At 45.4% G+C, this 57,671-nt stretch carries 43 protein-coding genes and 1 tRNA gene (2 of these 44 cut by a window edge); 10 read left to right on the forward strand and 34 right to left on the reverse strand.

Annotated features, from left to right (window positions below; genetic code table 11):
* A protein-coding gene (locus BCT11_RS12200) for a VCBS domain-containing protein (protein WP_241909017.1) crosses the window boundary here: on the forward strand, positions 1 to 10,040 show its 3' portion. Its footprint begins 2,194 nt before the window's first position; 10,040 of the gene's 12,234 nt are visible here — the last part of the coding sequence; its start codon lies off the left edge, out of view; the stop codon is at positions 10,038 to 10,040.
* 112 nt (positions 10,041 to 10,152) lie between these two features.
* Here BCT11_RS12200 and BCT11_RS12205 read toward each other — a convergent pair whose 3' ends face one another.
* The 8 genes from BCT11_RS12205 to BCT11_RS12240 all read right to left on the reverse strand — a co-directional run bounded on the left by BCT11_RS12205 (position 10,153) and on the right by BCT11_RS12240 (position 23,566).
* Positions 10,153 to 11,466 (reverse strand): HlyD family type I secretion periplasmic adaptor subunit, encoded by a 1,314-nt coding sequence (locus tag BCT11_RS12205; RefSeq protein WP_039975270.1) that lies wholly within the window; start codon positions 11,464 to 11,466, stop codon positions 10,153 to 10,155.
* Complete coding sequence (locus BCT11_RS12210; RefSeq protein WP_102388430.1) at positions 11,459 to 13,609, reverse strand: ABC transporter transmembrane domain-containing protein; 2,151 nt, start codon at positions 13,607 to 13,609, stop codon at positions 11,459 to 11,461. The genes BCT11_RS12205 and BCT11_RS12210 overlap by 8 nt, the downstream gene beginning before the upstream one ends.
* Positions 13,606 to 15,243: an ABC transporter transmembrane domain-containing protein gene (locus BCT11_RS12215; protein WP_102388431.1), complete on the reverse strand. Its 1,638-nt coding sequence runs from the start codon at positions 15,241 to 15,243 to the stop codon at positions 13,606 to 13,608. Before BCT11_RS12215 ends, BCT11_RS12210 begins: the two co-directional genes overlap by 4 nt.
* A gap of 104 nt (positions 15,244 to 15,347) precedes the next feature.
* Complete coding sequence (locus tag BCT11_RS12220) at positions 15,348 to 18,200, reverse strand: HD domain-containing phosphohydrolase (protein WP_102388432.1); 2,853 nt, start codon at positions 18,198 to 18,200, stop codon at positions 15,348 to 15,350.
* A 287-nt stretch (positions 18,201 to 18,487) separates the two neighbouring features.
* A complete protein-coding gene (locus tag BCT11_RS12225) occupies positions 18,488 to 19,711 on the reverse strand; it encodes an integrase arm-type DNA-binding domain-containing protein (RefSeq protein ID WP_102388433.1) in 1,224 nt (407 codons plus the stop codon).
* A gap of 312 nt (positions 19,712 to 20,023) precedes the next feature.
* Positions 20,024 to 20,111 (reverse strand) — tRNA-Ser (locus tag BCT11_RS12230).
* A 144-nt stretch (positions 20,112 to 20,255) separates the two neighbouring features.
* Entirely contained in the window at positions 20,256 to 20,705 is a 450-nt protein-coding gene (locus BCT11_RS12235; protein ID WP_005441741.1) for an L-alanine exporter AlaE, read from the reverse strand.
* A gap of 440 nt (positions 20,706 to 21,145) precedes the next feature.
* On the reverse strand, positions 21,146 to 23,566 hold the full coding sequence (locus BCT11_RS12240; RefSeq protein WP_102388434.1) for a hybrid sensor histidine kinase/response regulator: 2,421 nt from the start codon (positions 23,564 to 23,566) through the stop codon (positions 21,146 to 21,148).
* 53 nt (positions 23,567 to 23,619) lie between these two features.
* On the opposite strand from BCT11_RS12240, the gene BCT11_RS12245 reads away from it, so the two are divergent.
* Entirely contained in the window at positions 23,620 to 24,231 is a 612-nt protein-coding gene (locus BCT11_RS12245; RefSeq protein ID WP_102388435.1) for a YecA family protein, read from the forward strand.
* Between the two features lie 62 nt (positions 24,232 to 24,293).
* On the opposite strand, the gene BCT11_RS12250 is transcribed toward BCT11_RS12245, so the two are convergent.
* The 22 genes from BCT11_RS12250 to aspS form a co-directional block, all read right to left on the reverse strand.
* The gene (locus tag BCT11_RS12250) at positions 24,294 to 25,460 is read right to left on the reverse strand and encodes a glutathionylspermidine synthase family protein (protein ID WP_102388436.1); all 1,167 of its coding nucleotides are present in this window, start codon (positions 25,458 to 25,460) and stop codon (positions 24,294 to 24,296) included.
* A gap of 8 nt (positions 25,461 to 25,468) precedes the next feature.
* Entirely contained in the window at positions 25,469 to 26,038 is a 570-nt protein-coding gene (locus BCT11_RS12255) for a DUF1190 domain-containing protein (RefSeq protein ID WP_038866823.1), read from the reverse strand.
* An 8-nt stretch (positions 26,039 to 26,046) separates the two neighbouring features.
* Positions 26,047 to 26,463 (reverse strand): DUF350 domain-containing protein, encoded by a 417-nt coding sequence (locus tag BCT11_RS12260; protein ID WP_038866820.1) that lies wholly within the window; start codon positions 26,461 to 26,463, stop codon positions 26,047 to 26,049.
* Positions 26,463 to 27,506, reverse strand: a complete 1,044-nt coding sequence (locus tag BCT11_RS12265; RefSeq protein WP_102388437.1) for an ion channel — start codon at positions 27,504 to 27,506, stop codon at positions 26,463 to 26,465. The genes BCT11_RS12260 and BCT11_RS12265 overlap by 1 nt, the downstream gene beginning before the upstream one ends.
* A gap of 132 nt (positions 27,507 to 27,638) precedes the next feature.
* Positions 27,639 to 28,700, reverse strand: coding sequence for a quinolinate synthase NadA (gene nadA, locus BCT11_RS12270; protein ID WP_102388438.1), 1,062 nt, complete (start codon positions 28,698 to 28,700; stop codon positions 27,639 to 27,641).
* Positions 28,701 to 28,945: 245 nt separating this feature from the next.
* Positions 28,946 to 29,701 carry a tol-pal system protein YbgF gene (ybgF, locus tag BCT11_RS12275; RefSeq protein ID WP_038866815.1) on the reverse strand — a complete coding sequence of 252 codons (756 nt, stop codon included), beginning with the start codon at positions 29,699 to 29,701 and terminating at the stop codon, positions 28,946 to 28,948.
* A gap of 15 nt (positions 29,702 to 29,716) precedes the next feature.
* Positions 29,717 to 30,238, reverse strand: coding sequence for a peptidoglycan-associated lipoprotein Pal (pal, locus tag BCT11_RS12280; RefSeq protein ID WP_102388439.1), 522 nt, complete (start codon positions 30,236 to 30,238; stop codon positions 29,717 to 29,719).
* A gap of 30 nt (positions 30,239 to 30,268) precedes the next feature.
* The gene (gene tolB / locus BCT11_RS12285) at positions 30,269 to 31,621 is read right to left on the reverse strand and encodes a Tol-Pal system beta propeller repeat protein TolB (RefSeq protein ID WP_080869721.1); all 1,353 of its coding nucleotides are present in this window, start codon (positions 31,619 to 31,621) and stop codon (positions 30,269 to 30,271) included.
* Positions 31,622 to 31,637: 16 nt separating this feature from the next.
* Complete coding sequence (gene tolA, locus BCT11_RS12290; protein WP_102388440.1) at positions 31,638 to 32,660, reverse strand: cell envelope integrity protein TolA; 1,023 nt, start codon at positions 32,658 to 32,660, stop codon at positions 31,638 to 31,640.
* A gap of 13 nt (positions 32,661 to 32,673) precedes the next feature.
* On the reverse strand, positions 32,674 to 33,117 hold the full coding sequence (tolR, locus tag BCT11_RS12295; protein ID WP_038866811.1) for a protein TolR: 444 nt from the start codon (positions 33,115 to 33,117) through the stop codon (positions 32,674 to 32,676).
* Between the two features lie 3 nt (positions 33,118 to 33,120).
* Complete coding sequence (gene tolQ, locus BCT11_RS12300; RefSeq protein WP_038866810.1) at positions 33,121 to 33,819, reverse strand: protein TolQ; 699 nt, start codon at positions 33,817 to 33,819, stop codon at positions 33,121 to 33,123.
* Positions 33,809 to 34,228, reverse strand: a complete 420-nt coding sequence (gene ybgC / locus BCT11_RS12305; protein WP_102388441.1) for a tol-pal system-associated acyl-CoA thioesterase — start codon at positions 34,226 to 34,228, stop codon at positions 33,809 to 33,811. Before ybgC ends, tolQ begins: the two co-directional genes overlap by 11 nt.
* A 172-nt stretch (positions 34,229 to 34,400) precedes the next feature.
* Positions 34,401 to 34,703, reverse strand: coding sequence for a cyd operon protein YbgE (ybgE, locus tag BCT11_RS12310; protein WP_039975247.1), 303 nt, complete (start codon positions 34,701 to 34,703; stop codon positions 34,401 to 34,403).
* A complete protein-coding gene (gene cydX, locus BCT11_RS12315) occupies positions 34,696 to 34,803 on the reverse strand; it encodes a cytochrome bd-I oxidase subunit CydX (RefSeq protein ID WP_000270284.1) in 108 nt (35 codons plus the stop codon). Before cydX ends, ybgE begins: the two co-directional genes overlap by 8 nt.
* A 12-nt stretch (positions 34,804 to 34,815) precedes the next feature.
* On the reverse strand, positions 34,816 to 35,952 hold the full coding sequence (gene cydB / locus BCT11_RS12320; protein WP_038866805.1) for a cytochrome d ubiquinol oxidase subunit II: 1,137 nt from the start codon (positions 35,950 to 35,952) through the stop codon (positions 34,816 to 34,818).
* A 17-nt stretch (positions 35,953 to 35,969) separates the two neighbouring features.
* On the reverse strand, positions 35,970 to 37,556 hold the full coding sequence (cydA, locus tag BCT11_RS12325) for a cytochrome ubiquinol oxidase subunit I (protein ID WP_005441697.1): 1,587 nt from the start codon (positions 37,554 to 37,556) through the stop codon (positions 35,970 to 35,972).
* A gap of 461 nt (positions 37,557 to 38,017) precedes the next feature.
* On the reverse strand, positions 38,018 to 39,022 hold the full coding sequence (ruvB, locus tag BCT11_RS12330) for a Holliday junction branch migration DNA helicase RuvB (RefSeq protein ID WP_038866800.1): 1,005 nt from the start codon (positions 39,020 to 39,022) through the stop codon (positions 38,018 to 38,020).
* 21 nt (positions 39,023 to 39,043) lie between these two features.
* Entirely contained in the window at positions 39,044 to 39,655 is a 612-nt protein-coding gene (gene ruvA / locus BCT11_RS12335; RefSeq protein WP_038866798.1) for a Holliday junction branch migration protein RuvA, read from the reverse strand.
* Positions 39,656 to 39,733: 78 nt separating this feature from the next.
* On the reverse strand, positions 39,734 to 41,185 hold the full coding sequence (locus BCT11_RS12340) for a methyl-accepting chemotaxis protein (protein ID WP_102388442.1): 1,452 nt from the start codon (positions 41,183 to 41,185) through the stop codon (positions 39,734 to 39,736).
* A gap of 122 nt (positions 41,186 to 41,307) precedes the next feature.
* Positions 41,308 to 41,829, reverse strand: a complete 522-nt coding sequence (gene ruvC / locus BCT11_RS12345) for a crossover junction endodeoxyribonuclease RuvC (protein WP_005426231.1) — start codon at positions 41,827 to 41,829, stop codon at positions 41,308 to 41,310.
* A 99-nt stretch (positions 41,830 to 41,928) separates the two neighbouring features.
* Positions 41,929 to 42,675, reverse strand: a complete 747-nt coding sequence (locus tag BCT11_RS12350; RefSeq protein WP_038866794.1) for a YebC/PmpR family DNA-binding transcriptional regulator — start codon at positions 42,673 to 42,675, stop codon at positions 41,929 to 41,931.
* A gap of 144 nt (positions 42,676 to 42,819) precedes the next feature.
* Positions 42,820 to 44,598 carry an aspartate--tRNA ligase gene (gene aspS, locus BCT11_RS12355; protein ID WP_102388443.1) on the reverse strand — a complete coding sequence of 593 codons (1,779 nt, stop codon included), beginning with the start codon at positions 44,596 to 44,598 and terminating at the stop codon, positions 42,820 to 42,822.
* Positions 44,599 to 44,870: 272 nt separating this feature from the next.
* On the opposite strand from aspS, the gene BCT11_RS12360 reads away from it, so the two are divergent.
* The 7 genes from BCT11_RS12360 (at position 44,871) to BCT11_RS12395 (ending at position 51,436) form a co-directional block, all read left to right on the forward strand.
* Positions 44,871 to 45,737, forward strand: a complete 867-nt coding sequence (locus tag BCT11_RS12360) for a DUF72 domain-containing protein (RefSeq protein WP_102388444.1) — start codon at positions 44,871 to 44,873, stop codon at positions 45,735 to 45,737.
* A 104-nt stretch (positions 45,738 to 45,841) separates the two neighbouring features.
* Positions 45,842 to 46,579, forward strand: coding sequence for a carboxy-S-adenosyl-L-methionine synthase CmoA (cmoA, locus tag BCT11_RS12365; protein ID WP_102388445.1), 738 nt, complete (start codon positions 45,842 to 45,844; stop codon positions 46,577 to 46,579).
* Between the two features lie 77 nt (positions 46,580 to 46,656).
* A complete protein-coding gene (gene cmoB / locus BCT11_RS12370) occupies positions 46,657 to 47,628 on the forward strand; it encodes a tRNA 5-methoxyuridine(34)/uridine 5-oxyacetic acid(34) synthase CmoB (RefSeq protein WP_102388446.1) in 972 nt (323 codons plus the stop codon).
* Between the two features lie 219 nt (positions 47,629 to 47,847).
* Positions 47,848 to 48,594 carry an ATP-dependent zinc protease gene (locus BCT11_RS12380; protein WP_038866788.1) on the forward strand — a complete coding sequence of 249 codons (747 nt, stop codon included), beginning with the start codon at positions 47,848 to 47,850 and terminating at the stop codon, positions 48,592 to 48,594.
* Between the two features lie 11 nt (positions 48,595 to 48,605).
* A complete protein-coding gene (locus BCT11_RS12385) occupies positions 48,606 to 50,111 on the forward strand; it encodes an inactive transglutaminase family protein (RefSeq protein WP_102388447.1) in 1,506 nt (501 codons plus the stop codon).
* Between the two features lie 3 nt (positions 50,112 to 50,114).
* Positions 50,115 to 51,083 (forward strand): alpha-L-glutamate ligase-like protein, encoded by a 969-nt coding sequence (locus tag BCT11_RS12390; protein ID WP_038866784.1) that lies wholly within the window; start codon positions 50,115 to 50,117, stop codon positions 51,081 to 51,083.
* Between the two features lie 125 nt (positions 51,084 to 51,208).
* Positions 51,209 to 51,436 (forward strand): hypothetical protein, encoded by a 228-nt coding sequence (locus BCT11_RS12395; RefSeq protein ID WP_167391135.1) that lies wholly within the window; start codon positions 51,209 to 51,211, stop codon positions 51,434 to 51,436.
* Between the two features lie 89 nt (positions 51,437 to 51,525).
* Here the strand turns inward: BCT11_RS12395 and BCT11_RS12400 are convergent, their stop codons facing one another.
* The 3 genes from BCT11_RS12400 to BCT11_RS12410 all read right to left on the reverse strand — a co-directional run bounded on the left by BCT11_RS12400 (position 51,526) and on the right by BCT11_RS12410 (position 56,290).
* On the reverse strand, positions 51,526 to 53,166 hold the full coding sequence (locus tag BCT11_RS12400) for a GMC family oxidoreductase N-terminal domain-containing protein (protein ID WP_102388449.1): 1,641 nt from the start codon (positions 53,164 to 53,166) through the stop codon (positions 51,526 to 51,528).
* On the reverse strand, positions 53,153 to 54,718 hold the full coding sequence (locus BCT11_RS12405; protein WP_061035591.1) for a long-chain fatty acid--CoA ligase: 1,566 nt from the start codon (positions 54,716 to 54,718) through the stop codon (positions 53,153 to 53,155). Before BCT11_RS12405 ends, BCT11_RS12400 begins: the two co-directional genes overlap by 14 nt.
* Positions 54,719 to 54,799: 81 nt before the next feature.
* Positions 54,800 to 56,290, reverse strand: coding sequence for a coniferyl aldehyde dehydrogenase (locus tag BCT11_RS12410; RefSeq protein WP_102388450.1), 1,491 nt, complete (start codon positions 56,288 to 56,290; stop codon positions 54,800 to 54,802).
* A 165-nt stretch (positions 56,291 to 56,455) separates the two neighbouring features.
* Here BCT11_RS12410 and BCT11_RS12415 point away from each other — a divergent pair, with 165 nt between their 5' ends.
* Entirely contained in the window at positions 56,456 to 57,487 is a 1,032-nt protein-coding gene (locus BCT11_RS12415; protein WP_102388451.1) for an AraC family transcriptional regulator, read from the forward strand.
* Between the two features lie 69 nt (positions 57,488 to 57,556).
* Here BCT11_RS12415 and mukB read toward each other — a convergent pair whose 3' ends face one another.
* A protein-coding gene (mukB, locus tag BCT11_RS12420; protein WP_102388457.1) for a chromosome partition protein MukB crosses the window boundary here: on the reverse strand, positions 57,557 to 57,671 show its 3' end. Its footprint extends 4,349 nt past the window's final position; only the last 115 of its 4,464 coding nucleotides appear in the window; its start codon lies beyond the right edge, outside the window — the gene reads right to left on this strand; the stop codon is at positions 57,557 to 57,559.

Below are 57,671 nucleotides of genomic sequence, written 5' to 3' on the forward strand. Positions count from 1 at the left end.
AAGTTGAAGAGACATTCACAGTAACGTCTGTCGATAGCACTCCATCCACGATTAAAGTGACCATCAACGGTACGAATGATGCGGCAACCGTAAGCAGCGCGACTGTGGTTGTCGATGAAACAGACACGGCAATAACCACATCTGGAACCCTAACCAGTACCGATGTCGATAACCCGGATAACGCCTTCACTCCTGCTTCAATTGCAGGTAACCACGGCGATCTAACCATTGATTCCAATGGTCACTGGGTATTTACCGCTAACAGCGCGTTCAACCAACTGAATGTCGGCGACAAAGTTGACGAGACCTTTACGGTTGCTTCTGTCGATGGGACCCAATCGACAATAAAAGTAACGATCAACGGCACCAATGACCGCCCTACTATCTCCGGTACCTCAAGTGGCGCAGTCATCGAACAGGGCTTAAACACTGCTGGAACACCAGATGCGACAGGTTCTCTAACAGCAACCGATTTAGATAAATCTGACACCGTCACATGGGCAATCAATCAACCCCAGGGCCAATGGGGAACACTGTCGATTGATCAGAATGGACATTGGCACTATCAGCTAGACAATTCGACCGGTGGTGCCGCGGATAAGCTCGCGGCTGGTGAACATCAGTCTGAATCATTCTGGATCACCGCTACCGATTCAACAGGAGCGACAGTCCCTCATAAAGTCGTTATCGATGTGCAAGGCAGCAACGACAAACCAATTGTCAGTGCGTGGACTCAGCTTCCTGCGGGTAAAGAAGATCAACCCGTAACCATCAAGGCTTCTGACTTGCTAACGCATGCAAGCGATGTGGATAGTAACGATGTATTGCACGTGACAAATCTGCAAGCGACACACGGTAGCCTGACTGATAATAAAGACGGCACTTATACCTTCACGCCAGATAAAGATTTCAATGGTGAGATTCGACTCACCTATGATGTGGTTGACGGCCATGGTGGTAGCGTCAGCACTCAAGCTAAGTTTGACCTTACCGCAGCTCCAGATAATGCGATTATTACCGACGCACAAACCAATGCTGACTTACGGGGAGTGACTGAAGATCGCGGTTACATAGACACCCACTATCAATTACATTACGACGGCAAATTAAACATCCAAGACCCTGATGCGGGAGAGGCTCAATTTGATCCGAATATTGGTCCGCAAACCTATCAAGGTATTGGCTACGACACCAAATTAGGTGGTCACATACTGCTCATGCGCGACGGTCACTACACCTATACCCTCGACAACCGCAACATACAGAACTTAGCGCAAGGTGAAGTTAAACACGATTCAGCCGTTATACGCTCAGCAGATGGTACAACACACACGATAGAACTAACGGTTTATGGTACCAACGATGCCCCAACCATCAATGCTCAGTCCCACTCAGTGACTGAAGGTGGAAGCGTTCTAAATGGACAAATGGTTGGCCAAGATATTGATACCGGTGCGGCCTTGACTTACAGCGCACCGCAGATTGATGGCTTGGTGGTTAATCCGGATGGCAGTTATAGCTTCAACCCTGCTCACTCTAGCTATCAATCGTTAGCATCAGGTGTCACGAAGACATTGACTGTTCCAGTAACAGTCACAGACGAACATAATGCGAGCAGCACTCAAAACCTTTCAATTACGATTACAGGGGTTAATAATTCTGCCGTTATCGGCGGTGTCGACACGGGTGATGTAACCGAAGGTAATGCTGGACAGGACATGTCCCCAGATTATGCTCAACCAGGTATGGCTCACTTAGTACGAAGTACCATTAGAACCAGTGGCAAGATTTCTATTTCAGACACAGATACAGGAGAGGCTGAGTTTGATACACACGGGCTTGGCTTTAATTACTCAGGTCAATATGGAGACCTACTTCTTCGCAAAGATGGAACTTGGTTTTATCACGCTGATACGGGGCAGATTCGTAGCACTGGTGGTCTCGCAAGCACCCGAGGAACAACCATCGACCAGCTTGGTGAAAATCAAACTCTGACTGATACGATTACCGTATATTCTAAAGATGGCACGTCGCACGATATTGTCATTACGATTCACGGTAGCAATGACCGCCCTTACTGCGCATCTGAAGTACAGCTCAATTCAGGTAAGGAAGACCTAACTCAAACCATCACAGCAACCGAGCTAATCGCGAATACTGTTGACGTAGACGCCAACGATGCAGGTAAGCTCACTATCGCTAATTTGCATGCTGACCATGGCTCGATTCAAGACAATCACGATGGAACCTTCACTTTCACGCCAACCAAAGACTACAACGGCCAAGTGCACTTCACTTATGACGTGACAGATGCGCATGGTGGTATCACTGCAACAGGCGCGAATTTACACTTACAAGCAACTGGCGATGCTGCGACTATTACTGGAATTGATCAAGGGAATGTGACAGAAGATCGTGGTTATATTGATACACAATATAATCTTCATTTTGATGGAAAATTAGATATTGTTGACCCCGACCAAGGTGAAGCTCAGTTTGATATTCAAAGAGGCCACACCTATCACGGAATTGGCTATGATACAAAAATGGGTGGGTGGGTACTTTTACAACAAGATGGTACTTACACTTATACAATTGATAATCATAAACCAGAAATTCAAAATCTTGGGTCAACAGAGACTCTTGTCGATAAGGTGACAATCCACAGTGTCGATGGAACAAGTCATGAAATTCAGATCACAATCCACGGTACAAATGATGACCCTAAGGTTTCTTCGGTAACAACTCTTCCTGCAGGAACTGAAGATACAGATGTCGTTCTACACGCTTCTGATTTACTCGCCAACGCTACAGACATCGACCACAATGATGCAGGGCAACTCTCAGTGGCCAATCTCACCGCCGACCATGGAAAAATCACCGATAATCATGACGGTACTTTTACCTTTCATCCTGCCCTAGATTACAATGGGAAAGTCTCTTTTAGCTATGATGTAAAAGATGCACATGCTGGCAGTACAGCGACTTCAGCGAGTATGACGTTAGCACCAACCAGTGATGCAGCGGTTATTACAGGCTCCGGTTCTGGGGTTAAAGAGGATATCAATGTGGATATCTCCAGTGGGCATCTCCTTGGAGCTTCTGGTGTGTTCCATGTTGTTGACCCTGATGGTCCTGCACAGTCGCAATTCCCAGATGTGCTCTATGGTGGTATTTATCAAGGGTCTCATGGTGGAGATCTTCAGGTGAATAGTAATGGTAACTATTACTACCATATAAGTAATTATTTAGTACAACATCTCTCAGAGGGTGAAACACTCAAAGAGGAGTATACCATTCACAGCGTTGATGGAACTCAACACAAAGTGGAGTTTACCGTTGAGGGGACCAATGATAAACCAGTCCTCTCTGCCCAATCACAATCGGTAACTGAAGGTGGAACCCTTTTATCTGGTCAGATGCATGCCACGGATGTGGATACAAAAGACACGCATACATTCACTATTGATAAACCTGTAGATGGCTTAATCTTTAACAATGATGGTAGTTACACTTTTGACCCCTCCCATGTAAGTTATCAAAACTTGGGAGCAAACAATGACCAAGTTATACATGTTCAGGTAAAAGTGGATGACCATAATGGTGGTACGGATACGAAGACTCTAACGTTAGTTGTACACGGAGCGAATGACGGTGCAACAATTGGCGGACAAGACACCTTCACTGTTCAAGAGGATCATAACCTTACCCTAAACTCCGGTAATACGATCATATACAACGGCCAATTAACCATTACTGACGCCGATGCTGGAGAAGATCATTTTGATGGGAATCTTCATCAAAACCAACAAACAGGCACATGGGATACCGGATATACAACACAGGAAGGTGGAAAACTCATTCTTCAATCCAATGGTTCATATCGCTATGAAATTGATAATAGCCTCGCAAAGATTCAATCTCTCGGTAGTAGTGAAACGTTAATTGATACTGTTACTGTACGTTCTGCTGATGGTACGCCTCATCAAATTCAAGTCACTATCCAAGGTGACAATGATGCTCCAGTTGTTAGCTCCGCAGTTACACTTACGGCTGGAACTGAAGATATAGATGTCGTTCTACATGCTTCTGATTTACTCGCCAACGCTACAGACATCGACCACAATGATGCGGGGAAACTCTCTCTAGCAAATCTTATCGCGGATCATGGAAAGATTACCGATAATCACGACGGAACATTCACCTTTCACCCTAACCAAGATTACAACGGCAAAGTCTCCTTTACCTATGATGTGCAGGATGCACATGGTGGAAGTGTCGCTACATCAGCCTCAATAACTCTCACTCCCACCCGTGATTCTGCTGTGATTTTTGGCAATGATGCCGGAACGATTATTGAAGATCATAATGTTGGTCATAGCTCAGCTCAACCCGTTGCAGCATCAGGTTTATTGAGTGTCACTGATCCTGATGCAAGGCAAGACCACTTTCAAGTTAACCGATTTGGAGAGCAAGCGATTCACGATCCCTTTGGTGGTTTTTTACGCATTACGCCAAGTGGTGCTTGGGGGTATGAAGTAGCCAACAGTCACTTGCAATCATTAGCTGAAGGTGAAGTAGAAAAGGTTGTATATCGTGTTTATTCTGCAGACCACACTGCCCACGATATAACAATAACGGTTACAGGAACCAATGATCAACCGACCATAACTGCGACGACACTTGCACATGGCACTGAAGACACACATTACCAAATGCAAGCTAGTCAGTTTGGGTTCACCGATATCGACACTGGTGATACGCTACATTCCATAGCAATCACAGATCTACCACCATCAACACAGGGTAAGTTTTTACTTGATGGACACGATGTTACAGCGGGGCAACACATCACTACAGCTGACATCAGTAAACTTCAGTTCGTTCCTGCGCAAGATTTTAATGGCGATGTTCAGTTTAAATATACTGTTAACGATGGGCATGATGACTCACAAGAGGCTACTAACACTCTTCATATTGATGCGATTGGAGATAAAGCCGTTATTACAGGTGTTGATACCGGCGATGTCCATGAAGGACACACTTTCACCGCACCAGACGGTAGTATGACTGGCGGCTATGTTGATGACCGTTCACCTGATCATATGCATGGAAACATAGGGAAATTGTGGAACGATGAAATTCATACCGATGGCCACCTATCGATAGTTGATGCTGATGCAGGTGAAAGCTATGCCCAAACAGGCGTTTATTATGGTTCACATGGTCGTGTCATACTTCAAACTAACGGGGATTGGAGCTACTTTGCTTCCATCGGCCAAGATGTAACCGGCAGAGCTATTGACCATCTGGGGAAAGGGGAATCACTAACCGATACTGTCACCGTTAAATCTGCAGATGGCACCACACATGATATCATTATCACCATTCATGGCGATAACGACCGTCCGTATTGTTCTGGTGAAGTGCAACTTAACAGCGGTAAAGAAGATCTTGCGCAAACCATCACAACAACTGAGTTGCTTGCAAATACTGTCGATGTGGATACTAACGATGCCGGACAACTCACTATCGCCAATCTGCATGCGGATCACGGCACTCTCGTCGACAACAAAGATGGTACATTTACCTTCACTCCAAACCATAATTTCAACGGTAAAGTACATTTCACTTATGACGTCAAAGATGCTCATGGTGGCGTTACTCATACTGGCGCGTCTGCCACGCTATTACCGAGCAATGATGCTGCCACACTGCAACCGACACTCGCCTCCAACTTTGTAACTGAAGATCATCTCAAATCGGGAACAAACACCAATGAGTTATGGTCAGGCTGGAAAAACCTCGATATTCAGGATATTGACTCGCAACCAGAAGCGAAAGTTACTCAAATAGAGGTCAACGGCGTTAAGCACACGGTACCAGCAAATTTCGCGATGAATCTTGCAGGCACACACGGTACCTTCAACTTCACTCATTCAACCGATGGCCACGACAAATGGAGCTACAGTGCAGATAATAGTCACGCTGAAGTTCAATCACTGAGCCATGGCGATTCTCTGACTGATACGATCACTCTGATCACCGCAGATGGAACACGAATCCCGCTGACAGCCAAAATCTTAGGCACTGATGATCATGTGATTATTGATACGCCTGACGCATTAACGGCCGCACTGGGAACGGCTATTGAGGACAAGGTTACCTCTATTTCAGGCACCCTACTTGCGCACGATTCCGATAGTAAAGGTTCCGTCACCTTTACTGCAGGTAACTCTGTTGGATCTTACGGTACCCTTCATGTGGATAGCAATGGGCAATGGCATTATGACCTAGACCACTCCAAGGCCAATGCGCTACAACAAGGTGAGACCAAGGCAGAAGGCTTTGATATCACAGCGATATCTACTGACGGCTCAACCGCAACCAAACATATTGAAGTGTTGGTACAAGGAAATGATGATGGGGCGATCATTTCAGGCCAAGACTCGGGACAGGTAACTGAAGACAAGCATTTACAAACATCGGGAAACCTCACCGTTACTGATCCGGATAGTGGAGAGGGTCATTTTACTGCGACATCAGGTTCAACCCAACTTGGTACCTATACCATAGATGCATCTGGTCATTGGACGTATTCACTTGATCCTCGTGTTCAATCTCTGCATCAGGGAGAAACAAGACCCGATGTATTTACTGTGCATAGTGCTGACGGTACAGCACATGTGATAAAAGTGACCATTACTGGAACCCAGGATGCCCCAATAATCACGGGACAAAGTACAGGGGCTGTTTACGAAGACTCTCAAACCTCTGTATTTGGAACACTTAATGCTGATGATAAAGACTATGGACAGAGTGGGTTTTGGGCACAGAGTCATATCGCGAGTACACATAATTTGGGCGAGCTCTCAATTGACCAAAATGGCTACTGGACGTTTCATCTTGATTCTACAAATCCGACCGTAAACTCTCTAGGAGAGCATGACACACTTCAAGAGACGGTGACGGTGAATACTATTGATGATACCTCGAAAGTGATTCAGATAACTATTCATGGTACAAACGATGACCCTGTTTTATCGGTAACCCAAACAACTCCAACAACAGGCACACTGACCGAAACTGATGTTGACGTGAACGACACTCATACCTTCTCTGTCGTCAATTCAACCGGTCAATTCGGTTCGCTATCGGTCGACCCAGATTCGGGCACGTATGTATACACAGCCAATGGGTCCGTTGCTGGAATGAGTTATAACGCGGCGACACACACATACCACGGTACCGATGTGTTTGAAGTAAAAGTGGCTGACAATCACGGTGGGGAGTCGTCGAAGTTCATCACTTTCGATGCCAACGGTCATGTTTCAGTTGTGCCAGGGCAATCACCGACGATTTCAACCTCTGTGCCTTCCAATCCACTGGTAACAACCACGCAACCAAGTTTACCAACCGGGACAAACACTCCACCAAACAATGCAGTCACTGTCGATTTAGCGGCATCTAGTGATACTGGCACCTCTGATACCGATAACCTCACTAAAGACAGTACGCCGACAATCACCGGACACACGGACATTCCATACTCACAAGTCACCATCTATGATGGCTCAACACCTATTGGACATGCGGTGTCTGATGGTTCGGGGCAGTATAGTGTGGCGGTAAGCAGCTTATCGAATGGCGATCATAATCTTTCTGCCAAAGCGTTAGCTCCTTCTTCAGTTTTACCAGCAACATCATCCATTCTTTCTCTGCATGTTGATACTGTAGTCGCGCCGCTCCAAATATCATTAACTCACGATACAGGAAGCAATTCGTCTGATTTGATTACTAGCGATGGTTCATTAACTATCAATGGGCAAGAGGCAGGCGCAACCGTTGAATACTCGACCGACAACGGACATACATGGACATCGAGTTTCACCCCGCAACAAGGCTCAAATACGGTCAGCGTGAGACAAACTGATACTGCAGGAAATGTGTCGGCCGAAACTTCCGTGAGTTTCACCTTAGATAATACGGTCAACGCACCTACCGTATCACTAAGTAACGACACTGGCCGACACTCCATCAATACACCAGACTTGATTACTAAGGATTCTAGGCTTTCCATTCAAACTGAAGCAGGAGCAAAAGTAGAATACTCGAATGACGGCGGACACACTTGGACAGCTGTGTTCAATCCAGTTGAGGGGGTTAATGACCTACAGGTAAGACAGACTGATATCGCTGGCAACGTATCCCCAGTGACGCACTTTAGCTTCACCTTGGACACCACTCCCGGCACAATCACAGTGAACCCGATATCGCAGGACAACGCGTTAAATGCCGCAGAGAACAACCAACCATTAGTGATCACCGGCACGACATCCAACATAGCACCAGGGGATGTCGTCTATGTCGTCATCGGCAATAAACACTTTTATGATGCAACGGTAAAACCAGATGGCACGTGGTCATTAACTCTAGGTACTTCTATACATCAAAACATAATGGCGACCGACCGCGACTACTCAATACAAGTTGGTACCGTTGATACGGCAGGTAATTCGACGCCTCGCATTTCGACCCATCTGCTAGTTGATACGCAGAGTCCGATTCCACATATTGCAGTTGACTCAGTGACACAAGATAACGTGCTCAATGCTCTTGAATCTGGTCAAACTATCGCGATAACCGGAACAGTAACTGGCGATTACCAAACAGGTGATATTGTCAGCTTAAAGATAAACGGTGCAACCATTTCATCACTCACAGGCTCGGTTGATTCGAGTGGACATTTTTCTATTCCAGTGGCTGGTAATATATTGGAACATGCCAATATTCATACTAGCTATGCAAATGGCCAGTCTGGCTCGATACACTCAATAGAAGCCACCATAATAACCACCGATGCCGTAGGAAATGTTGGCAGTGCGACGACAGGTTCACAGGTATTCAGCGTTGATAATCATGTTAGCCTGCCGACAATTACCTTTGAAAACCCCGGACCTGATGGGCTTTACAGCAAAGCAGAAATAGCCCACGGGCACCCCAATACAGTCACTGCGACAATTACCCCACCGGGTGATGCTAAGGTTGGCGAACATCTCGTTGTTAACGGACAGGATCATGTATTAGATGCTCATACTCTACAGCATGGAATACAAATTGAAGTTCATCCTGGTTCTAATGTACAAGCAACAATGACTGACGAACACGGTAATACCGCAGGCAGCCAAGGTTTTGCTGCCAGTGCTATACCTGAACCTATCATTGTCAGGCCACCATCGGGAAGTCACCAAGTGTCCGGTACACTTGGTGTTCCACCTCTTGCCCCATCTCAAACGCCTGTCCCATCGGCGCAAAACGGTTGGCGTATCCACCTACCTAATGGTCAGTATGTAACAAGCCATCATGGGCAATATGGAACGTTAACTATTGACCCTCAAACTGGTCATTTACATTACCAAGAGCAAGCACAAGTCCACACTGGACCACATGGCAGTGCTTCAGGTATTGGTCAGCATGAAGATAAGTTCGAAATCGCGCTGCAAGGGACAAATCAGGATGAGGTGGTTGCCCACGTGAACGTTCAAATACTCAGTCATGGACCAGGGCATAGTGGCAAACTTACGGTTGGGACAGAGGTCGTTGATATGACGATAACACCAATTGTCCACGCATCTCACCCTGCCCCACCTCCACCGCCGCCAGTTCAGCATGACGAGCCAGAGGTCGCCTCTCACGAGGACTTCACGTTTACTGTAAGTGAAGACACTTCTCTAGATTTATCTCAGCATGCTCACCAGGAGTCAGACCAGAAAACTGACCACCATGGTGCTGCGGCTTATTTGGATGCCCTAGGTATTCAGCCCAATGCATCACCTACCACCGGGCACGATCAACCTGCAGACATGGACATCGTGCTTGCACAAGTCGACCAGCAACATGCCGTAGGTTACGATCAAGCACATTTGGATATGTCGGATGCACTTGAACATCATGATGCAGCCAATAACCATAACCAAGATGATGAACACCATCATCACAACGACGTAGATGGACTACCAGACATAGATCCAAATAACTAATGGTCGTGATTAATCATTAATGACGAAAACAAAAGGGAGCACGCTATGTGCTCCCTTTTTAATGATTGTTTCTTGTATCGTTCTGAACAAAGAATGGTTGTAATTCTTCGAGTTACCTTTCTCCAAATGCAACACTGATATTGGTATAGATCGGCTTCCAAAGGTATTGAAACACCGACTTCTCGCCCGTCGTGATGTCTACCTCACCTGTCATGCCGGGAAGAATGGAAAAGCTTTCAGGGTTATCACGAAAGTATGGCGTTTCCACAGACACCACCACTTCATAATAGATTTCACCTCGTTCACTTTGGCTTGTGGTCGGTGAAATACTCTCAACCTCCCCTTTTAAAGCACCAAAACGGCTGTAATCAAACGCATCAATCTTGATTCGAGTTGGCTGACCCACGTTCACAAAACCAATATCCCTCGGAGATAAGCGAGCTTTAAAATCGGCTTTACCGCCGACAGGAACAATCTCTACCACGGTTCCGCCTGGTTGAATAACGCCACCGTTTTGCGTACTTGGCAGGCTTTGTACCAATCCTTGTAGCGGTGACACTAACATAGTGTTCGTCAATTTCGCTTGGCTTGAACGCACCCGAGCGTTAAGTGCAGACAAATCTGATACTGCTTTGGATCGATCGTCACTGACTTTTGCTTTGGCCTCCGCAAGAAGTTGCTCAATTTTTTGCTCATTGCTGTCTGCCTGCTTAATCAGAACCGACTTCTTACCTCGAGCTTCTTCAATTTTCTGCTCTATGCTCGCCAACTTTTGGCGCATTTCAAGTACACGTAAACGAGAGATGTTCCCGGCCTTATAGCCTTTTTCCAAGATGTTCAATTCTTGCTTAGTGGCACTTAGCTCTTTGTCGTAGCTAGGTAGAGATTTTTCTACAACACGAAGCTGCTCTGCTATCTGCTCACTGTCCTTTTCCAGCACAATGCGTTTTTGATAGTAGAGCCCTTTTTGAGCATTTAACTGAGCTTTTTGTTGGCTAACGATCTCCGGGAAATCAATTTCAAACTCCCCAAAATTCGGCTCACGGTTATCCAGTAACGCGTTCATACGTTCGATACTCGCAAGCAAGGTTACTTGTTGAGATTTCAACTCTTCGAGAGCCGTGCGCTGGAAGGTCGCGTCAAATTCAACAAGTGGCTGACCTTTCTCTACCAATTGCCCTTCTTTAACAAGAATTTGCTTTAACTTACCGCCAATGGCACTTTGTAATACTTGCTTTTCCCCTTCAGGAATCACCGCACCCTTTGCCTTTGCGATTTCATCCACTTGAGTGACCACAGACCAAGTGACAAAAGCGATAACACACAAGGCAACTGACCATGTCGCCAGCGCCAATGTTCGAGCTGTATTTTGTGATTCAACAAGCTCGCCGTAACGCTTGCCAGTCTCGATAGATTTTTTAGCCATTAGCGACTCCTTGCTTTGACTCTACTTTTTGCTTTGGTAATTCTTGTGTGTCAGATAACTGCTGCTCTTGAGACTCTGATGGCTGCTCGAGAGGACCTGCATAAACCACAGCACCCTCGTCTAACACCACGACTTTATCAGCGAGCTTAATCAAATCAGGATCATGCGACGTATAGATCACCGTTGCTTTTCCTTTCTTCATCGCCAAGAACTCACCGAATACACGTTTAGCATTGGGATGGCCATCAGGCACCGGATTATCCATTAGGAACATCGGGTAGTCATAAACCAAAGCTTTCGCGTCAATAAGGATCTGAGCGACAGTGCCTGACAACATGTCAAACAGGCTATCCGGTTGGATGCTGCTGATAGAGGTATCCAACCCATCTGGTAACGTGGAGAACCATCGCTTGCCGCCAACCATATCAATGGCTGATATCATTTTCTGCTCTTCAACTTTATGCCCATCGCTCAACCACTCACGAATACTCAAGGTTAGTAAGTCGGGGTATGCTGCGCGAATGAAACACCAGTGACGATAGAGCTGTGGGTCGTATTGAACGAGGTTAACGCCTTCAAGCTCGACCATACCGTTTTGGATAGGCTGTAAACCAGACAACACTTCAATTAATGTCGATTTACCACTACCTGAAGGGCCTGTAATCGCCACAACATCGCCCGCTTCAACATCAAAACTTACCCCATTCAATGCAGGGCGACTCTGTTTAGGGTAACGGAGAGTCACTTGATCTAACTTCAAGTTCGGAGCAACCGTTGGCAATGGATGATGCTGGTAACTGAATTCACGTTCAGACGGCTGAGACAGAATACCATTTACCTGCAGCTTAGATTGATTAAAGCTATTAAAACGCATAGCACTGTTTGCCAACACCTGCGCAGGCCCAGTCACTTTGGAAATCAACATCATTGATGCAATCAAGCCACCGGGCGTCATCACTTGTTCGAAAATAAGTCCAATTCCTAAGCCCATAACAGCCAATGTTGAGCCCACTCCGATAAAGTAATAAATCGAGGTGTATCGACTTTGGAGAACCGATTGATTGAACGTCACTGTAGAGGCAAGCAGATTGGCCTTTTGGAAACGTTGGATCCAGTGCTCTGAAAACCCAGCACTGCGAATAAAGGCAAGCTTGGACGACAACTCATTAGTCATATTTTGACGATTAGTGCCCGCTACCGTCGATTGCATTGAGCGCTTACTACTCGAACGTATCGAGCGCTTAGCTAACAGGTAATACAGAACCAAAGAGACAATTGGAACCAATACCAGCCAGCCACCTAGCACACCTATCGCAAGGACAAAAATGGCAATGAAAGGCAAATCAAACAACGCATTACCGAGCGGTCCTGATAACACACCTGAAATACGCTCAGATAACATCACTTGGTTCTGTTGACTAGACGAGGCCGTTTGCTGGTTTTGAGCATAACTATTTCTTAATAGTCGCTGCACAAGGGATTGAGATATCTCGCGGCTGACTCGGTTAGACACAGAAGCAAACACTCGACTACGCAATGTTCTTAACCAGCCCATCATCACAAACAACAAGGCGGCACCAATAGCGATACCTTGCAGTTCGTGCCCAGCATCGCCACCAATAACATGGTCATAGATCGACATCGTGATGAATGGCACTGCGAGAGCAAATAAATTGGTGATAAAGCTGACTAAGAGCAATTTAGGAATGATAGGACGAAAAGCATGTAACCGTTCACCAACCCAATCCGGAGAAGCCTTCTCCAATGGAGCCCCTTCAATCACAATGCAAAATTGAGGAATGTCTGAAACGTCTTCATTACCATCAACGGCAACAAACTGTTTTGACTCCAAGTGACCAGAAACCAATTCATTTTCACCGAGAACCAGTAGAACTAATTTGTGATCGCCTACTTCATCTAGGTTGGCAACCAAGCGATATGGCAATGCAAGCCTATCAAACAGGGCAAACATATCATCAATCGATTCAATGCCGTTCTCATCAACCCATTGGCGAGCGAACAGTTGGATATTCGCATTAACTTCCAACTCTTTGAGCACAGAAAGGCTTTCAGTTTCCAGTCGGTTCATCGGCTCATGTTGACCGTCTGTTTCGCCATGGCGACTAGTATCTAAACGATTCATGCAATGACCTCCTGCTGATTAGTACTGTCTTCGGCAATCGAACCGTTTTCTACTGTAATTGTTCGACTCGCTAGTTCGCGAAGTTTTGCATGATAGCTCACCACCAATATAGTGCGCCCTGCCAAGACTTCTTCTTCCAACACCTTAAGCAGGTTACCGAGAGCATTGAGGTCTAGCGAGGAGTCTGGTCTCTCTAGCATGATAACGGGCTTGTCACTCGCCAATTGAGTCGCAATATTGAGCATCTTAATGTTGCCCATACTCAACAAAGAAGCACTCGTATGACCAATTTGTGTTTCTAACCCATCAGGTAAACGGGTAATTTCTTTGGTTAATCCTAAGCGCACAGCGTAATCATTGGCGCTTTGTGTTCTCTCAGGATCAAATCCACACAAATTATCCAGAATCGTACCTGAGACTAACTGCCCTTTAACCCCGCAGTAAGCTGTAGCTTGAGCAACAGATGCAATAGAAACGGCTTCACCATTAATGAAGCACTCACCCGCGGCTAAATCATCAATCCCTGCAATCGAAGACAGCAAGTGACTATTGGTGTGGCGATCTTCACTCTCTAACAGCACCAGTTCGCCTTTATTTAGCGTCACATCCGCCCTAGCGAATTCACCATATCTTTCAACGGTAGCTTGCTTGATTTCTAAAGTCTCAAAGTCAGAGATACTAAGCTCAGAACTGGCAGACTCAGACAGTGATAAGTCTCCTAACTTTTCTATTGCCTGATTAGCACTATGGATTGAATTAAGCTTGATTCGAACCCCAACCAGAGCACTCAGAGGCGCCACAGCTCTACCCGATAAGATGGAGCATGCTGCTAACCCACCCGTGGTTAATTGACCATCCAATACCCACAAGCTCCCGGTAATCACCAACAGAACAGAAGTCGCGAGTGCAGCAAGCTGAATACACTCTTGAGCGAAGGCGTTCTGTTCTTCTTCTTTGGCCCTGGATTGAGACCGGACATTATTGAGCGATTTAAACTGGTTAAAAATTCGAGATTCTACAGCCTGACGTTTAATACCCTGAATGGTTTGGCTAAGAAGAATCAAGAAGGCTTTTCTCTCCTTCTCATCTTTAGACGCTTCTTCACTTAAACTTTTCACGCGGATAGAGGACAGCCAAACAATACCAAGCGTAATGAGCCAAACTGCCAAAGGTATCGCCACTAGCTCACCGCCGATATAAGCCACCAGCCCGAGAAAGATCAATGCAAAAGGCAAATCGATAAAACCAGAAATTATGCCACCAGAATACCAATCCTTAACTTTGGATACCGATCCTAGTCCCTCTTCGACACCACCCACACCGAGCTTACGAAGGTGGCTTGATGATGCAGTCGTGACCCTTTCAACCAAAGTTTGGTAAGTCGCTTTTTCTGTATTGCTGGCCGCCGCAGACAAGAGCCATGTACGAACAAAACGTATGAGTGCTTCCATCGCTACGGCTAGTGTCGCCCCGACTAAAAGCAGCGTGGCCGTACCATAGCTTTGATTGGGGAGAATACGATCGTAGATCTGGAGAACCGTTAATGGAACGGCTAATGACAAGAGGTTAATAAGTAAAGAAGGCAGTAAGACTTTTCTTACTACCCCTTTGTTTTTTACTGACGTTACACGCATACACAATCCTTATCCATGCTTATGAAATAAGATTGGTACATAGTTTCATGTTGCGCAAGGTAACAAGCTGAATTTAAAATAAAAACACTCGTTTAATCACTAGACTAATTTCGAACGTATCGTTGTATCTCTACAGCATCAATTTGACTAGAATCCATAAACTCTTCAGCAAATCGTTTATAGACACCTGACGTAAGGAATAACTCAAACAGATCCTTGTCTAAATGGTTGTCTTCCACCATGAAGCTCATGATTCGAATCGATTCTGACAATGATTTTGCTTGCTTATATGGTCGGTCCGCACTGGTTAGTGCTTCAAACACATCCGCAATAGCCATAATTTTAGCTGTTAACGGCATATCCTCTCCTTTGAGCCCCACCGGGTAGCCTGTTCCATCGATTTTTTCATGATGTCCCCCAGCAATTTTAGATACATTGCGCATATGCTTAGGGAAAGGGAGAGACTCAAGGATTTGGATGGTTTGAATGATATGGTCGTTGATGATGAACCTTTCCTCACTCGTTAAGGTTCCCCGTTGAATCGATAAGTTATATACCTCTCCTAAATTAGCTTGGTACGTTGTAGACTTAAGCGTAAATCGTGCTTCATTAGTTGGAGGAAAATCCCAAGGAATCAGATGTTCTGGGCGGTCACTTAACAGTGGTTCAATAGCAGGAAGTTCAACATCCTCTTCGAAACGTTGTTTTTCAACCCATGAGATGCCCATAGTTTTACTTAGGGTCCGTGTCCATGTTTTAGCAGCTATCTCTTCTAAACGTCTGAGCGCTTCATCGTCAACAAATTCACTGCCAAGGTTGAGGTTAGCGATGAATTCAAAGTCCTTGTCAATTTCGGCATGGCGTTGAGCCAATTGTTCATAATATTCGTCTGGTAATTGGACGTTATTTTGCTTGAGTAAATCGAGTTCGCTTTCTCTTTTCAGAACTTCAAAACGCATCCGAATCTCATGAATACGATCATAAATAGTTTCAAGCTTTGTTGCTTTATCAACAATATGCTCTGGGGTCGTTATTTTACCGCAGTCATGCAGCCAACTCGCCATCTTTAGTTCGTCCCACTGTTTTGCATTAAGCTTAAAGTGATTGAACGCCTCGCCTTCCGACTCATGTGCGGCTTGTGTTAACCACTGCGTAATGATTGGAACTCTTTGACAGTGATTCCCTGTATATGGCGACTTTTTGTCTAGAGAGCCTGCAAATACTTGAATAAATGAGTCTAGCAATGCTTTTTGGTCATCAAGCATATTGTGTGTTTCTATGGTCACTGACGTAAAACCTAACAACGTTTTTAGGTAGTCAGCATACTGTTCATAATGTTCTTCGGCTCTACCATTCTCATACAAAACACCAAAAGAACCGATGACCTCTCCTGAACGTGATGAAAGCGGTATACAAATAATTTCTCCGTTGTTTCCCTTATCCCATTGAAGATCAATTCGAGGAAGCTCGTTGACATTGAAAATAGCAGGTTTCTTTGCAATAAATATCTCTTGAATAAAACGACTTGCATCTGATACTGGCACATTCTTAGCTTGTAACTTGTCATCTTCAATACCTTCCCACCAGATGAACTTTGGAACTAAGCTTTTTGCCTCAACATCTAACAAGTAGAGAAATACGCCATTGGCGCCAACAGCGTGAGCAGTATCTCGACACACTAAACTAAGCATCTCGTTCAGGTTTTCTTGTCTCGCAATGTTGTTTGTTAGAGAAATAAACTGCTTGATCGTTTCTTGCGTCGACATTTGAGCATGATTGAGTTCATGAATTTCTCGAATAACACTATCGCCCAAAGAGGTATCATCAAACCTAAAGCGTTCTATTTCTAACGCTCTTTTTGTTACTCGTTGAATGGGCTTAGAAATATATGTGGATACCACATAAATAACTGGCAACATTAAAATAAGGAGCAGGAGAGATGCATAAATCGTTTGTTTTTTGATGAGTAAACCAGTGTCAAACAAATCTGCAGTCTTGGTCGCCATTAACAGATGAATATGCTCACTGTTCAACGGCTTAATTGTGACAACCTTCCCAAGCCAACTCTCTCCATCAAATTCAAACTCCCCCAATACTCCTTCGCTCTGCTCTTTGTCTTCATCTAATAGCTTTAGAAGCATATCGCTTTTCAAATCATCTATGGCAGGATTTTGGGGCTCATCCACACCTTGATTTGCAATCATGGCATAAATATCTCCCTCATCGTTATACAAAGCTCTCAACGATGAATTAGTCGATAGAGTGTCCTTTAAAGAGGACTGCAAGTCTTCCAATAACACTCCTGCAGTAACAACTGTGCCGCCAGGACTCCTCCTAAAAACCGTTATACCGAGCGAGTCTTTACCCAAAATATGTATCGGCTTAGATACCTTGTTCGAACTATTGGCAACCAAACTTTCCCAGTTTGGTGTATTGCTTAATAACGGAGCAACATCTAAGTCTACAGAATGAATTTCTAGAAATTCACTATCAAGCCCCTTCGTATACAGTGCTCCACCTTTCTTTTGTATAAGTAAGTATCGAGTATTTGGGTCAATCGCTAAGTTCTGGCGTACCGTTTTATTTTCGAGGTGAATAACTCTAAAAAAATCACCAGAAGGATAGTAGAAAGAATAGGAAATGATGTGTGGGAACTGTTCTAGGAGGTAAATGATCTTTGGCAATAACCGTTCTCTCTCGCCAAGAGTCATTGTTTGATCATTGTCATTGTGAGCAAAAGAACTTAACGCAGAGAAAGCAGTACTGTAATGGCTATTAAGTTTATACCTTGTCTCAAGCTCAATACGATCAAACAGCTTACTGTTTGCTTCTAAAATAAGTGTGGAGAGACCTTTATTCGTAACAAAGATTTGAACGCCTGATGCGATAACAACAATGAAAAGGATTATCACCGTAAGGTGTATATGTATCGGTAGAGCCTTTGTGCTTTTTTTCATTATTGTTTACCCAACTAGACGATCACCTGCTTATAAAACAATAGTATCTAATTGGATTAATAGTATATTTTCTTTGTTATCTCATGTCTCATAGGTCCGAGAGTACCACTCTCCTCATTTCTTCTTACGACAATTCCACACGATACATGTCGAGATGATAGACGAATATGTTTTCTCTACTCCGCGTGATTGGAAACCACCTATAGAGAGTTAAACTATCATCCGTCTAACCAACCACAAGCTAACCTCTAGACATGCATTTACCTTCATTTAACAAACTAACTTCACTACAATTCTATTGTCGAGTAGCTAGACAGGCCATTCGTTAATCCAACAATATGCTTACTCCACCACTCTAACGTCGCTCTTCTCTTCTCAAAGAACTTATTCCGATTATAGGCATCACGAACCCCATCTCGATCCGTATGTGATAGCAAAGCCTCAATCACGACAGATTCGAAATCCGTCCTTTCATATAGAATCGTACTTCCCAGAGATCGAGTACCATGAGATGTCATCTTCCCCGACAAGCCCAAGCGCTTAAACGCTGCATTGATCGTTTCGCTATGAACTGGCTTTTTTAATGAAGTTCTGGAAGGAAAAACATATTCACTACCGCGACTAAGGCTCTTAGCGGCTTTTAGTATCGAGATCACCTCTGGTGTCATTGGTATTTTGTGCATCAGCCTATTCTTCGCCCTCTCAGCTGGCAGATACCAAACTTTTTCCTCGAAAGAAAACTCTTCCCACCTAGCTCCTGTTGATTCATTGGAACGGGTCAATGTATGTAGCTGAAACTCAAACAATAACTTGTTTGCAGGTCGCATGGTCGATTGAACGACCATCGTCAGCAGAGTAGGAAGCTCTTTAATATCAATACAAGCGAAGTTGCCTCTCTTAGGCTTTTTAAACACATCTCTCATAGAGCCAATAGGATTATTGTGGATATAATCATTATTTACAGCAAAGTTCATGATGCGACGAAATAGAGCAGTAGTCCGAACAACGGTTTCTAACTTACCTTTTCTCTCAAGAGGTCGCATTGCATCAATCCACATTGAAGCTCTAATCTCTTTGACTGGAACGTCACCTAGCTTGGGATAGATATGTAAGTTTAGTTTTTTTCGGTAACCCTCAGCCGTTTTCTTGGCCACTCGACTAGCCGCAGTTTCTAACCACAAATCTCCGATTTTTCTTACCGTGTTGCAGGCTTGACGTTTTACTTCTAACTTCTTTTTTTTGTGTTCGACTGCGAGATCTTTTCCCTGCGCTCTCAATTTGCGAAATTCTGCTGCTAGCTTTCTTGCTTCGAGTAGACTTACCTCTGGATATTTACCTAACCCTAAATTCGACCCTCGACCATCGAGTTTGGTAAATCTCAATTCCCACGCTTTTGTTCCGGACTTACGAACCGACAAATATAAACCTTGGCCATCGTGAAAACGTTGCATCGTTTTTCCATTTGCAACCTTTGCTTTTTCGACGCCTTTCGCAGTCAATTTTGTGCGCATAACACCCTCACTTCTAATCAAAAATGTATAGATTTTTGGAAGCCAAATCTGGCTTTAGAGTTGATATACATTTTTCATGAAAAAGCTTTTTCATCCATACAGTTACCGAGAAGAGGATATCTTTCGATCTGCTGAAGCGTACTGTAACTTTTTAACGAAAATGTATAACGGTGCCGGCAGGGATAAGTTAACTATACATGCCCTTATACGTCTAGGCGCTGGATTTTGTTGAGAGATGTGGACCTTATTGAGAGGTAAGAATTTGATTTTGATATAAAAAAAGACGTCCTAGGACGTCTTTTTTCATGAATGTGGCGGTGAGTGAGAGATTCGAACTCTCGATACGTTGCCGTATACACACTTTCCAGGCGTGCTCCTTCAGCCACTCGGACAACTCACCGAATCAAATTTTGGTTGGTATCGTTAACCAACGAGGCGCTAATTTAATGATTATGTGCCTGATGGTCAAGGCTAAACACGAAAAAAAGCGCCCTTTTGCGTTTGTTTGCTCACTATCTAGCTAAATTGCATAAAACAGGGGCAATTATGCTTCTTGATAGTAGCCAGGTACTCGGAACCAGCGGCGGCACTGATCGAGGAAGTAACCGTAAAGTACCCCCATACCACAAGACACAACTGCGTTACTCGCTACTGCCGTGATGATTTGGTCAGTAGATGCGCCTACGGCTAACAAAATGCCTGCGTAGACTGGAGATTGGAACAATACGTACGCCACCAAATCAGATACGTTCTTCATGAAAGATGAAGGTGAAAGCTTGTTGCCTTGGCGCAATACCCAGTCACGGAACATGCCATAAGGCCATGCAATTGCGATGTTGACCGGAATAGACAACGTACGCGATGCCAAAGACTGCTCGAACGTCATACCCGAGATCAAAATCTCAATGATCATCCCTGTGATAAAACAAAAAACCACCATAGCAAAAGTATCCGCTGCGGCGTTACGAATACAAAATGGTCCACGAGACTTCATTTACAACCTCTAAAATCAAACACTATTAAAAACGACATCTATAAAATGATTTACTGCATTTAAAACCACATAGCAGTTAATGACGCTATTAGAGCATAATATTTCTAGTTTATGATTCCGTTTTAAAATCCCAGTTGTAAATTAATAACCAACTTTAAGCCCAAAAGTAGCACCTTTCACCAAAACCAGTAAAAAGCACCGTTAAAGGACCTAAAATGAAGTTAAAAAACGTAATTTACTTACCAACGAACAACTTAGCTCGCGCTAAAACACAAAAAACCAGACGAATATCTGGTAAGCGAATTTCAAAAAGATCGGCTTATGCTAGTTGGAGAAGGATTTTCAGAGTAAATGCGAAGTTTGTGAGATTTTATGAATGGACAAGGACAGAAGAAGCAACTCGAACCTCTGTTCAAGCGGCTTCCTCTTTATGAGTGAGGTTATTGATCTGCCAATAAAATGGTGAGCTGATCGATGTCTTCTTGTTCAGGAGATAATGCGTTGATCAAGTGACTTTCAATACGTTCGATCACGCCTCTTAACTCCTGCGTGACGCTCGGTTGAACACTGTCAAAAATATGAGCGAGCGTTGTCATCGCTTGTTCTAAGTTACCATCATCTAACGCCATGTAAAAATTCAAAAGCAATGCCTCTACATTACGCGGCTTCGCTGGCTCGTCTCCCTGCTTATTTTGATATTGGTAGAGGATTGAAGAATGGCGATACAAGGCATCATCCAACTCAGACTCAACAATAGGTTTAGCAATAATGTGGTTGGCACCAACATCGAGCATCCGCTCTTGTGTCTCTTTAAATACATCGGCTGTACAACCGAAGATCAACACAGATTTTGCAGGCGAGTCCATAGAACGAATCACAGCGATTGCCCCTACCCCATCGAGTACTGGCATATGGTTGTCCATTAAGACCAAATCGAACTCTTGCTTGGCGACCTGCTCGACCGCTTGCTGTCCATTCTCCACACACACACACGTAAAGCCTTTGGCTCGTAAAAAGGTTTCCATAATGATGGTATTGGTTCGATTGTCTTCGACGATCAGAGCGTGTAATCCTTGGCAATCAAGCTTATGTGTGTTGGTCGATTCCGAAACACCCGCTTCACACGGATTGAGCTCCAGTTCCACCACAAACTTGGTGCCAATACATTCTTGGCTTTGAACGCTAATGCCACCTTTCATGTGTTCAGAGATCTGCTTAACAATCGCTAGCCCTAAACCCGTTCCACCAAATCGACGCATCGTTGAAGATTCGGCTTGCTCAAACGGTCGGAAAATTCGTTTTTGCGCATCGGGATGAATGCCAATTCCAGAGTCTTTGACGGTGATAATAAGCTTAGCGTGATCGCTCTGTATCTGTTCTTCCAACTCAACTTCAACAAAACCGCGATCCGTAAATTTCACGGCATTATTAAGAAGGTTAAACAGTACTTGGCGAAGGCGTGCTTTATCGTTGTTGTACCATCGCCCTTGTGGAACATTTGAGACCACTCGGAACTGTAAGCCCTTTTCAGCACAAAGTGTGTGGTAAACACTGTTAATACTGCCGAGAATGGACTCGATAGGAAATGGGGTGTTATCAAGCTCGATATGACCTTGCTCTATTTTGGAGTAATCGAGGATCTCGTTAAGCAACGTCATCATATGATCGCCAGAATCATACAAGGTATTGAGGTGCTTCCTTTGCTCATCAGTAAGTGGCGTCTTTAACAAGATTTGCGCGGTGCCTAGCACACCATTCATCGGTGTTCTGATCTCATGAGAGAGTGTGGCGAGAAAAGCAGTTTTCGCATTGGTAGACGCCTGAGCCTTCACCCTCTCTTGCTCTAAATAAACGGTTTTTTCGTTAAACTTAGTCACCAAGTGGCCGATTTCATCCTCACTATCATAAGCAATATCGATGATGCCTCCGGTCTTAGAATCATCGACTTTTTGAGCGATTCGCACTATCGGTTCAACGATGTATCGATTTAGCAAGTAATATCCGACCAGCACACAGAGCAATAAGAATGGAATAATACCTCGCTCTACACTCATGACTTGTTCAAACACTTGATCGGCAACTTTTACCTTTGCGTTAACAACGTCCATCTGCCAATTGAACGCTCCGAAGTCTAATTGGCTGATGTAAATGTCTTTGCTGAGTTGGAAATTGTGCTCAATCACGACTTGCGAATCAGCGTCACGGATAACCACCCCTAAAGAATATTGATTTGTATGCTCTCGAATAAATTGGAATAAAGCTTCTAAAGAGAGATCCACTGTTGCCACGCCAGCAAATAGCCCATCTTCATAATAGGGTGCAGACGCCGTAATCATTTGAACCTGAGTGAAAGTATCGATGTACACGCCAGACCAAGTGACGGTTCCTGGAGGCGCATTGGCCACAGATTGATACCAAGGTTCGTTGTCGTAACCGCCAGATTCAGGATTGTTGTATGAGTGGATCTGATCCAACCCACCCGTTTCATTCTTATTGAAGAATAAGCTTGTGTATTGCCAACGAGCACCGTCTAGGGTTGGCTTCGGCCATAGGCCACCACTGACAATGATGTCGTCACTCACATGAAGGAGTTGAGGAATCGTCTTTTGTAAGGAGATGCTCTGCTCAGGCGTTTGCCCTAGTCCTACCAGACTATTAAGCAGACCAACTGAGCTGGTCAGCGGCTCTTCTATTTGAGACGCCAACAACTGCGTACGCAAATCGAGATTACGTTCGAGTTTGCTTCGAACTGGTGGCTCAACAACGAGATACACAACAGAGCCAATCGTAGCAATGAAGAAGCACAAATAAAGTGTTAGGGCGAGAATGCTTTTTTTTCTGAGTGACGAGCGAATTTCCATAGATGTAGCCGAATCATTCCCTAATATCGATTTATCACTAATTGATTGGTAATATGAGCGCAACCAACCAGCCCATTAACAAATGGTATTCTATTTTGAAACTACAAGACATCCTTTCTCTTCCAGAACTTGATGGAAAACTACTAAACCTAGCGAAAACTCAAGGCTTCGTAACGGCAATGGCTTCTGCGCCAAACGTGCTGAACCCTCAAGAGTGGCTGCCATTCCTATGGGGCGGTGAAGAAACAGCACCCTTCACAGACGGCGAGCAACTAGAACAGTACATTGATGAGATTGTTCAAATGTGGAACCAAACTCGTCCAGCGCTTCTAGAAGGCACGTGGCAATGGCCAGAAGGCTGTGAGTTGGATGATCAAGATATCGTGTCAGCAAACACGCGTGATTTCTGTGAAGGTGTCCTTCAGGGTTGGCAGTTGACTCGTGATGATTGGGAAACCCTAATGCCAGAAGATAGCGAAGACAGCGCGTTACTGGGCGGCGTTCTGCTTTCTCTGACGATGCTGTACGATCCAGAAACAACAATAGCAACACTGGCAGAACAAGGCATGGAAGGTCTTGAGCAATTTGAAGAAATCTTCAATGCAATGCCAATGATGCTTGGCGGCTTGACTCAGCGTGGTGTCATGCTGGCAGAAGAAGAGTAAGATTCTCTGCTCTGTTGAATACACTAAATGAAAAAGCTCTCCAAGTCGGAGAGCTTTTTTGATCAATCTAGAATGACATGGGGAATATAACGCGCCATATCTTGGGTAACTAAACTGCTGTCTTCACGAATAGAGATACCCGCAGCTTTATCGTTTACTAACCAACTGCCAATTAAAGTATGACTAGAACCAAATTTGGGTAACGGGTAGTACTGCTGAACAATGTTATGAGCCGACTCATAGGGACCTGGGGTTTTCACTAAACGCTGTCCATTCTTCACAATCTCTATATTCGCGCCTTCGCGAGAAAACAGTGGTTTGATGACGTAGTCTTTCAAAAGGTCCGCTTTTGGATCATTGGCAAAATACGCCGGCAGTAAATTAGGATGGTTTGGAAAGCGTTGCCACAACAAAGGAAGCAGTGCTTTGTTAGACAGAACAGATTTCCACATCGGCTCTAACCAGTTCACGCTCGCCGTTGCCAAGTATTGGCTGTATTCCTCTTCAAACATAAATTCCCATGGATAGAGTTTAAACATCCATCGAATCGCTCGGCCATCGGCATCGACGAAACGCCCTTCTTCCGTTACGCCAATATCTTCGACGTAGACGAACGCGGTCGACAGTCCTGCTTCTCGAGCGCAGTCTTCTAAATATTGAACCGTGCCTTTGTCTTCTTCTGTGTATTTACAACAACTGAAATGAAGCGTTTGCCCTGGCTGCAATTTGGCGATTTCCGCAAAACGTTCAATCAAGAAATCTTGCAAGATGTTGAATTGATCGGCTCGTTGATGGATACGCCCTTTGTTCACGACATCTTCTAACCACACCCACTGCCAAAAACCCGTTTCAAATAAAGATGTGGGGGTATCGGCGTTGTTTTCCAAAAGCTTTGCGGGTGATGAACCGTTGTAAGCAAAGTCCAACCGAGAATAAAGCGACGGCTCTCTACTTCGCCAAGAAGAAGCAACCTGAGACCACATGGATTCCGGAATCGTGCATTGGGTCAGTAACTGCTCACTTCGAATCACCTCATCCACAACTTCAAGGCACATTTGATGAAGCTCCTCCGTTGGCGCTTCTATATCTCGTTCAATTTGCTCTAATGTGAATTGATAGTACGCACTCTCATCCCAATAAGGTTGGTCGTACATAGAATGAAACCCAAAACCAAACTGGCGTGCTAAATCACGCCAGTTTTCTCTTTCTTGTATTTCTCTTCGAAACATAAATGCTGTTAACCGCCTCGACCAACAGAGACTGCTTTACCAAAGCCACCTCGGGACATGGCGCGCCCTATCGTGCCACCACCTCGTTTATTTAAGTTGCTGGTTGCGACTTTAGTTGATTGGTTACGGTAAGAACCATAGAACTGCCCTGCACCGTTGTAATACTTCGACTTGTAGCGATACATCGGCTCTGAGTAGTAACTCTTGTTGTAACCACTCAAGCCACTCACTGCGCGGCTAAAGAAGTAGCCACCAACAAACGGGACATACGAGCGGTGACGTGAGCTGTAATAACAATCGTCTTCATAGAAATCGTCTTCACACTCAAACTCGTTGTTATAGCGCGGTGCGTTTTCTTCTGCTCTCGCCATCGCTTCTTGGTACGCTATTTCACATTGTTCGCTGAATTCTGGCGCGTCTGATTTGCATTCATCCGCATCAACATAGATATAGCCTTCTGTTTCTGACTCTTGAGTCGCCAGAAAGAAAATGCCACCGAAAGCGACAAACGGGATGATTCGCCCAACTTTGAAGCTTTTATCCATCGAAGATCGTTTTACGTTGGAACTGCGTTTCATCGCCCCTCCTAGTAAGTCATGCAAGCTGCGTTAAGTACACCGACAGAGATAGAGACTCCCGCGAGTACAATACCTGCGGGCACTTCGTCGTTCTCGATACGCTCAGAGACTTTAGGCAATAGAATGAATCGCACAATGCCAAAAGCAATGATTTGAGCCAACATGGCAACAACGCCCCACACCATAAAATCAACAATATTGACTGAGTTCGTTGCCGCTCCAGCAATGGCTAAGCAGTAACCAAGAAAAGCACCACTCAGTGCGACTGCTGCTGCGGTGTTTTTTTCTTCTTTGATTAGGTGCCATTCATCGTATGGCGTCAGTTTTACGTAGACGAATTTAAACGCCAGCACGAAGACAATCGAGACGGAAAAGTAGAGAAGAAAATTGGGAAAACCTGCCAACAGGTCAGCAATCATGTGCATTATTTGTCCTTATTCATGTCGTTCCATGCAAAATTATCAATGCGCTCATCTGCAATGTAGAACAGCTTGGTATTTGGTGGCACTTCTGCTTCGAGCTCAGGGTTTAGCTCAATGCCATTGCCAAGATCGAAGGCGATCAATGTGGCCTGATGATGCTTTTTAATGAAGCTGAACACCTTTTCGACACTGGTTGTCGCCTGATCTTCAGGGTAAATCACCGAGTATTGCGTCATACCTCGAGTAGAAGCTAATAACTCTTGGTGTAGAGCACTTGAACCGGGGTCCACGGCTGCTTTCGCCAGCATCTCAGCACCTACGGCAGGTATACACTCCGCTTTAGGGCAATGCTGGCTCAACAATCTACCTAAAGCATCATCTTTAAAGTAGGCAAGCAAGTGTGCATCAGGATTCACAGAGGCACAATACAAGGCGGCCGAGAGGGTAATGTCATCGGTGAGATTATCAACAATGATACAGTTGGCGCTGGTGATGTTGGCGTTTTTCATCTCTTGTGCATCGGTGTAACTGTTCACCTTGATGAAACCGATCTCACCCGGTAGCGGATTCTCTATATCAGAACGGCTACATAACACAATGGGACGCTTACCCGCTTCTTCATGCTGCAACATACGAATAAGTTGCATGGTCCTTGCGCCATTCCACCCCAACAATACGATATGGTTTTCCACTCTTACTCTCCGTTTACCTAATATACCCGCTCGCCAATAATCGATTGCACCGCCTGCAACACGCCCCAAAATGGCCGCAAACAAGCTCAAGCCACCAGGAATGATAAACAGAACCACGACCCATTTCCCTGCATCCGTCGTTGGTGAATGATCACCATAACCAACCGTCGACGCAGTCACCATCAGGTAATAAATGAAGTTAGAGAAACTGTCGGTAAGTGCATGCTCCCCCGCGAGAGCCAGCAACAGCCAAGAAATACCAATGTAGCTACCGCTAATGACGAGAAGGTTTCGGTTGCTTAATTTGAAAAGATGGGTGCTCAGCCACTTTTTCAGTACTAGCCATACAGCCATAAGTTTCCGATTCCTTTCTGATTACTATAAGTAAATACTAACTCATTGATTGTAAGAAACAAAAAAACCAGCCAAATTCGGCTGGTTTTTGAGATTTGTCTTAACAAACTGATGTCTGGGCAGACAGAACGACTATGTGTTCCCTTTCACTTGCATATTCAGTTGTTCAGCAAAGTCTAGCATGCGGTTCAATGGGATGAGTGATTTCACACGCAACGCTTCATCAACGAAGATTTCGTGTTCTTCACCACCTTCATTCAATGCTTTTTCAATCGCTTCAAGACCGTTCATTGCCATCCAAGGACAGTGTGCACAACTGCGACAAGTCGCACCTGCACCAGCAGTGGGTGCTTCAATCAGTTCTTTCTCTGGCACCAGTTGTTGCATTTTAAAGAAGATGCCTTTATCGGTTGCAACAATCATTTTCTGATGAGGTAGCTCTTTCGCTGCTTTGATAAGCTGACTCGTAGAACCAACCGCATCAGCCAGCTCAACCACGCTAGCTGGTGATTCTGGGTGCACTAGGATTGCCGCATCCGAGTATACGTTCTTCATCTTACGCAGTGCGTCCGCAGAGAACTCGTCATGAACTACGCACTCACCTTGCCACAACAGCATATCTGCGCCAGTCTTGTTTGCGATGTAAGAACCTAGGTGACGGTCTGGGCCCCAAATGATTGGCTTATCTTCTGCGTCTAGGTGTTCAACGATTTCCAGTGCAATACTAGACGTTACAACCCAATCAGCGCGTGCTTTAACCGCCGCAGAAGTGTTTGCGTATACCACGACCGTATGGTCAGGGTGAGCGTCGCAAAACTCGCTAAACTTGTCCGCTGGGCAGCCAAGGTCAAGTGAACATTCCGCTTCTAGTGTTGGCATTAGAATGCGTTTTTCTGGTGTTAAGATCTTTGCAGATTCGCCCATAAAGCGAACACCACCAATGATCAATGTGCTTGCTGGGTGACGGTTACCAAATTTCGCCATCTCTAACGAATCACCAACAAAACCACCCGTTTCTTCCGCTAATGCTTGGATCTCAGGATCGGTGTAGTAGTGTGCGATAAGCACGGCATCTTTCTCTTTAAGCAGCTTTTTGATTCGCTCGATGTAATCGGCTTTTTCTTCTTGGCTTAATGGGATTGGTTTTGGAGGGAATGGGTAAACTGTCTCGATTTTATCTAATATGTGGCTCATTGCTCTTGCTCTTGCTCTTGCTCTACGCAACTTCCTTTAATCCGAGTATTGTAACCTCGTTAATTTTCAAAAACCAACCCAGAGCGGGAATTTCTAGCAGTCTAGCCGTATATCTTTGACGCAAATAACTATTCTATCGACTAAATAGAATTGGGTTATTGCAAAGAAAAACCAGTGAAGTAAAACGAGCAAACAAGAAAAAAGGAGCCGAAGCTCCCTTTATTAGTCTCAATGTATGAGTTTTATTACTTCAGCTTAGCGCTCGCGATTTTCGCTGACGCACTGCCGGCATATTCATCGACAACTTGCTGATAGTATTTCTTCGCTTGTGCAGCATTATTGTTACGCTCAGCAATATCGCCTAGCTTAACCAATGCGTCTGCACGCTTGTTAGAATCTTTGTAAGAAACCACAGCGGCAAAACTCTTCGTTGCTTCTTTGTCTTGCTTCTTAGCAAAATACAACTGGCCTAGCCAGTAGTGGGAGTTTGCTGAGTAAGTCGAGTTCGGGTAATCCTTTTGGAACTGCTGGAAAGCCGCGATAGCGCCCGTGTAGTCTCGTTTCTTAAGGATCAAATCCACGGCATCTTGATAAGCAGTTTGCTCATCAGCGTTGGACGTGTATTTACCACCTGTTTCTGCAGGCTTGGTTTCTTTTACTGGCGCAGCTTTCATTTCACCACGCACACGATCTAGCTCGACAAACAACTCACGTTGACGCTTTAACATTTGCTGCATTTCGTAGCTATTGCGTTCTAACTGACCACGTAGATCACTGATCTCTTGTGACATTTGGTCAATTTGCTCTTGCATTTGGAGCTGAACACGGTTGCGATTTTGCAGCAAGCGCTCTAAACGCTCGACATCTGATTCTGAAGAAGATCGAGTTGATACTGATGATGTGCTGTTGAGATCTGATACTGGAGCTGGTGCAGCGAACGCGAAGTTCGCTGCACTTGCCAGTAACGTAAGCGTAACAGCGCGCTTAGTGTTACTGAACATGAGGTTTACCTCGAATTAGTATACTAGAACCGCGCGACGGTTTTTAGCGTAAACATCTTCTGATTGACCTAGAAGAAGTGGCTTCTCTTCACCGTAACTAACGATTGCGATTTGGTCAGCTTGAACACTTAGCGCTTGTAGGTAGTTTGATACTGCTTCAGCACGACGCTCGCCTAGTGCGATGTTGTACTCTGGTGTACCACGTTCATCAGCGTGACCTTCGATTGTCACTTTAAGAGCAGGGTTCTTGCTTAGGTAAGCTGCGTGAGCTGCTAGCATCTCTTCGTAGTCACCTGCAATTGTTGAGTTATCAAATGCGAAGTAAATAGTTTGAGTTTCGCGTAGTGCTTGCTCTTTTAGCTCTTGCTCTGTCAATTGACCGTTTGGATCGATTGGCGTTACTACTGTTGTTTCAGAACCGCTAGTGTTGGTTTCTGCACCCGTATTTGAAGCCGCGTCATCACTTGAGCTACAAGCCGTCATTGCCATCACAGGAATCGCGATTAGCAGTCCTTTTAGAACCTTGTTCAGTTGCATCTTATTTTCCTTTATTAATCAATTTTATTACTACAAAAACGGTGACCATGCGGGAGCTCTGACACGCCCATTTGTTGCCGGTAATCTAGCTTTAAATCGACCATCAATTGACACCATCGATAGTACGTTTTTCTTGTTGTAGATTGAGCTATAGATAACCATGCCACCATTTGGGGCAATGCTCGGAGACTCATCAAGCAATGTTTTTGTTAGTACCTGAAGAGCACCTGTTTCCAAATCTTGCTTAGCCAAGTTGAAGCCCGAATCACTGCGATTCACCATGACAAGGAATCGACCATCAGGAGTGATTTGACCACCTAAGTTTTGGCTGCCTTGCCAAGTCAAACGGTTAGTAGAACCGCTGCCCAAATCTACTTGATAAATCTGAGGTTTACCACCCCTGTCAGATGTGAAAATCAGTGATTTGCCATCAGGGTGCCAGTACGGTTCTGTATTATTTGATCTGCCACGCGTAATTTGTGTCAGCTTACGAGTTTTCAGATCCAACGTGTAAACCTGAAGTGAACCGGTCTTAGAAAGAACCAAAGCTAACTGACTGCCGTCAGGCGAAAATCTTGGCGCACCATTGTGACGAGGGTATGACGTAATCTTCTCTCGCTCGCCGGTGTAGATGTTCATAATGAAGATCTCAGCTTGGCCGTTCTGGAAACTCACGTAAGCCAATTTCTGGCCATCAGGAGACCATGCTGGAGACATCAGTGGCTGTTTAGATTGAAGTACTAAACGTTCGTTGTAACCATCGTAATCAGCAACACGCAGCTGGTAAGGGAAGCGATCTTTGTCGTTTACAACAACATAAGCGATACGAGTCATAAATGCGCCGCGTTCGCCAGTCAATTGCTCGTAGACAAGGTCCGCAATTCGGTGAGCGTACTCACGCATGCGTGGGCCTTCTACCGTCGCTACCTTGTTAAACAACACGTGGTCTTTGGAAAGAACCAGTTCTCCGTCATCACCGAGAGCTTTGCTCTGACCCTTCGTTAATTGGCCACGAACAACGTCAACTAACTGGTAGTTAACCACGTAGTTACCTTGTTCGTTTTTCTTAATTGAACCGGTCAATAATGCATCTACGCCCAAGCCGGTCCACGCATCAAAGTTTACTTCTGATTCGTTGGTTGGCGTTTGTGGCATTTTGCTGGTCGGTACCGGGCTGAATTTACCACTGCGTTGCAAGTCAGAAGCAATCACAGCGGAAATATCAGTCGGAAGAGGCTCACTGCCTTCCCACTTAAAGGGAACAACAGCAATTGGTCGTGCTGAATCAATACCATCGGTAATCACCAGCTCTAATGCAGCGTGAGCCACATTCGTTAGACTGCCAAGCAGTACAAACATTCCTAGTAAAAGGCGTTTAATCACGTCTCAGTTCCTTAAATTAATAATCAACTGTTAAGTTAATATCACGAATTTTATCTATAATTGCGCGGTCTTTTGGCATAGGGAAATTGCCAACTTGGTTTACTGCACTCTTTGCCGCACCACATAATCGAGCATCACCGCTAATGACTGAAACGCCACTTACTACGCCATCTGTTCCAGTTGGCACAAGCTTAATATTCAGCCTACACGACTTTCCCACAAGGTAATCATCCTTAATGATTCGACTTTCGATTAGCTGTTTATAGATGGCTGCATAACGACCAACTTCCGAATCAACATGTTGATTCTTCGCTACTTGGTTAAGTTCGGATTCACTTTCTAGACCAGCAAAAATGTCATCCAACGCCGCTTCTTGCTCTTTGCGTTCACGCTCTGCTTTCTCTGCGGCTTCTCGAGCTTTACGTTCGCGCTCAGCGGCCTCTTTGGCTGCTTTTTCTTTCGCGATGCGTTCTTGCTCGGCTTTTGCTGCGGCTTCACGTTCACGTTTCGCTTTCTCTTCGGCTTCTTTCGCCGCTTTCTCGCGCGCTACACGTTCTTGCTCCGCTTTACGTGCGGCCTCTTCTTTGGCTTTACGCTCTTGTTCGGCCTTTGCTGCCCGCTCTTTCTCTTTACGAGTGCGTTCTTCTTCGGCCTTACGTTCTTGCTCTTTCTTTTTACGAGCGACCTCCGCTTCGCGAGCGGCTTTTGCATCTTTTGCTTGCTGCTCTTTCAGCTTACGAATTTGCTCTTCTTCAGCTTTGCGATTCTTTTCCAGCTGCTCAGCTTCACGTCTCAGTTTATCAAGACGATCTTGCTCTTTTTTTGCCGCTTTCTCGCGTTGCTGACGAATTTCTTTGGCTTGTTGTTGGACAAGCTTCGGGTCAATAACAACCGCCTGCACCATCTGCCCTGTCGGCTCGGGTTTAGACATGTTGAAATCTGTACCCCAAAGTAACGCTACGACCAAAAGCGCATGCAAACCAACCGATATTGCTATCGGCTTGGTGTATTCTTTGGTTTTCTTCTTGTTGTCTTTCATAGATGTTCGATGTCTATTCCCTGATATCGGTCATCAGACCTACTTTAGGGATGCCAGCCCGACTTAGCTCATCAAGCAGAAGTACCACATCTGCGTATGGCGTTGCGGCATCACCCCCTACTGCAACCGGAGAATCAGGTTTGATTTCCCGCTCTGCTTTCACACGAACAATAACGTCTTGTAGTGATAGACCGCGTTGAACCTCTTCATCATTCACGCTTAGGCCCAAATTACCATCGCGATCGATTTCAATAATGATGAAGCTACTGTCTGTTTCACCAGCAAGATCTTGCATTGATTCCGCGGTAGAGGTTTTTGGAAGGTCTACATCCACACCTTGAGTGACAAATGGAGCGGTCGCCATGAAAATAATCAGCAGTACAAGCATAACGTCGATATAAGGTACAACGTTAATCTCTGCGGTCATTTTACGCTTTTTAGGTTGGTAACCCGCCATGCCTTATTCCTTATTCGCGCTGTCTCGACCCGCCATTGCTTGACGGTGCAGGATGCTGTGGAATTCTTCAGAGAAAGTTGCGTATGTATGCTCTAGCTTGCTTACTTTGTTGCTTAGACGGTTGTAAGCCATTACCGCAGGGATTGCAGCAAACAGACCCATCGCTGTTGCGATCAGTGCTTCTGCGATACCGGGTGCCACCATAGATAGTGTTGCTTGTTTCACTTCACCCAATGCAATAAAGGCGTGCATGATACCCCATACCGTACCAAATAGGCCGATGTATGGGCTGATAGAACCGACCGTTGCGAGGAACGGTAAACTGGTTTCTAGTTCATCCACTTCACGAGCTACAGAAACGCGCATTGCACGCCCTGTACCTTCCATGATGTAGGCTGGTGAGTTTGCGTTACTCTTACGCAAGCGTGCAAATTCGGTAAAGCCTGCATAGAAGATTTCTTCTGTGCCACCGATGTCGTCTTTACGAGCTTTCACTTTTTGGTACAGCTGTGAAAGATCGGTACCAGACCAAAATTTGTCTTCAAAGGACTCAGCGTCTTTTGATGCTTGAGACAGTACTTTGCTGCGCTTAATGATCATTGCCCATGACGCAATTGACATGCCTAGTAGGGTCAACATCACAAGCTTTACCAACAGACTGGCCTGAAGAAAGAGATCTAAAATGGAAATATCAGCAGTCACTATTTGTTAGCTCCGAATTGATAAAAGATGGGATAGCTATTGGTTTCATTTTCTTATTATCGATACATGCTACCTTAACAATTGTCTTGCACAATGTTTTGCCTTCATCATTGACTAACTCTTGACAGAATTGCAGGGATGCACGCTTTATTTCTGACACTTGGGTAAGAACGGTCAAATGCTCGTCCAGTCTCGCCCCTTGGTTGAAATCGATATCCATGTGTCGGACAACAAAGCCAATGTTTTGTTCCAATAACACATGTTGAGAAATGCCTTTTGCACGCAACATCTCAGTGCGTGCGCGTTCAAAGAATTTTAAATAATTAGAGTGATATACAACGCCACCCGCATCGGTATCTTCATAATACACGGTGATCGGCCAGCGGAAGGGATTAGATGTGCCTTGCAAGGGAGTACCAGTACTTTCAATTCTTTAAAGCAATTACTATAACTGAAGCGGCAGTAATTGGTACTGAGCGAAGGGAATATTTTTGAATTTTGTAGAAAAAATAAAAGCCAGACAAGACGTCTGGCTTTTTATTCGATGATTTAATAACCGACTTTATTTCAGAGTGTAACGCTTACATGAAATAGAGTGCTGTTAAATAAACTAAGATAGCGAGTGAGAAATAAGGGCTGAACAATACTTGCCAGTACCAATTTCTTGGCTTGAAGCCCACACCGTAAACCATGCTTGAGCAGACTGCCCAAATCAGTGCCGGTGCGATAAACGCATTAAAGCCACCAATTTCTCGATGGTATGCGTTTGGATCCCACATCACCAATCCTACATGCATAAAGCCGAGGATTAAGGCCAAGACTCTCAGTAGAGTCTTGTCCATTGGTGCGTGAAGTTTCGCTACCTTGTCAGCGAGATTACTCACTGTCTTTATCCATCATTTCTGAGTGCTCTAACCAAAGAGCGTTGATGATACCGAATGCACAAGCAAGTAGTACACCTAGAATCCATGCGAAATACCACATAGTAATAGCTCCTTAGTAAAGTGAGTTTTTGTTTTCTTCGATGAACTTGTCATCCAAGCGACCAAACATCTTGTAGTAAGTCCAAGACGTGTAAGCCAAGATGATTGGAACCATAACAAACGCAACGCCTGTCATTAGGTTCAAAGTCAGTTCAGATGAAGTTGCATCCCACATTGTCAGACTTTGGCTTGGCATTAGGTCTGATGGCATTACGAATGGGAACATTGCAATACCAGCAGTAAAGATAACACCTGCGTTACCAAGGCTAGAGGTTAGGAACGCGATACCACACTTCTCTAGGCGAGATGCCAATACAGCTAGAAGCGGCATTGCAACACCCAGTACAGGCGCAGCCCATAGCATTGGGTAAGCTTCGAAGTTGTTCATCCACGCACCAGCTTCACGGATAACCTCTTTGTTTAGAGGGTTAGAAGCAGCGCCTGTATCGATACCACCTACGATAACGTAACCTTCGATGCTCTGAATCCAGAAGCCAGCTGCTACGAATGCAACCACAGTTAATAGACCCATTAGCTGAGCAACGTTACGAGCACGAGTATGAACTTCGCCTGTTGTCTTCATTTGTAGCCAAGTTGAACCTTGCATCAGGATCATGAACAAGCTTACTAGACCACATAGCAATGCAAATGGGTTAAGAAGACCAAAGAACGAACCATGGTACGTTGGCATTAGGAATTCGTTCAGTTGGAATGGAACACCTTGCAGAAGGTTACCAAACGCCACACCAAAGATGATTGGTGGAACGAAGCCACTGATTGAGATACAGATATCCCAAGTGTTACGCCATTTTTTATCTTCAATCTTTGAACGGTAATCAAGACCAATTGGACGTAGCCAAAGTGCCGCTAGGGTTAGGATCATCGCTAGGTAGAAACCAGAGAACGATGTCGCGTAAACCAAAGGCCATGCTGCGAACAATGCACCACCAGCAGTGATAAGCCATACTTGGTTACCATCCCAGTGAGGTGCGATGGAGTTAATCATCACACGACGTTGTGTGTCGTTTTTACCGATAATAGGTACAAGCGCGCCCACACCCATATCGAAACCGTCTGTAATTGCAAAACCAACTAGTAGAACACCGATCAGTACCCACCAGATGAATCGCAAGATTTCGTAATCAAACATCTTGTTGTCTCCTTGTCTTACGCTTCTACTTGGCGACTAACTTTGTCTTCAACAGAGTCAGCGTTTTGCTCGAAGTGGTAGCGGCCAGTTTTCAGGCTGCTTGGACCTTTACGAGCGAATTTCACCATTAGGTATACTTCTGCAATTAGGAATGCAGTGTATAGCGCTAGGATTGCAAATAGTGAAGTCCAGATTTCACCTGCTGTTAGTGCTGATGCAGCAACGTGTACCGGTAGGATTTCACCTACAGCCCACGGTTGACGACCGTATTCAGCAACGAACCAACCTGCTTCAATCGCAATCCATGGAAGTGGAATGCTGAATAGTGCAGCTTTAAGAATCCAAGGTTTCTGTTCAATCTTCTGACGACATGTTTGGATGAATGACGCACCAAATACGAATAGCATGATGAAGCCACACGCAACCATGATACGGAACGACCAGAATAGCGGCCATACTGTTGGGATTGAGTCATCCGCAGCAGCTTGGATTTGGTCTTCAGTCGCATCAACAACGTTGTCTGTGTAACGTTTTAGAAGTAGGCCGTAACCTAGGTCACCTTTCACTTCGTCAAACGCAGTCATGTTTGCTTCAGACTTGTCGCCTGCACGCAGTTTTTCAAGCAATTCGTATGCGTACATACCAGTACGGATACGGTCAACGTGCTCTTCACGTAGATCGTGTAGGCCTGTTACTTGCTCATCAAACGAACGCGTTGCGATGATACCCATAACGTAAGGGATCTTGATTGCGTAATCGGTGTTCATTGTTTCTTGGTTCGGTAAACCAAACAGTGTGAACGCCGCTGGTGCTGGTTCTGTGTGCCATTCAGCTTCTACTGCTGCTAGCTTCACTTTTTGAACTTCACCAAGCTCGTAACCAGATTCATCACCCAGCACGATTGTAGACAGGATTGCTGCCATACCGAAAGAAGCTGCGATAGCAAACGAACGACGAGCGAACGCCACATCACGACCTTTCAATAGGTAGTAAGAACTGATGCCAAGAACGAACATTGCACCACACGTGTAACCAGATGCTACTGTGTGTACAAATTTAACTTGCGCTACAGGGTTTAGTACAACGTCTGCGAAGCTCACCATTTCCATACGCATGGTTTCGAAGTTGAATTCTGCGCCAACCGGGTTTTGCATCCAGCCGTTCGCGATAAGAATCCATAGTGCAGAGAAGTTAGAACCCAGAGCAACCAACCAGGTTACCGCTAAGTGTTGACGTTTTGATAGACGATCCCACCCGAAGAAGAATAGACCAACAAAAGTTGACTCCAGGAAGAAAGCAACCAGTGCTTCGATCGCTAGTGGTGCACCGAAGATGTCACCTACATAGTGGGAGTAATAAGACCAGTTCGTACCAAACTGGAACTCCATGGTAAGGCCAGTAGCCACACCAAGTGCAAAGTTAATACCGAACAGCTTACCCCAGAACTTGGTCATGTCCTTGTAGATTTGCTTGTTCGTCATTACGTACATTGATTCCATAATGGCCAAAAGGAAGGCCATACCAAGGGTCAATGGTACGAATAGGAAGTGATACATCGCTGTCAGTGCAAACTGCAACCGCGACAGATCAACTACGTCAATCATGGTAACTCCTATGTGTCGGCTGAATGACACTCTCTACATATTGCAATCCATACACAAGTGTTATTTACACTTGAAAAATGTTGAATTATCACAACGCTTTGTTGCAAAAATGTGCTTCGTTGGTTAGTTAATTGTTAAGCATCAGCTAATATAGCTGGGCCTAATATTACTGCTAAAAACAGTTTGTTTCAAAAGGTTTATAGCGAGAAACCGCTTTGATGTATATCAATCTTTATGCGCTGAATTTGAACAAAAATCCATCACATTGATCCAGATCAAACGATATCAGAAGAGTATGTTAATAGAGAGTAATCAGGAGAGAAAATAATCAGTTAGGCAAGAACATAGAGTTAACAATCTATAAGTTTTTATTACCTATTTAGTATTAGAAGAGATTTAATAAATGAGAGGTTGGTCAACATTGGTGAAATGCTGAGCGCTGTGCGCCCAGCGTTGGAATCTTACTTTTCAATTCCGAAATGCAGATAGGCGCGATCGGTCGCTATTCTACCACGAGGTGTGCGTTGTAAGTAACCTTGTTGAATCAAATAAGGCTCCAGCACATCTTCAATGGTGTCTTTCTCTTCACCAATGGCTGCTGCCATGTTATCCAGACCGACAGGACCACCACCAAACTTTTCCATGATCGCAAGAAGCAGTTTTCGGTCCATATAGTCAAAACCTTTAGCGTCGACATCGAGCATGTTCAGCGCTTTATCTGCAACTTCCGCACAGATGTGTCCATTGCCCTTTACTTCAGCATAGTCACGAACACGGCGTAGTAGTCGGTTAGCGATACGTGGCGTACCACGAGCGCGGCGAGCAACTTCTAACGCACCTTCCGACTCCATTGACAAGCCTAGGCAATCTGCGCTGCGCTGAACGATATCCTGCAAGTCTTTGACCTTGTAATACTCAAGGCGCTGAGTAATACCGAATCGGTCACGCAATGGCGAGGTCAATGAACCCGCTCGTGTGGTTGCGCCGATAAGCGTGAAAGGAGGCAAGTCAATCTTGATAGAGCGAGCGGCTGGGCCTTCACCAATCATGATGTCTAGCTGGTAGTCTTCCATCGCTGGATACAGCACTTCTTCAACCATTGGGCTTAAGCGGTGAATCTCGTCAATGAACAGCACATCGTTTTCTTCTAAGTTGGTCAGCAGCGCCGCCAAGTCCCCTGCTTTCTCAAGTACTGGGCCGGAAGTAGTGCGAATATTCACTTCCATCTCATTAGCAACGATGTTCGCAAGTGTGGTTTTACCCAAACCTGGAGGACCAAATATCAAAAGGTGGTCGAGCGCTTCATTTCGCAATTGAGCAGCTTTGATGAAAATCTCCATCTGACCACGCACGTGATCCTGACCTTGGTAATCCGCCAGCTTCTTAGGACGAATCGCACGGTCGATGACATCTTCATCACGAAATGAAGGATTTTCTGGCGCGATTAAACGATCGGCTTCAATCATATTGTTCCCTTGAACTTTTCGTTACACCATTGATTTTAGTGCTTCACGGATCAGTTGCTCACTGGTCATATCCGGTTTAGCGATCTGAGAGACTACTTTCGACGCTTGAGTTGGTTTGTAGCCTAGAGCTAGAAGCGCACTGATTGCCTCTTCTTCAGCATTGCTAGATGCCGCACCAGAATCCGCAGGAGCCGCATCCGTAAACGGAGTAAATAGGTCGCCAGCACCCCAACCTTTAAGGCGGTCTTTCATTTCCACAACAAGACGTTCTGCGGTTTTCTTACCAACGCCAGGTAGCTTCACAAGTGTTGAAATGTCTTCACGCTCTACGCAAGAAACGAATTGGCTTGCCGTCATACCAGAAAGTATACCCAGCCCCAGTTTAGGACCGACGCCGTTCGCTTTGATTACTTCACGGAAGAGCGCACGTTCTTTGACTGTGTTGAAGCCGTAAAGCAGCTGAGCGTCTTCACGCACAACAAAATGAGTATAAATAATGGCTTCTTCGCCGACGTTTGGCAGTTCGTAGAAACAGCTCATTGGCATCTGTACTTCATAACCAATGCCATTAACTTCAATTAAAACTTCAGGTGGTTGCTTTTCAAGCAGAGTGCCGCGAAGACGTCCAATCACTATAAATACTCTTTGGAAATGAATTTGCGACAGGATAATAAAGAACTGGATAGACATCCAGTCCTTTATGCCGTTCGGTTAGATTTTTGAGACAACTTGATCAAGTTGTTGAGTCAGGTTTCTTACGGTGACGACTTGGCTACTGAGCTCAGTGCCATATTGAGCGACAGTTTCAGCAATGGTCTTGGTGTTCACTACGCCGTTAGCGACTTCGCTACTGGCTTCATCAAGCTCTTTTAATGCGGTCATTTGCGTCGCCATGATGCCAGAAAGACTCTGCACATCATGAGAAATTGTGGTCACTTGCTGGATGATGGTATTCATTCGTTCTGTGCTTGAAGTAACAACATTCTGCCCGTGTTTCACCTCTTGCTCGCTGCGATCAAGCAAGTTACGAATCTCGATTGCGGATTGACTACTCTTTGCAGAAAGCTCTCTCACTTGGTCCGCGACCACTGCAAAGCCTCTGCCCTGCTCTCCCGCTCGCGCCGCCTCAATAGCCGCATTCAGTGCCAATAAATTGGTTTGCTCTGCGACCGACGTAATTAAGTCCGCCACTTTCATGATGTCTTCATGGCTGGTAATGATCTGGCTGATCGCTTGTGTAGAGTCTTCGAGCAACTCAGAGCTTTTCTCAGCTTGTTGATGAACGTCTTCACTCTTCTCACGAAGCTCTTCAACAAACTTGCTTGACGTTTCAATCCCCGTCGCCATGTGGTGTACTTGCTGACTCATTTGCTCAGCCGCACTGGCTTGAGACTCACTGTTGATATTGAGAGCATTGACTTGAGCACCTAATAGCGAAGATTGTTCATCCAACACTTGCGAAACTTGTTTAAGCTCCGCCGAATTTTGATTAGCTTGCTCTAGTACCTCTCCTAGCCGTAACTCCCCCTCTGTCGCCTTTTGCGCCACCAACTCACTTTCTGCTTTGGCTTTCTCTGCACTTTCAATCGCGATGTCTCGCTGCTTGGCGGTAAAGGCTTGCGCAATACAAATCACCACCAGCGGTAACACGGTGCCTGACCATATTTCCACGCGCTGCGCAGATTCAGACAACACGAGTTGGGGAAAACCAAAACCAGACACATGCTGATACGTCATTACTGCAGAAACCGCGATGACTAATGCACTCCATGAGATCGCCATGATACGAGTGCCAGATAAAAAGAAAGCGACGACTAACAAAGGCACCCAGTAAGTTTGGGTTGAATCGACCACGCCACCACTTTGATAAATGATGTTGAGTGCATGCACTGACATGCCTACAAACCCCAGATTGAGCGACAATGCTGGTCGTTTGAACCATCTCAGGCTGAAGGCGGATATCAGTTCGAGTGCGATTAAGAGTACTGAGGTGAAGATTAAGCTTTCATGCCCATGTTTAGACCATTTGATCAGGCTGTAGATCCCGACGAGAAAAGCGATGAAGGTAAATAGCGATAGGATGTCTGCTTGACGTTGTTGTGTTCTTGTCCATTGAGTTTGGCGCGGCATAAATGCACTGCGCCACAGCGTGGCTGGATTCATGTTCAATCTTCCTTGATTGATTTCTTATTAGACCTCTGACCACTATAATTTTGTAACATTTTCTCAACAAATCCAATCCTTAAATCTGTCTGAGATGTCTCATTTTTAATACGAGAACACGCTTAACGGTAACGACCTTTTCTTGCGCTGGTTGCTTTGCCTGCGAGCGCCACCAGCGTCTTATTGGTGTTAGCGTGACAAATAGCAACACCCAACGCATCGGCAGCATCGGCTTGAGGCTTGGCTGGCAATTTAAGCATGTGTTGAACCATATGTTGAACCTGAACTTTATCTGCACCACCTGTGCCCGTTACCGCTTGTTTAATAAGACGAGCCGCGTACTCATGCACCGGAAGATCCGCATTCACAGCCGCCACAATTGCGCTACCACGCGCCTGCCCTAGCTTTAGTGCAGAATCAGCGTTCTTCGCCATAAACACTTGTTCGATGGCAAACACATCCGGTTGAAACTGGGTGATGATTTCCGTCACGCCTGCGTAGATTTGCTTGAGACGACCTGGCAACTCTTTTTCAGAAGTACGAATACAGCCGCTGCCTAGATATTGTAGATGACGTCCCTGCTGACGAATCACACCGTAACCCGTAATGCGAGAGCCTGGGTCAATACCCAAAATAATTGACATGAATTTTCCTAAGAAAGCAGATCAAGAACGATCTCTATCTCGTTATTATAATTAATGAAAATAAATGGGAACAGAACGCTCTGTCCCCATTGAGTAATCTTATTCTAATGTGGCTGCCACTTCGTCAGAAATGTCACCGTTGTGATACACCTCTTGAACATCATCCAAGTCTTCTAACGCATCAATCAGACGTAGAAGCTTAGGGGCAGTATCCACGTCCAATTCTGCTTTCGTTGATGGGATTAATGATACTTCAGCATTGTCAGCCTCAAAGCCTGCTGCATCCAAGGCATCTTTGACGCTACCGAAATCAGCTGGTGCCGTGTACACATCAATAGAACCGTCTTCGGATGTTTCGATATCATCGGCGCCGCTCTCAAGCGCCACTTCCATCACTTCGTCTTCATCTAAGCCGGAGGCATAAGAAATCACACCTTTCTTATCGAACAGATAATTAACACTTCCATCTGTACCCAAATTACCGCCAGACTTCGAAAACGCGTGACGCACGCCAGAAACCGTTCGATTGCGATTGTCCGTCATGCATTCAACCATTACGGCGGTGCCACCTGGACCATACCCTTCGTAGATGACGGTTTCCATGTTGTCATCGCCTTCACCACCAGCACCACGACTGACCGCACGGTTCACCGTGTCTCGCGTCATGTTGTTAGAAAGTGCTTTATCGATAGCAGCTCGTAACCGAGGGTTATTGTCAGCTTCTCCGCCACCCTCTTTCGCGGCGACGACAATTTCACGAATTAACTTGGTAAAGATTTTGCCACGTTTGGCATCTTGCGCAGCTTTACGGTGACGAATATTCGCCCATTTACTATGACCTGCCATGATTCACCTTTTAATTTATTTTGACGTTAATGCTCAGCTTTGATTGCTCAATAACGTTACTTGGGAAAGTGCTCGGAATAATTCTTGGGTTCATTAAAACAAAAACTCCCGCAAATGCGGGAGTTTTCTTTAAATGTTGTGCGCTTATTCTGCGTCTTTTTCTTTCGCAACAGTCACTGCAATTGCTAGCTCTTCTAGAGCCGCTGGGTTTGCAAGGCTCGGTGCGTCTGTTAGTAGACACGCCGCTGCTGTTGTTTTAGGGAATGCGATAACATCACGGATGTTCTCAGTACCACATAGCAGCATTACTAGACGGTCTAGACCGAATGCAAGACCCGCGTGAGGTGGCGTACCAAATTTCAGCGCTTCCAATAGGAAACCAAACTTCAGTTTTTGCTCGTCTGCATCAATACCTAGGATATCGAATACCGCTGCTTGCATTTCTGCGTTGTGAATACGTACAGAACCACCGCCCACTTCGTAGCCGTTTAGAACCATGTCGTATGCGTTTGAGTTCGCTACTGCTGGGTTCGCTTTTAGCTCTTCCGCAGTCACACCTAGAGGTGATGTGAATGGGTGGTGCATTGCGTGCAGGTTGCCTTCGTCGTCTTCTTCGAACATTGGGAAGTCAACAACCCAAAGTGGAGCCCAAGTGCCTTCTTTAGTTAGGCCTAGGTCTTTACCAAGTTTAAGACGAAGTGCACCTAGTGCTTCAGCAACGATGTTAGCTTTGTCTGCACCGAATAGGATGATATCGCCAGATTCCGCTTGAGTGCGGTCTAGAATACCGTTGATCACGTCTTCACTTAGGAATTTAGCTACTGGAGATTGGATACCTTCCATGCCTGCTGCACGGTCGTTAACCTTCATCCATGCTAGACCTTTCGCACCGTAGATACCTACAAATTCTGCGTAACCGTCGATTTGCTTACGAGTAAGCTCAGCACCACCTGGTACACGGATAACTGCAACGCGACCTTTCTCGTCGTTTGCTGGACCAGAGAATACTTTGAATTCAACGTCTTTTACTAGGTCTGCAACGTCTACTAGTTCTATTGGGTTACGTAGGTCTGGTTTGTCAGAACCGAAACGACGAATCGCTTCGCTGAACGGCATTACCGGGAACTCACCTAGGTCAACGTTCAGTAGCTCTTGCCACATTTCACGAACCATTTTCTCAGTCGTTGCACGAACTTGGTCAGCCGTCATGAATGACGTTTCGATATCGATCTGAGTGAATTCTGGTTGACGGTCAGCACGCAAGTCTTCATCACGGAAACACTTAACGATTTGGTAGTAACGGTCAAAACCAGACATCATAAGAAGCTGTTTGAATAGCTGTGGAGACTGAGGAAGCGCGTAGAAGCTGCCTTTGTGAACACGGCTAGGTACTAGGTAGTCACGAGCGCCTTCTGGTGTCGCTTTTGTTAGTACTGGTGTTTCGATATCTAGGAAGCCGTTGTCATCTAGGAAACGACGAACAAAGCTAGACGCTTTAGCACGTAGCTTGATGCGGTCACTCATTTCTGGACGACGTAGATCTAGGTAACGGTACTTCAGACGTTGCTCTTCAGAGTTCTTTTGATTGAAGTCTAGAGGCAGAACGTCAGAACGGTTGATGATTTCAAGACCTTTCGCAAGGATCTCAACTTCACCTGTTGCCATGTCTTTGTTTACTTGGCTTTCTGGACGAACGCGAACTTCACCAGTTAGCTTGATACAGAATTCATTACGAAGTGTGTTAGCCACTTCATACGCATCTGCCATATCTGGATCAACAACTACCTGAACGATACCTTCGCGATCTCGCATATCGATAAAAATAAGACCGCCTAAATCACGACGACGGTTAACCCAGCCGCAAAGTTCTACAGTTTGTCCTGCAAGGGACTTGTTCAGGTGACCACAGTAATGGGTACGCATAATGAAATTCCCAATCTCTCAAATATTGTTAACTACGCTCTGTCAGCCTCATTGCCGAGCAGAGTAAAGATCCATTTATACGCTGAAAGCCTATGAAAATCGACTACTCAACATACAATTAAGTGTGTTTTATCATTCATTGGTGGTTTTTAGTACAACAAATGTTCAAAAGCGCACCAAAGCGAAAAAATTGGTGGGGATTATAGCGTGAAATTACCCATTTCAGCAAAACTCTCGTAAAGTGGGCTCAGGAAAAAACGTAAAGCAGATATATGGATAATTTACCCCTTCGACTTGGATTGACCATGTGGTCGCACAACCAATGGCAACAAAGCTTTTATGGCAGCGGAACCAAGCCCGCAGAGCGACTCGAAAAGTACGCGCAGGTGTTCCATACCGTAGAGGGCAACACCACCTTTTATGCCACACCGACGCTCAACACGGTGCAAAACTGGAAAGCCGCGACTCACGACAATTTCAAATTCACCTTTAAGTTGCCAAAAGCCATTACTCACGAGCAGATGCTCAGAGGTTGCGACGAGCAGTTACGTGACTTTATGAAGGTAATGGAACCGCTTCATGAACGTGTTGGGCAATGGACGATTCAGCTCCCTGCTGCATTTGGTCCAGAACACCTCAATAGATTAAAGAAGTTCTGTGCCAGCTTTCCGCCGAATTTCCCACTTGGAGTTGAAGTTCGTCATATGGCGTTTTTCTCCAAAGGTGAAGAAGAACGTGCGTTGAATCAGTGGCTGTTAGAGAGCGGCATTGACCGCATTATTATGGACAGCCGCCCTGTATTCGCCGCGCAGCCGACGACTGAAGCTGTAATCGATGCCCACCAGAAAAAGCCTCGCGTTCCGGTTCATGCAATCGCAACCGCCAAGCACCCGATGATTCGTTTTATCGGTCATCCAGACATGGACGACAACCTGCGCTTTTTCGAACCTTGGCTGACGAAACTGCCGATGTGGATTGAACAAGGCATTCAACCGTACTTGATGATTCACACGCCAGATAACGTCTTAGCACCAGAACTGGCTGAAAAGCTTTATAAGCAGCTACAACTTAAGCTCTCTTTACCAAACTTGTCTGTATTTCCTGCCAACGATGGCAACTCGCAAATACAAATGTTTTAGACAAGCTTATAATTAAGCAAATGACAGAGGCGCGAATTTCCCATAAAATACGCGCCTTTTTTGATGCCTGACATTTCAGGCGGCTTGTATGCAGAGATTTGGTTATGAACCCTAAGAGCAATCCAGATACTATTTTTTCGGCTCCAATCGATAAAATTGGGGATTTCACGTTCGATGAACGCGTAGCGGAAGTTTTCCCTGACATGATTCAACGATCGGTGCCGGGTTACAGCAACATCATTTCTGCAATTGGTATGCTGGCAGAGCGTTTTGTTAAGCCTCACTCAAACATCTACGATCTTGGTTGTTCTTTGGGTGCTGCTACGCTGTCTATGCGTCGTCATATCAAACAAGAAGGTTGCCAAATCATTGCAGTGGACAACTCTCCTGCGATGGTTGAGCGCTGTAAGCTTCATGTAAACGCCTACCGAAGTGACACGCCAGTTGATGTGGTAGAGGCGGATATCCGCGATATTGAAATCGAAAACGCGTCGGTTGTGGTATTGAACTTCACACTGCAATTCCTTTCTCCAGAAGACCGCTATGCGCTATTGGAGAAAATCTACGCGGGTTTGCGCCCAGGTGGCATTTTGATTCTGTCTGAGAAGTTTGTGTTTGAAGATGAAGTATCCAATGAGCTACTGATCGATCTTCATCACGACTTTAAACGTGCGAACGGCTACAGTGAGCTGGAAATCAGCCAGAAGCGCAGCGCAATTGAAAACGTGATGCGCCCTGATTCGAAGAAAGATCATAAAGAGCGTTTCGCGAAAATTGGTTTCTCAAGCTACGACGTTTGGTTCCAGTGCTTTAACTTCGGTTCGATGTTTGCGATTAAATAGCGAGAAGCGAGAAGCGAGAAAGTCTTAACGTTTCGCATTTAGTGTCAATTTTTTAATTTATTACTCAGTGAAAAACTATGTTTAATTTTGCTAATTTTTATCAGTTAATCGCTCAAGACACTCGTCTTCAGCCGTGGCTAAACGTATTACCTCAACAGTTAACAGATTGGCAAAATGCTGAGCACGGTGACTTTGGTCGTTGGCTAAAAGCGCTGAACAAGATCCCACAAGGTGCACCAAACCAAGTGGACATCAAAAACTCAGTAACCATCAGCAACGATACGCCTTTTCATGAAGGTGAGCTGAAAAAGCTAGAAAGCCTGCTGCGTACGTTCCACCCGTGGCGCAAAGGTCCATACACAGTGCACGGTATTCATATCGATACTGAATGGCGCAGTGACTGGAAATGGGATCGTGTTCTACCGCACATCTCACCTCTGAAAAACCGCAGCGTATTAGATGTGGGTTGTGGTAACGGTTACCACATGTGGCGCATGCTGGGTGAAGGTGCACGCCTAACGGTTGGTATCGACCCTTCTCACCTGTTCCTAATTCAGTTCGAAGCGATTCGTAAGTTGATGGGCGATGACCAACGTGCTCACCTCCTTCCATTAGGTATTGAGCAACTACCTAAGCTAGAAGCGTTCGATACCGTATTCAGCATGGGCGTTCTTTACCACCGCCGCTCCCCACTGGATCACTTGGTGCAACTGAAAGACCAGTTAGTGGCAGGCGGTGAGCTTGTACTAGAGACACTAGTGATTGAAGGCGATGAGAACGCAGTATTGGTTCCGACTTCTCGTTACGCGCAAATGCGTAATGTGTATTTCTTCCCTTCAGCGAAAGCACTAAAAGTTTGGCTAGAACTGGTTGGCTTTAAAGGCGTTCGTATCGTAGATGAGAATGTAACGTCAGTCGGAGAACAACGTACTACTGACTGGATGACACATAACTCACTGCCTGACTACCTTGATCCAAACGACCCAACGAAAACCGTTGAAGGCTACCCTGCCCCTCGTCGTGCGGTACTTGTCGCAACTAAGCCATAATTAACTGAGATTTCTGACATTGTCTTAACTCACTCCTTCCTTTAAGACATTAACCTCTCTTCAATCTAATTAAGGATGCATATTGTGTCCTTAATTTCTGGCTTTTCGTCACTATTCCTCACTCTGTAAGAGACTGCGAGAGATTCTTACTTGTGAGCCTTTGGCGATAACGCTAAACTCTTAAAAAACAAACAACTTAATCCAATCCCAAGGTTTTCAATGTTTATACGATTGACTCCGGTTGTTGCAATCGCCCTATTGTCAGGATGTACCCTTACAAAAGGCGAACAGTACCACCAAGAAACGTTAGCCGCTATTCAAGCTTCAGAGACGAATTTCAATACTCGCGTTACCAACTTAGAGCTTCAACTTAGTAACCAATCGGATTACATCGAAAGTTTAGAAGGCCAAGTGGATAAGTTAAATGGCGAACTCAATACCTTCCGTAAAGAAGCGATGGACGAAGTAAGAAAGCCGAAAGAGCCTATTATCGTTCAAGCTCCTGCGCCTGTTCAGGCGACTCCTACTCATGACATTGTCCTGGGCTCCATAGAGCGAGTGACTATTGACTCCATCAAACAAACTTTCGATGCACGTGTCGATACTGGCGCAGCAACGTCTTCATTAAATGCAGTCGATATTGAAGAATTCGAAAGAAATGGCAAAAACTGGGTGCGTTTCCATCTTGCTGACAATACCAAGTCAGATGAAGAGAAAGACATTTGGATTGAAGCGCCAATTATTCGCTACGTGAAAATCCGTCAAGCAACCACTGAAGAACTAGAGCGTCGAGCTGTTGTTGAACTTTGGGTGCGCGTTGGAAAAATTCATGAAAAAGCGCAATTTACGTTGGCAGATCGTTCTCAAATGAACCATCCTGTGTTACTAGGAAGAGAGTTTATGCGCGACATCGCACTCGTTGATGTGAGCCGTAAATACGTTCAAACGGAAGAAGATAAAAAATAATAAGGTAGATTATGACGTCCAGAATACCGTTTTACCTGTCAATCATCCTGTTGGTGATTGCAGGCATCGCTTTGAGTGTTTTCAGACATCAGAATTACGGCGTACCTTGGACTCCAGGTGAAACACGTCAAATTTGGGATGTTGAAGCCCGTATCGAATTTAATGCGAATGGCAACGAAGTAAAAGCTTCTCTTGCTGCGCCGCATACTCAAAATGGTTACACCCTGATTGGTGAATCAGCATCGTCTCCAGGTTACGGCGTTTCTTACGTCAACTCAGACTCTGGTCGTCGTGCAGAATGGTCAATCCGTCAAGCAAGTGGCCCACAAACTATTTACTACAAAGCCCAGTTCTTAGTTGACCCACAAGCAAAAGTGGATGAACAGCCACCTGCAGGTGAAATCACAAAACCTACCCTTTCAGCGCCGCAACAAGCCGCCGCAAATGCATTGATTGAACGTGCAATGAGCCGCTCAGCAGACAATGTCACCTTTGCTCGCGAACTGATCAAAACGCTAAACGATCCAGACAGCCAAAACTCAGCGCTGATTCTTAATGACTTTGATCGTACCGATGCATTACACAAGATCCTACTTACTGCAGATGTGCAAAGCAAAATCGTTGGTGTAATCGAATTAGAAGACGGCCGCCGTCGTCAAGCTATTCAGCCTATGGTTCAGGTATGGTCGGGGGAAGAATGGGTTCTATTCTCGCCAAATTCAGAGCAAGCCGCAGCACAACCTAACCTTCTCGTATGGGATGAATCAAACGTTTCCCTACTTGACTTAGTTGGCGGTAAAAACAGCCAAGTTCACTTCTCTATGATTAAGCAGGAAGTGACTCCACAGCAAGCCACTGACAATAAAGTGGAAGCGGATGGCCTACTCAACCTTTCTATCCATAGTTTGCCACTTGAAGAGCAAGCCATGTTTAAGACCATCATGTTGATCCCAATCGGCGCACTGATTGTTGTGTTCCTGCGTGTCATCATCGGTCTGAAAACTTCGGGTACCTTCATGCCAGTATTGATTGCGGTTGCCTTTGTTCAAACGCAACTGGTAACTGGTATTGTCGGCTTCCTATTAATTGTCGGTACTGGCTTGATAATACGAAGTTACCTCTCGAGGCTTAACTTACTTCTGGTTGCAAGGATATCCGCCGTAATCATAACCGTAATTATGATCATCTCGGTCTTCACCGTAGTCGCATTCAAGATTGGCCTAACAGAAGGTCTAACAATTACGTTCTTCCCTATGATCATCTTGTCATGGACGATCGAACGTATGTCGATTCTATGGGAAGAAGAAGGTGCGAAAGAAGTAGTTCTTCAAGGTGGTGGTTCACTACTAACCGCTGTCTTGGTTTACCTAGCGATGACGAACGTTTATATCCAACACTTAACGTTTAACTTCATTGGCCTACAACTGATTGTTCTTGCAGGCATCCTATTACTAGGTACTTACACAGGCTACCGTCTAACAGAGCTACGTCGATTTAAGCCACTAGCGGAGGACTAAACGATGTTTGAACGTTTCACTTCGCCAGCAAAGCTTCGCCATAAAGGCATTATGGGGATGAACAAGCGTAACCATAGCTATATTGGTCGCTACAATGATCGCTCAAAATACCCGTTGGTGGATGACAAGCTAAAGACAAAAATCATTGCTGAAGCAGCAGGTGCGACAGTGCCTGCTCTTATCGGCGTGATTGACAGCCAAGCTGAAGTCAAAAAGATCCACAAGATGGTATTGGACTGGCCAGGTTTTGTAATCAAGCCAGCGCAAGGAAGTGGTGGTAAGGGTATCCTTGTTATCACTTCGCACAAAGATGGCGTTTACACCAAGCCATCTGGTGCAACCATCAATAAAGAGGATGTGGAACGCCATATCAGTAACGCACTGGCTGGTCTGTTTTCTCTAGGTGGTAAGAATGACGTTGCAGTCGTAGAAAACCTAATCAAGTTCGATGACTGTTTTGATGGTTTCAGTTACGAAGGCGTGCCTGACGTTCGTATTATCGTCTTTAAAGGCTACCCAGTGATGGCAATGATGCGCTGCTCTACTGCAGCCTCAGATGGCAAGGCCAACCTTCACCAAGGTGCAGTAGGCGTTGGTATTGATATTGCGACAGGCAAAGCCATTCGTGCGGTGCAATTTGACCAACCTGTTACGCATCACCCAGATACTGGCAAAGATCTATCAACCCTACAAGTACCTCATTGGGAGCGCTTATTAGAGCTTGCATCGAGTGCGTGGGAAATGACAGGACTTGGTTACATGGGTACTGACATGGTGTTGGACAAAGAAGAAGGACCAATGGTGTTGGAGTTGAACGCTCGTCCGGGTTTGGCTATTCAAATCGCCAACGGCGCGGGCTTGCTACCTCGTTTAAAACACATTGAAAACCTTGGTATGCCGGCCGAATATCCAAAACCAAAAGAGCGCGTTGCTTACGCTGCTGAACAGTTTGGTTCTAAATCTCAGTTCTAACCTCTTTGCTAGCAGCTATTAACGTAGCTGCTAGCTAACCTTTCATATTTGAGCTCTATCGCTCGCTTTCTAAGTAATTCATCACTTCTATCACTGCAATCGATGATCCAGCTAACAGATTACACATGGATCGTTTCTTTTTTTCTCATACTTTTGCTTATCATGTCGTCTCCCCCTTACTCAACTCAAGAGGTTGGGCGATGCTAACAAAAGAAATTAATAACAATGAAACACCGCTTGTTGAACAAGAGAACTTTGATAAACATTTACAACGTTTGTCGGAAATCTCTGTCCAAGCACTTGATGAGCTTGCTGAAATGATCGAAACCGGAAACGACTTTTCAGAAGAATAGCACTTACCTTTTCGCCTTTAAGTGCCTGCTAATAAGCCGAGACTGTTGTCCTACAGCCTCGGCTTATTTTATTTTTTGAAGGGTGTAACTTATATCGAAGCGGTGACTTGCTTCTCAATACTCTCATCTAAGCGATAACTAGCTTTGATGGTATCTGCCACTTTCTCCGCGATCATAATGGTTGGCGCATTGGTATTCCCGCCCACTAGCGTCGGCATAATCGACGCGTCGACAACTCTTAGTGCCTCTAATCCATAAACCTTAAGATTGCTATCTACCACAGCGAAAGGATCGTTCGCTATACCCATTTTGCAGGAGCCTACGGGATGATATTGGGTATCCGCTCGATTACGAATATCTTGCTCGATGGCTTTCTCATCGTTCGCATCCACAGGATAAAAGCTGGCCCCGCGTATGTCATCAAACGCTTGGCTTTCCAGCATTTGGTGTTGCTTCTTCCAGCCTTTAATCATGATTTCCATGTCTTCAGGGTGACTGAAAAAAGCAGGATCAATCTTTGGTACATCATAAGGGTTTGCACTGTTTAGCTTAACCGTCCCAATACTTTTCGGTCGAAGTAAAGTCACATGCGAACTAAACCCATGACTAGCGTGGATCTTACGAGCGTGATCGTCAACCACCGCCACCACAAAGACAAACTCTAGATCGGGCACGTCGACATCATCACCTGAACGCAAGAACCCTATACCTTCTGCAAAATTACTGGTCATTTTCCCACTACGTGTTTTCATCCACTGTGGTAAAGCCTTAGTCATTTCGGATGCCATTTTGAGTGATACACCAAACGTATCTCGCTTCGCGCTGCTCCGGTAAGTATGAACCAAATCAATATGATCCTGCAGATTCTCCCCGACACCGGGCAATTCATGGATTTGCTCGATTCCGTGGGATTCTAATTCTTTCTTTGCCCCCACACCTGAAAGCATCAGGATCTGCGGAGAGCCAAACGCCCCAGCTGAAAGAATCACTTCTTTCGTGCATTTGATCTGAAAGCTCTGTCCTTTCAGACCATACTCAACTCCAACAGCTCGATTTCCTTCAAACAACACTTTATGAGTCGTCGCTTTGGTCAAGACAGTCAGATTAGGTCGGTTCAGGTTTGGAGTCAGATAGGCTTTTGCGGCGCTGCATCGCTCCCCATTACGCTGCGTTACTTGGGTTGGCATAGCACCAAACTGGTCGGCTCCGTTGATATCGTGATTACGAGGTATACCTATCGACTCACAGGCGGTTAAATAACGCTCAAGAACATCACTTGGCGAGCGTAAGTTCGCGACGTTCAGTGGCCCACCTTGTCCATGATAATCATCTTGGTGAACTTCGTTATTTTCTGCTTTCTTGAAATACGGTAAGCAATCGTCATAACTCCAACCTTCGTTGCCAAGACTGGCCCAAAGATCGTAATCATATTGATGCCCTCTGGCGTACATCATCGCATTGATAGAACTCGAGCCACCTAAAGTTTTTCCTCTTGGTTGGTAGCCTTTGCGGCCATTCAGTCCAGCTTGAGGAACCGTTTCAAACCCCCAGTTGTTTATCTTGGTCGGCATCATTGCCACTACACCCACTGGCGTATGAATAAAAGGGCTCGAATCGATACCACCCGCCTCCAACAAACACACGGTGACATCAGGGTCCTCGGTGAGTCGAGACGCTAAAACACAACCCGCAGAACCACCACCGACTACAATAAAATCATAACTGTCCATCTTCGACCTCCGCGACATCTAAAGGATGAAGCTCCCGTTTAAGGATCTTCCCCGTTGCCGTCATAGGCAGTGCTTTGCGAATGAAGACACGACGTGGGTATTTGTAATCAGCAAGTTGCTCTCTACACCAAGTAATCAAAGTATGACTATCCGTTTTTGCATCTTGATGAAGCACAACATGCGCATGTACCTCTTCACCAAGGCGGTCATCGTGTTCACCGACAACAGCGACCATTTCTACATCAGGATGACACATTAAGACTTCTTCTATTTCACGCGGATAGACGTTATAACCGCCTCGGATAATCATGTCTTTAACGCGGTCGACAATGAACAAGTTGCCGTGTTTATCCACTCGTCCAATATCGCCCGTTAAGAACCAACCATCGCGCAACGCCTCACGAGTTGCTTCTGGTCGTCCGTAATAGCCTTTCATTACACTTGGGCTTTTTATGCAGACTTCCCCTAATTCACCCACGGCTTGGGCGTGACCTTTTACGTCCGCAATCTTAATCACGTAGCCACATAATGGTTGTCCGACACTGCCTGGTAGTCGGTCTCCATCACTATGATTAAACGTGGCCACTGGTGCGGTTTCTGATAATCCATAACCCTCCAATACTGGCAGTTCAAAGCGTTGTTCAAATTGACGAATCACTTCTACAGGCATAGAAGCTCCACCAGACACTCCTATGCGAAGACTGTGCTTTACTAATTCGGAATGCTCCGGAGATTGCTCACCCGCTCTGAGTAATGCGATGTACATTGTAGGCACACCTGCAAACACGCTGACTTTATGCTGGATGATTTGTTCAATCACAAACTTTGGCTCAAAGCGCGGGATCAACACCATAGTAGAGCCTGTCAGCACACTGGCATTCATCATCACGGTCTGACCAAAACTGTGGAACAGAGGCAAGGTTGCCATAGTGGTATCACTGTATTCCAACCGCATCAGATATTGGGAAGACATAGCGTTCGTTAACATGTTGGTGTGAGATAACTCCGCCCCTTTCGGCTGACCGGTCGTGCCTGAGGTATAAAGAATAACGGCGGTATCGTCACCATTTCTGCTGATTGACTCGAATAGCTTATTGTCTTGCATAAGCCAAGCATCAACAGCGTGCTCTTCTTCTCTGCATCGTTCTGACAAAGAGATAAAGTGTTCGCACTGCTCAGCTTCAGAGAAACCGTGTCTACCGTAGCTTCCCATTGGCAGCTCTTCGCTTCCTTCAAAGCAGAAATACGCTTTTGCATCAGAGTCGTTGAGGTGGTAAGCAATCTCACGGCCTTTAAACAGCACATTCAAAGGAACTACGACACAGCCTGCTTTTAAAATCCCGTAATACACGATTGGGAAGTAAGTAATGTTTGGACAAGACAGTGCAACTTTGTCACCAACTTTTAGTCCAAGTCGATTTAGGTTCGTAGCAATATTGCCTGCAAATTTGTCGAGCAGTGCGTAGTTGATTTCATCATCGCCCATCCTGAGCGCAGCTTTTGAAGGAAAGAGCGCAGCACTGCGCTCCAGATTGACAGCAAGGTTGTGCATCCATGATCTCCTTTGGTCGCAAGGCAGCCAGCGAGCACTGGCTACTGAAGATTCTTTATGTAGAGAGGTAAGTATTGAGGGTTATGAGTGCTTGTTTAAATCTGGGTCGGGTTTGCCCGCAAACACTCGCAGTACCAGCTTCTGCACCATGTTGCCATATGGCGGTGCAAACAACTGAATCGGGAACCAATCGCGCATTTTTAGTACCGTGCGCGCATGGCTGAGTTCGCGAAAACCTTCTTCTCCATGGTAATTACCAATGCCGGAGTTACCCACGCCACCAAATGGCACTGAATGGTTGAGTACATGCCACCCCCAGTCGTTGATCGTGACACCACCACTATGGGTTTGAGTAAGCAAGATTTCGCGTTGCGCGGCATTATTGCTAAATAAGTAACATGCTAGCGGTCGTGGCCTCTCGATAATGTATTGAATTACCTCATCGAGAGAACGGTAAGTGTGAATAGGAAGAAGCGGGCCAAAGATTTCCTCTTGGCAAATACGCATTTCGGGTGTCAGGTTGGTAGCGATGTACAGCGGTGTTTTACGCCCTTCACCATAGTCGAGGCATTGAGTGATAGTCGCCCCTTTATCACGTGCATCCGCCAGTAGATCGTGGAATCGTTTGTGCTGGGCATCATCGACTAACGCGGTGTAATCCTGATTGGCTTTGATCTCTCCGTACATGGTTTGATGTGCGTGCTTTAACGCCTCAACAAACGCTGCTTGCTTACCTTCTGGTACAAACGCGTAATCTGGTGCGATACAAATTTGCCCTGAATTAAAACCTTTACCATGAGCAATGCGCTCTGCGGCTTTTGCAACGTCATAATCATCAAATACCACCACAGGGGATTTACCACCTAGCTCTAAGGTCACAGGCGTTAGATTCGCTGCCGCATTGGCCATGATGACTTTTCCGCTGGCTGGCGACCCAGTGAACACAAGGTGATCAAAAGGTAGATGAGAGATTTCCATCGCCTCTGGGTGGTTGCCATCCACAATACGAACTAAGTTCTCAGGGAATATTTCGCCTAACATACGACGCATTTGTCGAGTGGTTGCCGGGCAATTTGGTGGCATTTTAATCATGCAGCGATTACCCGCAGCCAACGCAGTGATCATAGGACCAATCGACAGATAAAGCGGGAAATTCCAAGGACAGATGATACCAACTACCCCTTTGGGTTGATAACGCACTTCCAGCTTATTGCCCTTGAATAACCACTCTGTTGGTCTTCGACTTGGCTTCATCCAACCTTTAAGGTGGCGAACAACATGGTTGATATCGAGGATAGGCGCAAGCACATCAGCCATAATGGACTCGGTGTGACTCCGGCCACCAAAATCTTCACTCATAGCGTCTGCCAAGACATCTTGATAACGGGACAACTGTTTCTTTAACGCCAAGAGTCGGTGCTTTCTCACCGCAAATGTCGCGTTCGGCTCAGCTTGGTATGCAGACTGTAATTCCGAGAACCACATGGTGAGCTCACCGACTAAAGGATCATTGGTTGCAAACGTGCCTTGTTCGCGTTGTATTTCCTTATTTTGCGTTGCCAGTACATTCATGTTTCTCTCCTACCGTGCATTTTATTCAATTACAACATTTTGATAACATGCAGCACAGGTTACAAAGAGACAAAAAACGGTGATATTCGGACAGCTTTGAGACAAGGATGACTGAATACCATCCCAATACACGCTAGGATATATCTGAATGTAGAGGGGAAACGCATGGAATACACCGCAGTTTATGAGCCAGATACCGAATCCTGTGGTGTTTTGGACTTGCAGCTACTCACACGCTACCTTGAGCCCAGTATAAAGGTAGAAACGTTACTTGAAGGCAGTGGTATTACTGCGCTCGAACTTTATGCGCCGGACACGCATATTACCCTTGCTCAGAAACTGACCATTTTTAGTAACGCAATTGCTCATTCAGGAGAACCGGGGCTTGGCCTAAAAGTAGGACAACAAGCTCGATTTAGTGACTTTGGCGTACTTGGGTATGCCGTTTTCAGCAGTAGCACCCTACTCGATGCTTTGATGATGGGCTTTAAGTATCTTCGGCTGGCAGGACCCGTTTTAAAGAAAAAAATGTGGGTGGAAGATAATTCGGGCTACTTTCGTGCAGAGCAACTTATCGATCTACAATCACTACTGCCATTTTGTTGTGAATATTGGTTCGCGGCCATTCAAAGCTTGTGTGAGGAGGTAATGCAGAAGCCTTTCCCTTCGAAGGTGATCCGCTTCCCCTATCCTGAACCAGAACACAGCGAACTTTACGAACAAGTGTTCCATTGCGAAATTGAATTCAATAGTGATCGTTTAGAATGGCAGTTTGATGCCACCAGCTTATATGAGCCGCTACCTGCAGCAAATACAATGACGCTACAAATGTGCTTGAAGTCTTGCGATGAAATGTTGGCAAAAGTGAGTGGCAGTGCCAGTTTAAAAGAGAAGATCACACAAATGTTCGTCGAAAGGCCGGGGAGCTATCCGTCGATAGAGCAACTGTCCAGTGAATTAGGCATGTCTTCAAGAACGCTACGACGCCACCTTAAATCGGAAGAGACCAGCTATCAGCAAATTCTCGACCATGTTCGCTTCCACTTAGCGCGTCACTATCTCGCATCGACACAAATGAGCGTTGAAGAGATCTCCGAACGTATTGGCTTTTCAGACAGCGCAAACTTCCGCTGCGCCTTTCGTAAATGGAGCGGGGACTCACCAAGACAATATCGACAACAAGCGCCTCAGCTGTAAGCTTGTTGTTCATCAGAACAAAAACAAAAACGCCCGCATTCATTGCGGGCGTTTTATTAGATTCGGAGTTTAGGATTCAAACTCTTCAATCATCTCTTGCGCTTCGGTCTTAGATTTGTCTGTTTGACCAAAGCCACGTAAACCAACCACGTGTACGTGTTCGTGATCTTTAAACACCTTACGC

Origin of the sequence: Vibrio sp. 10N.222.52.B12 (assembly GCF_002875385.1) — a bacterium.
GTDB lineage: Bacteria > Pseudomonadota > Gammaproteobacteria > Enterobacterales > Vibrionaceae > Vibrio > Vibrio jasicida.

Excerpts from the sequence above, each read along its gene's own strand:
- BCT11_RS12205 (WP_039975270.1), bottom strand. The coding sequence starts at position 11,466 with ATGGCTAAAAAATCTATCGAGACTGGCAAGCGTTACGGCGAGCTTGTT.
- BCT11_RS12210 (WP_102388430.1), bottom strand. The coding sequence starts at position 13,609 with ATGAATCGTTTAGATACTAGTCGCCATGGCGAAACAGACGGTCAACAT.
- BCT11_RS12215 (WP_102388431.1), bottom strand. The coding sequence starts at position 15,243 with ATGCGTGTAACGTCAGTAAAAAACAAAGGGGTAGTAAGAAAAGTCTTA.
- BCT11_RS12220 (WP_102388432.1), bottom strand. The coding sequence starts at position 18,200 with ATGAAAAAAAGCACAAAGGCTCTACCGATACATATACACCTTACGGTG.
- BCT11_RS12225 (WP_102388433.1), bottom strand. The coding sequence starts at position 19,711 with ATGCGCACAAAATTGACTGCGAAAGGCGTCGAAAAAGCAAAGGTTGCA.
- BCT11_RS12235 (WP_005441741.1), bottom strand. The coding sequence starts at position 20,705 with ATGAAGTCTCGTGGACCATTTTGTATTCGTAACGCCGCAGCGGATACT.
- BCT11_RS12240 (WP_102388434.1), bottom strand. The coding sequence starts at position 23,566 with ATGGAAATTCGCTCGTCACTCAGAAAAAAAAGCATTCTCGCCCTAACA.
- BCT11_RS12245 (WP_102388435.1), top strand. The coding sequence starts at position 23,620 with ATGAGCGCAACCAACCAGCCCATTAACAAATGGTATTCTATTTTGAAA.
- BCT11_RS12250 (WP_102388436.1), bottom strand. The coding sequence starts at position 25,460 with ATGTTTCGAAGAGAAATACAAGAAAGAGAAAACTGGCGTGATTTAGCA.
- BCT11_RS12255 (WP_038866823.1), bottom strand. The coding sequence starts at position 26,038 with ATGAAACGCAGTTCCAACGTAAAACGATCTTCGATGGATAAAAGCTTC.
- BCT11_RS12260 (WP_038866820.1), bottom strand. The coding sequence starts at position 26,463 with ATGCACATGATTGCTGACCTGTTGGCAGGTTTTCCCAATTTTCTTCTC.
- BCT11_RS12265 (WP_102388437.1), bottom strand. The coding sequence starts at position 27,506 with ATGGCTGTATGGCTAGTACTGAAAAAGTGGCTGAGCACCCATCTTTTC.
- nadA (WP_102388438.1), bottom strand. The coding sequence starts at position 28,700 with ATGAGCCACATATTAGATAAAATCGAGACAGTTTACCCATTCCCTCCA.
- ybgF (WP_038866815.1), bottom strand. The coding sequence starts at position 29,701 with ATGTTCAGTAACACTAAGCGCGCTGTTACGCTTACGTTACTGGCAAGT.
- pal (WP_102388439.1), bottom strand. The coding sequence starts at position 30,238 with ATGCAACTGAACAAGGTTCTAAAAGGACTGCTAATCGCGATTCCTGTG.
- tolA (WP_102388440.1), bottom strand. The coding sequence starts at position 32,660 with ATGAAAGACAACAAGAAGAAAACCAAAGAATACACCAAGCCGATAGCA.
- tolR (WP_038866811.1), bottom strand. The coding sequence starts at position 33,117 with ATGGCGGGTTACCAACCTAAAAAGCGTAAAATGACCGCAGAGATTAAC.
- cydX (WP_000270284.1), bottom strand. The coding sequence starts at position 34,803 with ATGTGGTATTTCGCATGGATTCTAGGTGTACTACTTGCTTGTGCATTC.
- cydB (WP_038866805.1), bottom strand. The coding sequence starts at position 35,952 with ATGTTTGATTACGAAATCTTGCGATTCATCTGGTGGGTACTGATCGGT.
- cydA (WP_005441697.1), bottom strand. The coding sequence starts at position 37,556 with ATGATTGACGTAGTTGATCTGTCGCGGTTGCAGTTTGCACTGACAGCG.
- ruvB (WP_038866800.1), bottom strand. The coding sequence starts at position 39,022 with ATGATTGAAGCCGATCGTTTAATCGCGCCAGAAAATCCTTCATTTCGT.
- BCT11_RS12340 (WP_102388442.1), bottom strand. The coding sequence starts at position 41,185 with ATGAATCCAGCCACGCTGTGGCGCAGTGCATTTATGCCGCGCCAAACT.
- ruvC (WP_005426231.1), bottom strand. The coding sequence starts at position 41,829 with ATGTCAATTATTTTGGGTATTGACCCAGGCTCTCGCATTACGGGTTAC.
- BCT11_RS12350 (WP_038866794.1), bottom strand. The coding sequence starts at position 42,675 with ATGGCAGGTCATAGTAAATGGGCGAATATTCGTCACCGTAAAGCTGCG.
- aspS (WP_102388443.1), bottom strand. The coding sequence starts at position 44,598 with ATGCGTACCCATTACTGTGGTCACCTGAACAAGTCCCTTGCAGGACAA.
- BCT11_RS12360 (WP_102388444.1), top strand. The coding sequence starts at position 44,871 with ATGGATAATTTACCCCTTCGACTTGGATTGACCATGTGGTCGCACAAC.
- cmoA (WP_102388445.1), top strand. The coding sequence starts at position 45,842 with ATGAACCCTAAGAGCAATCCAGATACTATTTTTTCGGCTCCAATCGAT.
- cmoB (WP_102388446.1), top strand. The coding sequence starts at position 46,657 with ATGTTTAATTTTGCTAATTTTTATCAGTTAATCGCTCAAGACACTCGT.
- BCT11_RS12380 (WP_038866788.1), top strand. The coding sequence starts at position 47,848 with ATGTTTATACGATTGACTCCGGTTGTTGCAATCGCCCTATTGTCAGGA.
- BCT11_RS12385 (WP_102388447.1), top strand. The coding sequence starts at position 48,606 with ATGACGTCCAGAATACCGTTTTACCTGTCAATCATCCTGTTGGTGATT.
- BCT11_RS12390 (WP_038866784.1), top strand. The coding sequence starts at position 50,115 with ATGTTTGAACGTTTCACTTCGCCAGCAAAGCTTCGCCATAAAGGCATT.
- BCT11_RS12395 (WP_167391135.1), top strand. The coding sequence starts at position 51,209 with ATGGATCGTTTCTTTTTTTCTCATACTTTTGCTTATCATGTCGTCTCC.
- BCT11_RS12400 (WP_102388449.1), bottom strand. The coding sequence starts at position 53,166 with ATGGACAGTTATGATTTTATTGTAGTCGGTGGTGGTTCTGCGGGTTGT.
- BCT11_RS12405 (WP_061035591.1), bottom strand. The coding sequence starts at position 54,718 with ATGCACAACCTTGCTGTCAATCTGGAGCGCAGTGCTGCGCTCTTTCCT.
- BCT11_RS12410 (WP_102388450.1), bottom strand. The coding sequence starts at position 56,290 with ATGAATGTACTGGCAACGCAAAATAAGGAAATACAACGCGAACAAGGC.
- BCT11_RS12415 (WP_102388451.1), top strand. The coding sequence starts at position 56,456 with ATGGAATACACCGCAGTTTATGAGCCAGATACCGAATCCTGTGGTGTT.